This window comes from Ruegeria sp. F5 (assembly GCF_056533845.1).
This window is the reverse complement of record NZ_JBQFOU010000014.1, coordinates 1-55,573: the sequence shown is the minus strand read 5'-3', so window position 1 is coordinate 55,573 and position 55,573 is coordinate 1. Positions and strand designations below refer to the sequence as shown.

At 60.2% G+C, this 55,573-nt stretch carries 56 protein-coding genes, 2 tRNA genes and 1 pseudogene (1 of these 59 cut by a window edge); 29 read left to right on the top strand and 30 right to left on the bottom strand.

Features of this window, described 5'->3' with window-relative positions; translation table 11 throughout:
- On the top strand, positions 1-285 hold the end of the coding sequence (gene trmD, locus ACR0K1_RS18825) for a tRNA (guanosine(37)-N1)-methyltransferase TrmD (protein ID WP_480612245.1). The gene continues 525 nt to the left of window position 1, outside the view; only the last 285 of its 810 coding nucleotides appear in the window; the start codon falls outside the window, past its left edge; the stop codon is at positions 283-285.
- A gap of 138 nt (positions 286-423) precedes the next feature.
- The gene (locus ACR0K1_RS18820; RefSeq protein ID WP_480612244.1) at positions 424-846 is read left to right on the top strand and encodes a hypothetical protein; all 423 of its coding nucleotides are present in this window, start codon (positions 424-426) and stop codon (positions 844-846) included.
- On the opposite strand, the gene ACR0K1_RS18815 is transcribed toward ACR0K1_RS18820, so the two are convergent.
- Complete coding sequence (locus tag ACR0K1_RS18815) at positions 843-1,646, bottom strand: glycoside hydrolase family 25 protein (RefSeq protein WP_480612243.1); 804 nt, start codon at positions 1,644-1,646, stop codon at positions 843-845. The two genes, ACR0K1_RS18820 and ACR0K1_RS18815, sit on opposite strands and share 4 nt — an antisense overlap.
- A 372-nt stretch (positions 1,647-2,018) precedes the next feature.
- Here ACR0K1_RS18815 and rplS point away from each other — a divergent pair, with 372 nt between their 5' ends.
- Together rplS and rpmE are read left to right on the top strand one after the other, a co-directional pair.
- Positions 2,019-2,402 carry a 50S ribosomal protein L19 gene (gene rplS, locus ACR0K1_RS18810; RefSeq protein ID WP_170575547.1) on the top strand — a complete coding sequence of 128 codons (384 nt, stop codon included), beginning with the start codon at positions 2,019-2,021 and terminating at the stop codon, positions 2,400-2,402.
- An 11-nt stretch (positions 2,403-2,413) separates the two neighbouring features.
- Complete coding sequence (gene rpmE / locus ACR0K1_RS18805; protein WP_480612242.1) at positions 2,414-2,635, top strand: 50S ribosomal protein L31; 222 nt, start codon at positions 2,414-2,416, stop codon at positions 2,633-2,635.
- 119 nt (positions 2,636-2,754) lie between these two features.
- Here the strand turns inward: rpmE and ACR0K1_RS18800 are convergent, their stop codons facing one another.
- The 3 genes from ACR0K1_RS18800 to ACR0K1_RS18790 all read right to left on the bottom strand — a co-directional run bounded on the left by ACR0K1_RS18800 (position 2,755) and on the right by ACR0K1_RS18790 (position 6,511).
- Positions 2,755-3,654, bottom strand: a complete 900-nt coding sequence (locus tag ACR0K1_RS18800) for a LysR family transcriptional regulator (RefSeq protein WP_480612241.1) — start codon at positions 3,652-3,654, stop codon at positions 2,755-2,757.
- A 273-nt stretch (positions 3,655-3,927) separates the two neighbouring features.
- Entirely contained in the window at positions 3,928-5,484 is a 1,557-nt protein-coding gene (locus ACR0K1_RS18795; RefSeq protein ID WP_480612238.1) for an MFS transporter, read from the bottom strand.
- A 139-nt stretch (positions 5,485-5,623) separates the two neighbouring features.
- Positions 5,624-6,511 (bottom strand): AEC family transporter, encoded by an 888-nt coding sequence (locus ACR0K1_RS18790; RefSeq protein WP_480612237.1) that lies wholly within the window; start codon positions 6,509-6,511, stop codon positions 5,624-5,626.
- Between the two features lie 219 nt (positions 6,512-6,730).
- On the opposite strand from ACR0K1_RS18790, the gene ACR0K1_RS18785 reads away from it, so the two are divergent.
- Both ACR0K1_RS18785 and ACR0K1_RS18780 read left to right on the top strand, forming a co-directional pair.
- Complete coding sequence (locus ACR0K1_RS18785; RefSeq protein ID WP_480612235.1) at positions 6,731-7,540, top strand: division plane positioning ATPase MipZ; 810 nt, start codon at positions 6,731-6,733, stop codon at positions 7,538-7,540.
- Between the two features lie 117 nt (positions 7,541-7,657).
- Positions 7,658-8,380: a DUF1868 domain-containing protein gene (locus tag ACR0K1_RS18780; protein ID WP_480612410.1), complete on the top strand. Its 723-nt coding sequence runs from the start codon at positions 7,658-7,660 to the stop codon at positions 8,378-8,380.
- 67 nt (positions 8,381-8,447) lie between these two features.
- Here the strand turns inward: ACR0K1_RS18780 and ACR0K1_RS18775 are convergent, their stop codons facing one another.
- Positions 8,448-9,683, bottom strand: a complete 1,236-nt coding sequence (locus ACR0K1_RS18775; RefSeq protein WP_480851495.1) for an adenylate/guanylate cyclase domain-containing protein — start codon at positions 9,681-9,683, stop codon at positions 8,448-8,450.
- A gap of 59 nt (positions 9,684-9,742) precedes the next feature.
- Positions 9,743-10,195, bottom strand: coding sequence for a MarR family winged helix-turn-helix transcriptional regulator (locus ACR0K1_RS18770; RefSeq protein ID WP_480612231.1), 453 nt, complete (start codon positions 10,193-10,195; stop codon positions 9,743-9,745).
- 57 nt (positions 10,196-10,252) lie between these two features.
- On the opposite strand from ACR0K1_RS18770, the gene hmgA reads away from it, so the two are divergent.
- The 8 genes from hmgA (at position 10,253) to ACR0K1_RS18730 (ending at position 17,572) form a co-directional block, all read left to right on the top strand.
- Positions 10,253-11,608 (top strand): homogentisate 1,2-dioxygenase, encoded by a 1,356-nt coding sequence (hmgA, locus tag ACR0K1_RS18765; protein WP_480851494.1) that lies wholly within the window; start codon positions 10,253-10,255, stop codon positions 11,606-11,608.
- Positions 11,605-12,228: a LysE family translocator gene (locus ACR0K1_RS18760; protein ID WP_480612227.1), complete on the top strand. Its 624-nt coding sequence runs from the start codon at positions 11,605-11,607 to the stop codon at positions 12,226-12,228. Before hmgA ends, ACR0K1_RS18760 begins: the two co-directional genes overlap by 4 nt.
- Before the next feature lie 36 nt (positions 12,229-12,264).
- Positions 12,265-13,521 (top strand): fumarylacetoacetase, encoded by a 1,257-nt coding sequence (fahA, locus tag ACR0K1_RS18755; RefSeq protein ID WP_480851493.1) that lies wholly within the window; start codon positions 12,265-12,267, stop codon positions 13,519-13,521.
- 84 nt (positions 13,522-13,605) lie between these two features.
- Entirely contained in the window at positions 13,606-14,556 is a 951-nt protein-coding gene (locus ACR0K1_RS18750) for an MBL fold metallo-hydrolase (protein WP_480612223.1), read from the top strand.
- A 134-nt stretch (positions 14,557-14,690) separates the two neighbouring features.
- The gene (locus ACR0K1_RS18745; protein WP_480612222.1) at positions 14,691-16,301 is read left to right on the top strand and encodes an FAD-dependent oxidoreductase; all 1,611 of its coding nucleotides are present in this window, start codon (positions 14,691-14,693) and stop codon (positions 16,299-16,301) included.
- A gap of 5 nt (positions 16,302-16,306) precedes the next feature.
- A complete protein-coding gene (locus ACR0K1_RS18740; protein WP_480612220.1) occupies positions 16,307-16,504 on the top strand; it encodes a DUF2783 domain-containing protein in 198 nt (65 codons plus the stop codon).
- 12 nt (positions 16,505-16,516) lie between these two features.
- Positions 16,517-17,155 (top strand): maleylacetoacetate isomerase, encoded by a 639-nt coding sequence (maiA, locus tag ACR0K1_RS18735; protein ID WP_480612219.1) that lies wholly within the window; start codon positions 16,517-16,519, stop codon positions 17,153-17,155.
- A gap of 87 nt (positions 17,156-17,242) precedes the next feature.
- Positions 17,243-17,572, top strand: a complete 330-nt coding sequence (locus tag ACR0K1_RS18730; protein ID WP_480612218.1) for a DOPA 4,5-dioxygenase family protein — start codon at positions 17,243-17,245, stop codon at positions 17,570-17,572.
- On the opposite strand, the gene ACR0K1_RS18725 is transcribed toward ACR0K1_RS18730, so the two are convergent.
- Entirely contained in the window at positions 17,569-19,197 is a 1,629-nt protein-coding gene (locus tag ACR0K1_RS18725) for an acyl-CoA synthetase (protein ID WP_480612217.1), read from the bottom strand. The genes ACR0K1_RS18730 and ACR0K1_RS18725 overlap by 4 nt on opposite strands.
- A 222-nt stretch (positions 19,198-19,419) precedes the next feature.
- On the opposite strand from ACR0K1_RS18725, the gene ACR0K1_RS18720 reads away from it, so the two are divergent.
- Entirely contained in the window at positions 19,420-20,811 is a 1,392-nt protein-coding gene (locus ACR0K1_RS18720) for an aminotransferase family protein (protein ID WP_480851492.1), read from the top strand.
- A 126-nt stretch (positions 20,812-20,937) separates the two neighbouring features.
- The gene (locus ACR0K1_RS18715) at positions 20,938-21,399 is read left to right on the top strand and encodes a hypothetical protein (RefSeq protein ID WP_480851491.1); all 462 of its coding nucleotides are present in this window, start codon (positions 20,938-20,940) and stop codon (positions 21,397-21,399) included.
- 12 nt (positions 21,400-21,411) lie between these two features.
- Here the strand turns inward: ACR0K1_RS18715 and ACR0K1_RS18710 are convergent, their stop codons facing one another.
- The 6 genes from ACR0K1_RS18710 to pyk form a co-directional block, all read right to left on the bottom strand.
- Positions 21,412-22,122: a hypothetical protein gene (locus ACR0K1_RS18710; protein ID WP_480851490.1), complete on the bottom strand. Its 711-nt coding sequence runs from the start codon at positions 22,120-22,122 to the stop codon at positions 21,412-21,414.
- 190 nt (positions 22,123-22,312) lie between these two features.
- A complete protein-coding gene (rplT, locus tag ACR0K1_RS18705) occupies positions 22,313-22,678 on the bottom strand; it encodes a 50S ribosomal protein L20 (protein ID WP_480851489.1) in 366 nt (121 codons plus the stop codon).
- Between the two features lie 14 nt (positions 22,679-22,692).
- Positions 22,693-22,893, bottom strand: a complete 201-nt coding sequence (rpmI, locus tag ACR0K1_RS18700) for a 50S ribosomal protein L35 (protein ID WP_010443552.1) — start codon at positions 22,891-22,893, stop codon at positions 22,693-22,695.
- A 184-nt stretch (positions 22,894-23,077) separates the two neighbouring features.
- Positions 23,078-24,631 (bottom strand): alanine/glycine:cation symporter family protein, encoded by a 1,554-nt coding sequence (locus tag ACR0K1_RS18695; RefSeq protein ID WP_480851488.1) that lies wholly within the window; start codon positions 24,629-24,631, stop codon positions 23,078-23,080.
- Between the two features lie 14 nt (positions 24,632-24,645).
- On the bottom strand, positions 24,646-25,083 hold the full coding sequence (locus tag ACR0K1_RS18690) for a universal stress protein (RefSeq protein ID WP_480851487.1): 438 nt from the start codon (positions 25,081-25,083) through the stop codon (positions 24,646-24,648).
- A 258-nt stretch (positions 25,084-25,341) separates the two neighbouring features.
- Positions 25,342-26,787, bottom strand: a complete 1,446-nt coding sequence (gene pyk, locus ACR0K1_RS18685) for a pyruvate kinase (protein ID WP_480612206.1) — start codon at positions 26,785-26,787, stop codon at positions 25,342-25,344.
- A 116-nt stretch (positions 26,788-26,903) separates the two neighbouring features.
- Between pyk and ACR0K1_RS18680 the strand changes: the two genes are divergently transcribed.
- From ACR0K1_RS18680 to ACR0K1_RS18670, 3 genes are all read left to right on the top strand, one after another.
- A complete protein-coding gene (locus tag ACR0K1_RS18680; RefSeq protein WP_480612204.1) occupies positions 26,904-27,641 on the top strand; it encodes an N-formylglutamate amidohydrolase in 738 nt (245 codons plus the stop codon).
- 66 nt (positions 27,642-27,707) lie between these two features.
- Entirely contained in the window at positions 27,708-27,947 is a 240-nt protein-coding gene (locus tag ACR0K1_RS18675; RefSeq protein WP_480612203.1) for a DUF6868 family protein, read from the top strand.
- 86 nt (positions 27,948-28,033) lie between these two features.
- Positions 28,034-28,348, top strand: coding sequence for a DUF1244 domain-containing protein (locus ACR0K1_RS18670; RefSeq protein ID WP_480612201.1), 315 nt, complete (start codon positions 28,034-28,036; stop codon positions 28,346-28,348).
- Positions 28,349-28,387: 39 nt separating this feature from the next.
- Here the strand turns inward: ACR0K1_RS18670 and ACR0K1_RS18665 are convergent, their stop codons facing one another.
- The 3 genes from ACR0K1_RS18665 to dgcN all read right to left on the bottom strand — a co-directional run bounded on the left by ACR0K1_RS18665 (position 28,388) and on the right by dgcN (position 31,358).
- Positions 28,388-29,248: a D-amino-acid transaminase gene (locus tag ACR0K1_RS18665; RefSeq protein ID WP_480612199.1), complete on the bottom strand. Its 861-nt coding sequence runs from the start codon at positions 29,246-29,248 to the stop codon at positions 28,388-28,390.
- Positions 29,249-29,324: 76 nt separating this feature from the next.
- Positions 29,325-30,290 (bottom strand): N-acetyl-D-Glu racemase DgcA, encoded by a 966-nt coding sequence (gene dgcA, locus ACR0K1_RS18660; protein ID WP_480612197.1) that lies wholly within the window; start codon positions 30,288-30,290, stop codon positions 29,325-29,327.
- 66 nt (positions 30,291-30,356) lie between these two features.
- Positions 30,357-31,358 carry an N-acetyltransferase DgcN gene (gene dgcN / locus ACR0K1_RS18655; RefSeq protein ID WP_480612195.1) on the bottom strand — a complete coding sequence of 334 codons (1,002 nt, stop codon included), beginning with the start codon at positions 31,356-31,358 and terminating at the stop codon, positions 30,357-30,359.
- Between the two features lie 295 nt (positions 31,359-31,653).
- Here dgcN and ACR0K1_RS18650 point away from each other — a divergent pair, with 295 nt between their 5' ends.
- The gene (locus tag ACR0K1_RS18650; RefSeq protein WP_480612193.1) at positions 31,654-32,613 is read left to right on the top strand and encodes an L-malyl-CoA/beta-methylmalyl-CoA lyase; all 960 of its coding nucleotides are present in this window, start codon (positions 31,654-31,656) and stop codon (positions 32,611-32,613) included.
- A gap of 33 nt (positions 32,614-32,646) precedes the next feature.
- Here ACR0K1_RS18650 and ACR0K1_RS18645 read toward each other — a convergent pair whose 3' ends face one another.
- Positions 32,647-33,225 carry a PA14 domain-containing protein gene (locus tag ACR0K1_RS18645; RefSeq protein WP_480612192.1) on the bottom strand — a complete coding sequence of 193 codons (579 nt, stop codon included), beginning with the start codon at positions 33,223-33,225 and terminating at the stop codon, positions 32,647-32,649.
- A 116-nt stretch (positions 33,226-33,341) separates the two neighbouring features.
- Positions 33,342-33,794: an Lrp/AsnC family transcriptional regulator gene (locus ACR0K1_RS18640; protein WP_480612191.1), complete on the bottom strand. Its 453-nt coding sequence runs from the start codon at positions 33,792-33,794 to the stop codon at positions 33,342-33,344.
- Positions 33,795-33,867: 73 nt separating this feature from the next.
- Between ACR0K1_RS18640 and ACR0K1_RS18635 the strand changes: the two genes are divergently transcribed.
- A complete protein-coding gene (locus ACR0K1_RS18635; protein WP_480612190.1) occupies positions 33,868-34,464 on the top strand; it encodes a LysE family translocator in 597 nt (198 codons plus the stop codon).
- A 1-nt stretch (position 34,465) separates the two neighbouring features.
- Here the strand turns inward: ACR0K1_RS18635 and ACR0K1_RS18630 are convergent, their stop codons facing one another.
- Positions 34,466-35,299: an AraC family transcriptional regulator gene (locus ACR0K1_RS18630; protein ID WP_480612189.1), complete on the bottom strand. Its 834-nt coding sequence runs from the start codon at positions 35,297-35,299 to the stop codon at positions 34,466-34,468.
- A gap of 121 nt (positions 35,300-35,420) precedes the next feature.
- Between ACR0K1_RS18630 and ACR0K1_RS18625 the strand changes: the two genes are divergently transcribed.
- Positions 35,421-36,383: an acetyl-CoA carboxylase carboxyltransferase subunit alpha gene (locus ACR0K1_RS18625; RefSeq protein ID WP_480612188.1), complete on the top strand. Its 963-nt coding sequence runs from the start codon at positions 35,421-35,423 to the stop codon at positions 36,381-36,383.
- A gap of 4 nt (positions 36,384-36,387) precedes the next feature.
- Here ACR0K1_RS18625 and ACR0K1_RS18620 read toward each other — a convergent pair whose 3' ends face one another.
- The 3 genes from ACR0K1_RS18620 to ACR0K1_RS18610 form a co-directional block, all read right to left on the bottom strand.
- Complete coding sequence (locus ACR0K1_RS18620) at positions 36,388-37,518, bottom strand: lytic murein transglycosylase (protein WP_480851486.1); 1,131 nt, start codon at positions 37,516-37,518, stop codon at positions 36,388-36,390.
- Between the two features lie 112 nt (positions 37,519-37,630).
- A complete protein-coding gene (locus tag ACR0K1_RS18615; protein WP_480612186.1) occupies positions 37,631-38,278 on the bottom strand; it encodes a GntR family transcriptional regulator in 648 nt (215 codons plus the stop codon).
- Between the two features lie 30 nt (positions 38,279-38,308).
- A complete protein-coding gene (locus ACR0K1_RS18610) occupies positions 38,309-39,004 on the bottom strand; it encodes a M48 family metallopeptidase (protein WP_480612185.1) in 696 nt (231 codons plus the stop codon).
- A gap of 100 nt (positions 39,005-39,104) precedes the next feature.
- Here ACR0K1_RS18610 and ACR0K1_RS18605 point away from each other — a divergent pair, with 100 nt between their 5' ends.
- Positions 39,105-39,431: a TIGR02300 family protein gene (locus ACR0K1_RS18605; protein ID WP_480612184.1), complete on the top strand. Its 327-nt coding sequence runs from the start codon at positions 39,105-39,107 to the stop codon at positions 39,429-39,431.
- Positions 39,432-39,572: 141 nt separating this feature from the next.
- A tRNA-Ala gene (locus ACR0K1_RS18600) sits at positions 39,573-39,648 on the top strand.
- A 199-nt stretch (positions 39,649-39,847) separates the two neighbouring features.
- Here ACR0K1_RS18600 and ACR0K1_RS18595 read toward each other — a convergent pair.
- The 3 genes from ACR0K1_RS18595 to ACR0K1_RS18585 form a co-directional block, all read right to left on the bottom strand.
- Positions 39,848-40,105: a hypothetical protein gene (locus ACR0K1_RS18595; protein WP_480851485.1), complete on the bottom strand. Its 258-nt coding sequence runs from the start codon at positions 40,103-40,105 to the stop codon at positions 39,848-39,850.
- Between the two features lie 134 nt (positions 40,106-40,239).
- Positions 40,240-41,055, bottom strand: coding sequence for a DUF2189 domain-containing protein (locus ACR0K1_RS18590; protein ID WP_480851484.1), 816 nt, complete (start codon positions 41,053-41,055; stop codon positions 40,240-40,242).
- A 537-nt stretch (positions 41,056-41,592) separates the two neighbouring features.
- Positions 41,593-43,419 carry a BCCT family transporter gene (locus ACR0K1_RS18585; protein WP_480851483.1) on the bottom strand — a complete coding sequence of 609 codons (1,827 nt, stop codon included), beginning with the start codon at positions 43,417-43,419 and terminating at the stop codon, positions 41,593-41,595.
- Between the two features lie 446 nt (positions 43,420-43,865).
- Here ACR0K1_RS18585 and ACR0K1_RS18580 point away from each other — a divergent pair, with 446 nt between their 5' ends.
- The 3 genes from ACR0K1_RS18580 (at position 43,866) to ACR0K1_RS18570 (ending at position 46,281) form a co-directional block, all read left to right on the top strand.
- The gene (locus ACR0K1_RS18580; protein ID WP_480851482.1) at positions 43,866-44,780 is read left to right on the top strand and encodes a LysR substrate-binding domain-containing protein; all 915 of its coding nucleotides are present in this window, start codon (positions 43,866-43,868) and stop codon (positions 44,778-44,780) included.
- Between the two features lie 90 nt (positions 44,781-44,870).
- Positions 44,871-46,031 (top strand): aromatic ring-hydroxylating oxygenase subunit alpha, encoded by a 1,161-nt coding sequence (locus ACR0K1_RS18575; protein WP_480851481.1) that lies wholly within the window; start codon positions 44,871-44,873, stop codon positions 46,029-46,031.
- Positions 46,009-46,281: a hypothetical protein gene (locus tag ACR0K1_RS18570; RefSeq protein ID WP_480612178.1), complete on the top strand. Its 273-nt coding sequence runs from the start codon at positions 46,009-46,011 to the stop codon at positions 46,279-46,281. The genes ACR0K1_RS18575 and ACR0K1_RS18570 overlap by 23 nt, the downstream gene beginning before the upstream one ends.
- Before the next feature lie 43 nt (positions 46,282-46,324).
- Here ACR0K1_RS18570 and ACR0K1_RS18565 read toward each other — a convergent pair whose 3' ends face one another.
- Positions 46,325-46,507, bottom strand: a complete 183-nt coding sequence (locus tag ACR0K1_RS18565) for a hypothetical protein (RefSeq protein ID WP_480851480.1) — start codon at positions 46,505-46,507, stop codon at positions 46,325-46,327.
- A 92-nt stretch (positions 46,508-46,599) separates the two neighbouring features.
- Between ACR0K1_RS18565 and ACR0K1_RS18560 the strand changes: the two genes are divergently transcribed.
- Positions 46,600-47,574, top strand: coding sequence for an alpha/beta fold hydrolase (locus ACR0K1_RS18560; protein WP_480612177.1), 975 nt, complete (start codon positions 46,600-46,602; stop codon positions 47,572-47,574).
- Between the two features lie 84 nt (positions 47,575-47,658).
- Positions 47,659-47,735, top strand: a tRNA-Met gene (locus ACR0K1_RS18555).
- Positions 47,736-48,285: 550 nt separating this feature from the next.
- Here the strand turns inward: ACR0K1_RS18555 and ACR0K1_RS18550 are convergent.
- From ACR0K1_RS18550 to ACR0K1_RS18535, 4 genes and pseudogenes are all read right to left on the bottom strand, one after another.
- Positions 48,286-48,363: pseudogene (locus tag ACR0K1_RS18550) on the bottom strand (IS5/IS1182 family transposase); the annotation flags it as partial.
- Positions 48,364-48,417: 54 nt separating this feature from the next.
- A complete protein-coding gene (locus ACR0K1_RS18545) occupies positions 48,418-50,448 on the bottom strand; it encodes an ankyrin repeat domain-containing protein (RefSeq protein ID WP_480612176.1) in 2,031 nt (676 codons plus the stop codon).
- Between the two features lie 172 nt (positions 50,449-50,620).
- Positions 50,621-54,232, bottom strand: a complete 3,612-nt coding sequence (locus ACR0K1_RS18540; RefSeq protein ID WP_480851479.1) for a TIR domain-containing protein — start codon at positions 54,230-54,232, stop codon at positions 50,621-50,623.
- A 192-nt stretch (positions 54,233-54,424) separates the two neighbouring features.
- Positions 54,425-55,420, bottom strand: a complete 996-nt coding sequence (locus ACR0K1_RS18535; RefSeq protein WP_480612174.1) for a helix-turn-helix domain-containing protein — start codon at positions 55,418-55,420, stop codon at positions 54,425-54,427.
- Between the last annotated feature and the right edge of the window lie 153 nt (positions 55,421-55,573).

Sequence of the window (55,573 nt, the reverse complement as noted above, 5' to 3'; positions counted from 1 at the left end):
ATCGCCGCACAGGCGCTGATCGACGCCACCGTGCGCCTGATCCCCGGCGTGCTGGGCAATCAGGCCTCGACCGAGGAGGAAAGCTTTTCCTCGGGCCTGCTGGAACACCCGCAATACACCCGCCCCGCAGAGTGGAAAGACCGCCCGATCCCCGAGGTTCTGATGTCCGGCCACCACGGGCGCATCGCCGAATGGCGGCACCAGATGGCCGAAGAGATCACCCGGGAACGGCGGCCCGACATCTGGGACGCCTACGTGAATTCCAAGGGCGACGCCGCCGACTGAACGGCGCGACTGTGACTTCCGGGCCGCAGGTGCAAAACTTGCGACGACACCATTTGAAGTTGATCAAAACGCGGGATACTCATCCTGTAGATCGACGAATTTTGAGTAGCCAAACAAGAAGAAAACCCAGACCAAATCATGAAAAAGATTGTACTTTTGAGCCTTCTGCTTGCCTCGGCTTGCAGCACAAAACCTCTTGCGCCTTCGGTTCCGACAAAAGACGGCCACAACGTGTATTCCGCCAAGGTTGCCGTTGATGGCTGCGCCCAGCAGGCCGATGAAGGCGGCACCAGCGCCGTTATTGGGGCCTATGCGACAAACATCCTGCTTTGGGGCATCATTATCGGCCCTGTGGCGACCGCCCCGTTCGAGGACCAGCTGCGGGCACAGGGCGAGATTGATCAGGTAGACCGCTGCATGCGCGAGCAGGGCTTTGAGCGCCGCGAACTGACCCAGGGCGAATCTTTCTGGCTTCGCAACTCATTCGGGCAAGAACGTGAGCGGCGGCTGAATCACCTGATTGGCGGCGGAACGATCGAAACCTACGGATCGCCCACCTAAGACCCGCCCGCCTTCCACGCGGCCCAGTGTTCAGGCGTGCCGTTGAACGTGTTGATATCGACCCGTCCCTGCACGCCCGGCACCAACCCGGTGCCCGTGTACTGCCAGAACCGCCAGATCGTCCGCGGATAAACCTGACGCGGATGGCCTGCCACGGAGCGTAGCCAAAATTCGGTTTTCGGCAGGCGCGCGATGTCGGTGTCTTCGTAGAAGTCTACGGTCGTGTAGACAATCGGCCTGCGGCCGTAGTGACGTTCGAGGATATTCAGGAACCGCTGCGCCTCGGCCCGGACGGTTTTGCCATCGGGGCGCAGGGTACAGGTCTTGGAATGCGGGGTCCATTCCATGTCCAGCACATGTGGCAGATCGGCTCCTTTGGGGACATTCCTGATGAACCAGCGGGCCTGTTCATGCGCCGGGCGGCAGAAATAGTAGTAGTGATAAGCCCCCCACGGCACCCCCGCCGCCTGCGCGCCGCGCCGGTGATCGTCGAACAGCGGATCGGCCACATCGCCGCCTTCGGTCGCCTTGAGGAACGCAAAGCTGACGCCCGAGGCTTTGGCCCTGCGCCAGTCAATCGGCCCCTGCCAGCGCGAAACGTCCAGCCCGTGAATCGGATAATGGCCGGGATGCCGCCCGTCCCAGTCATGGGGGTCGGCGTCGCCGAAATCGGGATAGATCACCGACGGGGCCGTCCGGTCCACGACCTGTGACGGCTCGATCACCTGAGGTTGCGGGCCGCTTCGCCCGCAGGACAGAAGTACGGCCCCTGCAACGGCCAACGTAAGTGCAAATCGCATCGTTTGGGTCCTGCCTGAAATTTCTGCTCTTGTAATTGCCTTCAGAATGCCCGATCCGGCGGACAAGGCAACGGCGCATTTACCAGAGTGGCGAAAACCCACCGCCAGGCAATGCGATTTGGGCTTGATCCCCGTCCGCAAATTCCTTAAACGACCGCAATCCGGTGCCGCGCCAAGCGACTCCGGTGTTTTGGTTTGTTACATGGCGTGACGTCCCGCTTTCTTCGGCAAGGACGCGCCCGGGCAGACCGGACCAAAGGAACATTCGATCTGACCTCTGGCGGGCTGTGCGCAGAACCCGGTGAAGACCAAGAGCTCTCAGGCCGTGCCCAAACTTCGTGGACCAACCACGAGCAGATAGGAGTACCTGCGATGGACCTGATCGCACAGCTTGAGGCGGAACAGATTGCCGCCCTGGGGAAAGACATCCCCGACTTCAAAGCCGGTGACACCATCCGTGTCGGCTATAAGGTGACCGAAGGGTCGCGCACCCGTGTGCAGAACTACGAAGGCGTCTGCATCGCGCGCAAGAACGGCGAAGGCATCGCCGGATCGTTCACCGTCCGCAAAATCTCGTTTGGCGAAGGCGTGGAGCGTGTGTTCCCGCTGTATTCGACCAACATCGACAGCATCACCGTTGTCCGCCGTGGCCGCGTCCGTCGCGCCAAACTGTACTATCTGCGCACCCGTCGCGGTAAATCCGCACGTATCGCAGAAGTCACCAACTACAAGCCCAAGGCTGGCGCCGAGGCGTAAGGAGCGGAAAGATGAAAAAAGACATCCATCCCGATTATCACCTCATCGACGTCAAAATGACCGATGGCACCGTGGTTCAGATGAAATCCACCTGGGGCAAAGAAGGCGACCAGCTGGCCCTGGAAATCGACCCCTCCTCGCACCCTGCGTGGACCGGTGGCACGTCGCGTCTGCTGGACGCCGGCGGCCGTGTGTCGAAGTTCAAGAAGAAATACGAAGGTCTGGGTTTCTAAGCCAGACTTGGTTGAGATGCAAAAGGCCGTCCCTCGGGGCGGCCTTTTTTGTTGGGCTTCACGGTGGTTCCGCAGGCAGGCTTCAGCTCAGACGGCGCCGCGCTGCAAATCCCGCGGGTCTAATGCCCGGCTTGCACTGCATACCGCGCGGCATAGCGCGGGGCGACGAACCGGACGAATGCCTTGACCTCGGGCCGCTGATACGCCTCGGGTCCGATCAGCATCATGAACGGGCGGGAGAGTTCGGCAATGTTGTCGAAGCAGCGCAGGAAAGCCCTGTCGGTGTCCGCCCATCTGGCATGCACAAGCCCAAGGCCGCGACCTGCCTTGATCGCCGCGTGCAGCATCTCCAGATCGCTGAATGTATCGACGATCTGGTCGGGCTGAACGTGGCGCTGAATCCAGCGGGACAGGTCGTCTGCCGCGTCCTCGCGCCTGAATGTCACAAAACGGTGGCCCCGAAAATCGTCAGGTGATTTTGGCAGGCCGAAGCTGTCGGCATACCGGTGTCCGCCATAGAGCGCAAAATGCTCGGTTCCTATTTTGCGCCCGATCAGGCTTTCATCGGGCTCAGTCATTGTAACGCGGAACGCCACATCCGCTTCGCCTTCAAGCAGGTTCAGGACGCCGACGCCCAGCAGAAATTCGAGTTCCACCCCCGGATGCGAGGCGGCAAAGGCGCTGAAGATCTCCATCGACGGGTCGGTGAAATAGCTTGGTGCCGTGATACGGATCGGTCGCGGTTTCGCAAGCTCCTGCGATTTGGCGGCAAAAGCAGCGCATGCCTGTTCCACCGCCTCGGCCAGTGGCATCAAGTCCCGCGCCTGGGCGGTTGGCTGGAACCCTCGTGTATCGCGCACGAACAAGGTCAGATCGGCCTGGTGTTCCAATTGTTCGATACGCCGCGCCACCGTTGGCTGCGCAATGCCCAGCTTGCGGGACGCCGCCAGCGTCGACCCCTCTCTGACCACTGCCAGAAAGACGCGCAGGTCCGACCAGTTCCAGTGTTCGGTCTTCATTTTTGTAGAACAGCACAATTTCTTAACCAATACCAGAAAGCCCGGTGACGGATCATCCTTTTGGAAAAGGAGCAAGATTATGATGGCACCGTTCGATACCGACCTCCTGAAGCACACAGCCCAAAGGCATCAACTGCCCGACACGGCGGAAAGGATCGCCGCGCGCTCCAGACAAGACCCGCAATACAACAGCAGGCCTATTCCGGCCAATTGGCTGGAAGTGATCAGGCAGCATGTCCGGCGGCTTCTGCCTGCCTCCGGCCATACGGGGGCTTAATCCTTGGTCAGTTCCACCGCGCTGTGCAGTGGCGGCACCGGCCCTCTTACCAGCAACAGGGCCAGCACCATGGCAATCAGCGCCGCGATGGCGGCCACAAACATCGCGCTGTCAAACGCATTGTCCTGCAGATCACGCAGCGCCTCGGCCAGAGCCGTCCCGGTGCTCGGGTCCAGCCCCGCAATCAGTTGCTGCACCTGACCGGGCGTGCCGTGGGTCAGGGCGTGGGCCAGGTCTTCGCGCTGAGTCGACCCGGCGGGCAGCGCGTTGATCACCTCGGTCAGGCCGGAGCGGGTTGTGATGGCCTCGGCCAAGCCACCGACCACCGCGCCCATCGTCGCGCCGAAGTAGAGAAACGCGTTGATCACGCCTGACCCCTGCCCCATATGCTCTTCCGGCAGCAGGCGCAGGCCAAGACGGGGCAGCAGGGAAAAACAGATGCCGATCCCGACCCCGACGATCACCAGCTTCCACCAGATCTCGGCATAGTCCGTGGTGTTCGTGGTCGTCACCAGCAGCCAGAACCCGCAGGCCATCGCCGCCATTCCCAGAATAAGCGGCCATTGGAAACTATAGGGCGCAAGAAAGCGGGGCGCCGTGACCGAGATGACGAACATGCTGATGCTGAGCGGCAGGATCGAGATGCCCGCGTTGATGGACGAATAGCCGAACGTGTCGGGCGACTGCACGAACACGTTGAAATAGACGAAGAAGCAGAACAGCGTGAAGCCCGCAAAGAACATCCCCGCCGCCGCCATGAAGTACCGCGGATGCCGGAAATAGCGCAGCTCGATCAACGGATCATCGCTGCGCCGCGAGGTGATGACCAGCGCAACAGCAGCCACCGCAGCGATGCCAAGCGGCACAAGGGTCAGGGCAGTGTCCCAGCCCCGGCTCTCGCCATTGCTGAGGGCAAAGGATAGCGGGCCCAGCAGCAGGACAATGGCAATCGCGCCCGGATAGTCGAAGGTTGCCCCCTCCAGCCGGGTGTCCGGCACGTATTTTCGTTTGCTGACGCGCAGGCCGATATAGAACGCCACCGCCAGCAGGATCAGATCGGCGGCAAAAACCGCACGCCAGCTGATGTAATGGGCAAAGCTGCCGCCCACGATCGGCCCGACCCCGACGGCCAGCCCGACAATGGCGCCCCAGGCCCCGGTAACGCCTGCCCGCTGCGCCTCGGGCGTGGCGGCGGTCAGCACCGATAGCGAGGTTCCGAACAGCGCCGCAGCGCCCGCCCCCTGCGCCCCGCGCCCGATCAGCAGCATGGTGCCGTCCTGCGCAACCAAAACGGTGGCTGACCCGCAGGCAAAGACGATCATGCCAAAGAAGAACACGCCCATCTTGCCGGTTATGTCGCCAAGCCGGCTGACGATGGTGACAAGGGTAGCGCTGGCCACTGTGTAGATCGCCATCACCCATTGCAGCCCGGATGGCGTCAGGTCGAACTCGGCCTTGAGGTTGGGCAGGATGGTCGCAACGGCGGTGGTGTTGAAGCCGACGACCATCATGCAGATCGCCGTCATGGCCAGAACCACGCGGGGCCCGGTCATGTCGGATGGTTGATTGGACTCAGTGTTCGACATCAAAACGCCCCTGAAACCTGACCGAACCTTCAGGGCTCGGAAAATCTGTTTGCGGCTAACTTACAGACACTAAAACAAATTTCGATGGCTGCGCATAGGGGCCGCGTCAAATCCAATAGGACAGCGCCACCGGCAGGACGACAATCGTTGTCAGGGTCGAGACCAGAATGAACCCCGCCACATCAGGCCCGTATTCCGGCACATGCTGGTCGATGAACAGATAGGTCGCGACCGAGGAGGGCATCAGGCAGCACAGGATCAGCGCGCCGCGTTCGGCTCCGGTGAAGCCGAACAGCCAGATCAGGGTGCCGGCGATTGCGACGGCCATTGCCAGATGCAACACCGTCAGCAGGATCGCCCGGCCCAGACTTTTGATCCTCAGCGTGGCCAGAGTATGACCCAGCGTCAGCAGCATCAACGGGATCGACAGCCCGCCCAGAATGTCGAAGGATTTGGCAATCGGTTGCGGCAGGCTGGTGCCGGTTGCCATCAGGATCAGCGACAGGGCCACCGCATAGATGATCGGAGAGCTCGCCAGTTTCTTCGGCGAAAACGCCCCGGCGGGAATCCACATGCCGACCGTGAAGATGCTGACCAGCACGACAACGACAAAGCCCATCGTATAGGCCATGCCTGCATCGCCCAGCGCCAGCAGCGTGATCGGCAGGCCGATATTGCCCACATTGCCATGCATCAGCGGCGTCAGAAACGCCCGTACCGGCAGGCGCAGCGCCTTGAGCGCCACGAACCCCAGAACGCCGAATCCCGCAATCGCCAAGGCGGTGGCGGCCATCATGTCCAGAAAGGTGCCGACCGCCAGACTGGTGGTGGACAGGTGCGAGATAATCAGCGTCGGATAGCCGACCTTCGAGACGATCCCGCCAATCACCTTATTGTCGAACGGCGCCTTGATCAGCGCCAGACAATAGCCGATTCCGGCGCAGATCAGCACGGGCAGCACCACGTTCAGAACGTTCAGAAACAGGTGCTCCAACCCGCATTCTCCTTCCCGGACCCTGGGTTGAACAGTGAATCACGGGCCGCGCTTTGGCAAGCGCCTCTCTCGTAACCTGCGCTTCGCGTTCGGTTTTCCGGATTTGAGCCTGAGAAAGCCCCAAACTGCTGCTTGAGGTTCTTTTCTTCCCCGCAAACACAACATATAGTGGCCGACAACAACGTGTGGGCAAGCACGGCGGGACATGGGAATACAGGCATGGCACATATCATCGTAGTGGGGAACGAGAAGGGCGGCGCAGGCAAATCCACCGTCTCCATGCATGTGGCGACCGCGCTGGCGCGGCTGGGCCATAAGGTCAGCACGCTGGATCTGGACCTGCGCCAACGCAGCCTTGGCCGGTATTTCGAAAACCGCGGCAACTTTCTGAACGGCTCGGAGGTTGCCCTGCCCAGCCCCCGCCACCACGACCTGCCCGAGATCGACGCCAGCAAACTTAAACCGGGCGAGAACATCTATGACCACCGCCTGTCCGCCGCCGTGTCCGAACTGGAAAGCGACAGCGATTTCATCCTGATCGACTGCCCCGGCTCGCATACCCGCCTGAGTCAGGTGGCGCATTCGCTGGCCGACACGCTGATCACCCCGCTGAATGACAGCTTCATCGATTTCGACCTGCTGGCGCGGATCGACACGAAGGGCGAAAAAATCCTCGGGCCGTCAGTCTATTCCGAGATGGTCTGGAACGCGCGGCAATTGCGGGCGCAGGCTGGGCTGAAACCCATCGACTGGGTCGTCGTGCGCAACCGGGTCGGCACCCAGCGCATGGTCAACAAGGAAAAGATGCAGCGCGCGATCGAAATGCTGTCGCAACGCATCGGCTTCCGCGTCGCCTCGGGCTTTTCCGAGCGGGTCATTTTCCGCGAACTGTTTCCGCGCGGCCTAACCCTGCTGGACCTCAAGGATATCGGGGTCAAGCAATTGAACATCTCGAACATCGCCGCGCGGCAGGAATTGCGCGACATGATGAAAGAATTGAACCTGCCGGGGGTTGAGATCGATTTTTGATCGGCAACGCATTGGAGCCAGCGGCATCGCACGTCGCGACGGGCAGGTTTTGCAGCGTTCCGTCACGACTTTGCAATAGTTTCCAACTAGCACTGGTCGAAAATCAGGAGGTTGGCGGTGTCACTACGTATCGAGTTAACGCAATTTGCTACAAGCCGGAATTCAGCGGCCCCACGGCGGTTCGGTCAGCGGTATGATGCAGATAAATTCTTACCGGAAGCCGGCAATACGGTTGTTTGCCATCTTGATTTCGACGCGCCGGCCCACAAGGCGGTTTTGGACGCGCGCGCACGGATAATGGCTCTGCCCGAAGCGAACCGCTTTCTTTTTACCCCTGCGGAAAGCCTGCACATGACGGTGTTTGAAGGGGTCATTGAAACCCGCAGGACACCGGACGCATGGCCCGGCGATCTTGACCGGACAGCCTCGGTCGACAGCGTCACCGAGGCATTGATCACACGGCTTGCCCGGTTCTCTCCACCCTCCGGATTTGCCGTGCGCGTGGCGGGGCTAAGCCCGACGGGCCTTTGGCTTGAAGGTGTCACCGAACAAGATGCGGTAGGGCTGCGCGAGTGGCGAGAGGCCCTGACGGCACCTTTCGCATATCGTCATGATAACCACGACGCCTATCAGCACCATATGACCTTCGCTTATCCAATTGGGTGGCTTCCGGATTCGGTCCTACCTGATTGGGAAGCCGAGTTGACCGCAATTCTGTCGGATCTGGTCGAGGCAGCGCCGGTCATTCCACTCAATCCGCCCGCATTTTGCAAGTTCGCGGATATGACGTATTTCGAGGAGCTCATGGTTCTTGATGCGGATCGGTTAAATCCGCGCTGAGCTTCGATTCTTGTGCGGTCGGGCCATCCTTACGGGCGGACCTGTCCGGCTTACCTCAACACGCGCTCTAATCCGCCGCGTTATAAACCGTAAACAACTCCTTCGGCTCTGCCACACCGCGCAGCATGTAGCGGCCCAACGAGATCAATTCTTGGCCGCAGGGCTGCGCCGCGCGGGCGACGTCGTCCGAGATCAGGATGCGCTGGCCCAGCGACCGGTGCATGCCCGCAATGCGGGCAGCCTGGTTGACGGCCGGACCGATCACGGTGAAATCAAGACGGCTTTCGGCCCCGATATTGCCATACAGGATCTCTCCGGCATGCAGCGCCAGCGTATAGTTGCACACCCGCTGGCCGTCCCCGGTCCGACGGGCGTTCAACTCGGCCATTTTGTCCTGCAGCATCACCACCGCCTCGAGCGCCGCGCGGGCGTCTGCGTCGATGTCGCCAATATCGAACATGGCCATCAGCCCGTCGCCCATGAATTTGAGGATACTGCCATCGCATTTGTGAACCACATCGACCGCCACGGCCAGATAGTCGTTCAGCATGTCGATGATCTCGGCACCCGGCAATTCCTCGGACAGGCTGGTGAAGCCTTCCAGATCGAAGTTCCAGATCACCGCATCGATCTGCTGAAGCGAGCCGCGCCGGATTTCGCCCGACAGCACCCGCTGCCCCGCGTCGCGCCCCAGATAAATCCGCATCAGGTCCCGCGAGATCCGCGCGCTGGAGGCTGACTTCAGCGCCAGACCAAGATGCGGCAGGGCGGTGTTGATCAGGTCCAGATCACCCTCGCCAAACCCTTCGGGCGCATTGCTGGCCCAGGACAGAAGCACGCCGCCCACGGCCTTTTTGGTGTCTGTCGGGCTGCTATGTGTCGGCGTGTCGAAACTCACGCCGGTTGCGAAATATTCGGTCGCGCCGATTTCGCGCAGATCGTTCAGCAAGGGATAACGGCTGGGCTGGTTCTGATCGACCATGCGTTCGTGCACGACATCGAGACCTTTGTGCAGGATCGCGTACAGGGGGCTCTGCTGCCACATCTCGCTGGCTTCTTCGGAATAGGCGAATGTTTCGACCTCACCGCCCTTGTCCTGATACCAGCTATACCCGGTTCCGCCATAAACCGGGTGCAAGGCCGATTGCGCGGCGTGAAACCGCATCAGCGGTACGCCGTATTCAAGCAGCTTGTTGCAATAACCGTCCAGCAATTCTTCTTTGTCCGCGCCGTCCAGTCCGCGCGTTATCAGCCAGTCAATCAGATCAGTTGCATTCGCCGCGTTGGGGTCCGGGGCTGTCATATCACCTTCCTGTGTCCGCTCAGGTATCATCTGGGGGCCGGTGCATCGAATTTCCAGAGTTACGGCATTCCAGCCAGTCGCCGCAACATACGGCGCAGCAAATCAGCCTCATCCTCGCTGAACAGACCCGCAAGTTTGCCGTCATATTGCTCGGCAATCCCGCGCAGCTCGCGATACACCGTCTGGCCCGAGGGAGTCAGGGTCAACCATTCGACCCGGCGGTCCTTTTCATCGCGCGTCCGCTTAAGATACCGGCGCTGTTCCAGCTTGTGTACCGCACGGCTGACCTTGGTTTTGTGAATCCTGGCCCGTTCCCCGATATCCCTGGCGGTCAGTTCACCGAAAATACCCAGGTGAAACAGCACCCGCCATTCCGTGCGCAGCATCCCGTAGCGGCTTTTATACACGCGCTGAAATTCCAGCGAGGCCTCCTCGGCCGCCTGATTCAACAGGAACGGCAGGAAATTTTGCAGGTTAAAGTCATCTTTTTTGTCGGAATCGTCATTTGTCATCCTTGTTAGTTACAAAATCAACTATTATCCGACAAGCAGCAAACGGAGGAACACAGTATGAATCGTCCGACTGATCCGCATACTTTGACCCAGGCCGCAACGCCTGTCGGCACCCATGCCGGCTATATGCCCGGCTTTGGAAACGACTTTGAGACCGAGGCCCTGCCCGACGCGCTGCCGCAGGGCATGAACAGCCCGCAGCGCTGCAATTATGGCCTGTACGGAGAGCAGCTGAGCGGCACCGCCTTTACCGCCAACCCGCCCGAGCGCACGTGGTGCTATCGCATCCGCCCCTCGGTAAAGCATTCACATCGTTACGAAAAGATCGATCTTCCCTACTGGAAATCGGCCCCCTGCATCGATCCGGATGTGATCAGCCTTGGCCAGTACCGCTGGGATCCGGTGCCGCATTCCGACAGCGGATTGACCTGGCTGACCGGCATGCGCAGCATGACCACGGCGGGGGATGTTAACACGCAGGTCGGCATGGCCAGCCATATCTATCTGGTCACGGAATCGATGGTTGATGACTATTTCTTCTCAGCCGATTCCGAATTGCTGGTGGTCCCACAGGAAGGCCGCCTACGCTTTGCGACCGAGCTGGGGATCATCGATCTGGAGCCAAAGGAAATCGCCATCCTGCCGCGCGGGCTGCTGTACCGGGTCGAGGTTCTGGAAGGCCCCGCCCGCGGCTTTGTCTGCGAGAATTACGGGCAGAAATTCGAACTGCCGGGCCGTGGCCCGATCGGGGCCAATTGCATGGCCAATCCGCGCGATTTCAAAGCGCCGGTCGCGGCGTTCGAAGACCGCGAGGTACCCTCGACCGTGACGATCAAATGGTGCGGTCAGTTCCACACCACCAGGATCGGCCACAGCCCGCTGGACGTTGTGGCGTGGCACGGCAATTACGCGCCCTATAAATACGACCTGCGCACCTATTGCCCGGTCGGCGCGATCCTGTTCGACCACCCCGACCCGTCGATCTTTACGGTTCTGACCGCGCCTTCGGGGCAACCGGGCACCGCCAATATCGACTTTGTCCTGTTCCGCGAGCGCTGGATGGTAATGGAGGATACGTTCCGCCCACCCTGGTATCACAAGAACATCATGTCCGAGCTGATGGGCAACATTTACGGCCAGTACGACGCCAAACCGCAGGGCTTTGTCCCCGGCGGCATGAGCCTGCACAACATGATGATCCCGCATGGGCCCGACAAGGATGCGTTTGAAAAGGCGTCCTATTCCAACCTCGGCCCGGACAAGCTGGACAACACCATGTCCTTCATGTTCGAAACCCGCTTCCCGCAGCATCTGACCGCTTTCGCGGCCACCGAGGCCCCGCTGCAGGATGACTATATCGACTGCTGGACATCGCTTGAGAAGAAATTCGACGGCACACCGGGTGAGAAATGAGCGTCGAGACCTGGATCACCTATGTCGTCACGGTCCTGCTGCTGATGAGCACGCCCGGCCCCAGCCAGTTGCTGATGCTGTCGAACGCGGCAACCAATGGGCTGCGGCGCGGGCTGTTCACCGCTGCAGGCGATCTGACGGCCAACCTGCTGCAAATGCTGGCTGCCGGGCTGGGCCTTGCCGCGCTGATTGCGACATCGGCGCACGCGCTGACCGTGATCAAATGGCTGGGCGTTGCCTATCTCGTGTTCCTCGGGCTGCGACAGATAATGCGGGCCAAGAGCAACGCCGCAGGGGTTGCCCCCAAGGCCAGCCGCAAAGCACTGTGGATGCAGGGGTTTATTACCTCTGCCGCGAACCCGAAAGCCGTGGTATTCTTCGCGGCTCTGTTTCCGCTGTTCATCGACCCGGCGCTGCCGTTCTGGCCTCAGTTCGCGGTGCTTTCGGCCACCTACCTGATCCTCGACGGGCTGTTTCTGACCGCCTATGGCGGCAGCGCAAGCTGGCTGGCCGCGCGGCTCAGGGGGCCGGCAAAACTGTGGCTGGACAGAATTGGCGGCAGCTTCATGATACTCGCAGCGATCCTGCTGGGGCTGAAATCCCTTCGCACGACCTCGTAGACACATGCGCACGCGCAACTGACATAAGGACAAACCATGCCTTTGATGAAATCCTGGGTGACATCGGCCAATGACGCGGCGCATCCCTTTCCGCTGAACAACCTGCCCTATGGGGTTTTCTCGACCGCTGGCGACGACCCGCGCTGCGGTGTGGCCATCGGCGATATGATGCTGGATGTGACCACAGCCGAGGCCGAAGGGCTGATCGAACTGGGCGAAGAGCCCCTGTTCGACCTGCCCTTCTGGAACCCGCTGATGGAGGAAGGCCCGGCCGTCTGGGCCGCGCTTCGCAACCGCCTGACCGCCCTTCTGGCCGAAGGCTCAGCAGATCAGGCCCGCGTCGAACCCCTGCTGGTCGCCCAAAACGAAGCCGAGATGCACTTGCCCTTCGCCGTCAGCGAATACACCGACTTCTACGCAGGTCGCCATCACGCCCAGAATGTCGGCACCATGTTCCGTGGCCCGGAAAACGCGCTGCCGCCGAACTGGCTGCATATCCCCATCGGATATAATGGCCGCGCATCCTCGGTCGTTGTGTCGGGCACGGATATCCGCCGTCCGTGGGGGCAACTGAAATCCCCCGATAAGGACGTCCCCGCCTTTCTGCCCAGCCGCCGCTTCGACATCGAACTGGAAATGGGCGCGATCGTTGGCACGCCCTCTGACGGCCCGATCTCGGTGCAGGAAGCGGATGACAACATCTTCGGCTACGTGCTGCTGAACGACTGGTCCGCCCGCGACATCCAGGCTTGGGAGTACCAGCCGCTCGGCCCGTTTCAGGCCAAGGCCACCGCAACTTCGATCAGCCCGTGGATCGTGACCAAAGCCGCGCTGGAGCCGTTCCGCTGCGACACCCCGGCGCGCGAGTTTGAATTGCTGGATCACCTAAAAGACTGCGGCCCGATGCTCTATGACATCGACCTGTCCGTGACGATGGCCCCGCAGGGCCAGGGCGCAACCACCATCGCGCGCACGAATTACAACCAGATGTACTATTCCGCCGCACAGCAACTGGCGCATCACTCGACTTCGGGCTGCCCAATGAACACAGGCGATCTGCTGGGCTCGGGCACAATCTCGGGACCCACCAAGCCCGAGCGCGGCTCGCTGCTGGAACTCAGCTGGGGCGGCAAGGAACCCCTGACGCTCGACACCGGCGAAACCCGCAGCTTTATCGAGGATGGCGACACCCTGACCCTGACCGGCGCGGCCAAAGGCGACGGTTACGTGATCGGGTTCGGCGACTGCGTTGGCACCGTCCTGCCCGCATTGGACAACCCCTACGAAAAATGAACCCAACACTTCATCTTTTCCAAAATACTCCCGCCGGAGGCATCCCGAACCCACCCCGGCGCAACGGTAAAGGACCAGAACCAGATGACCAAAGCATTCGCGTCCCAAGGGGACATGTCGGAAAAAAAGATCAGCTTCACCGAGGTCGGCGAAGGGCTCTATGCCTTCACCGCCGAGGGCGACCCCAACTCGGGCGTCATCATCGGCGATGACAGCGTGATGATTGTCGAGGCGCAGGCGACCCCGCGTTTGGCCAGCAAGGTGATAGAATGTGTGCGCTCGGTAACCGACAAACCGATCACCCATGTTGCGCTGACCCACTATCACGCGGTTCGCGTTCTGGGGGCCAGTGCCTTTGGCGCGCAGCAGATCCTGATGTCGGACATGGCGCGCGCCATGGTCGTGGAACGCGGGCAAGAGGACTGGGACAGCGAATTCCAGCGTTTCCCGCGCCTCTTTGAAGGGCATGAAAGCATCCCCGGACTGACCTGGCCCACCACCACCTTCAGCGACACGATGACGGTTTATCTGGGCAACCGCAGGGTCGATCTGATGCATCTGGGCCGGGCCCATACGGCGGGTGATATCGTGATCCATGTGCCCGATCAGAACGTCATGTTCACCGGTGACATCGTCGAATACCACTCGGCCTGCTATTGCGGCGACGGGCATTTCAACGACTGGGGTGATACGCTGGACGAAATCAAATGGTTCGATGTGGACGCCATCGCTCCGGGACGGGGGGACGCCCTGATCGGTAAGGACATGGTCAACGCGGCCATCGAAAATACCCGCGATTTTGTCGAAAGCACTTATCGTCCGGCAGCCAAGGTGGCCGCGCGCGGAGGCAGCCTGAAAGAAGCCTGGGACGCGGTGCGCGCCGCATGCGACCCGAAATTCGCCGATTACGCGATCTATGAGCATTGCCTGCCGTTCAACGTCGCCCGCGCCTATGACGAGGCACGTGGCATCGACACGCCCCGCATCTGGACCGCCCAGCGCGATCTGGAGATGTGGGAGGCGCTTCAGGGCTGAGAAACCGCTGCGTTTGATCCAGATCGTTTTCCCGACCGGGAATCGATGAAACCATAGATGCGAGGCCACCTGCACCTGCTGCCGGTCGGCAAACCAGCTCCGCTTCGGCGCATCAGGATTGAAGGGGGAGACCCATGAACAAGATCTTTGAAGTTCCGCTATACGCCTATGACCGCAGCCCCGATCAGGACGCCGCCGCGCCGGTTCGGCACAAGGTCATCGTGATCGGAGCAGGCCCGGTCGGACTGGCCGCCGCGATTGACCTTGCGCAGCAAGGGGTCGAGGTCGTGGTGCTGGATGAAAACGACAAGGTCAGTTTCGGCAGCCGCGCCATCTGTTTTTCCCAGCGCACGCTTGATATCGCCCATCGGCTGGGGCTGGGGCAGCCCCTTGTGGACAAGGGCGTCCAGTGGGATCGCGGCAAGGTGTTTTTCGACAATCGGCAGGTCTATGATTTCGACCTGCAGCCGGAAGAAGGCTTTGCCAACCCCGCCTTCATCAACCTGCAGCAATATTACCTGGAACAGTTCCTGGTGGACCGCGTACGCGCGTTGCAAGCCGACGGCGCACCACTCGACCTGCGTGGCTGCAACAAGGTCGAGGCCATCGGCCTGCACGACGATCACGTCCGGCTCGAGGTCGAAACGCCCGAAGGCCCCTATACGGTCGAGGCCGAGTGGCTGGTTGCCTGCGACGGGGCCAATTCTCCGACCCGGCGGATGCTGGGGATAGATTTCGACGGGCGCGTGTTCGAAGACAATTTTCTGATTGCCGACGTGATCATGGAGGCCGATTTCCCTTCGGAACGCTGGTTCTGGTTCGATCCGCCCTTCAACAAGGGGCAATCGGCGCTGTTGCACAAACAGCCGGACAATGTCTGGCGCATCGACCTGCAACTGGGATGGGACATCGACAAAGAGCGCGAGAAACAGCCCGAAAACGTGATCCCACGCCTCAAGGCGATGCTGGGTGAGGATGTTGAGTTTCAGCTTGAATGGGTTTCGATCTACACGTTCCAGTGCCGCCGGATGCAAAGCTTCCGCAAGGGCCGCGCCCTGTTTGCCGGGGACAGCGCCCATCAGGTCAGCCCGTTTGGGGCGCGCGGGGCCAATTCGGGCCTGCAGGACACCGACAACCTGTGCTGGAAACTGAAACTGGTGCTGGACGGCAACGCTCCGGAAAGCCTGCTGGACAGCTACGATACCGAACGGGTTCAGGGCGCGGACGAGAATATCCGGAAATCCAGCAGCTCGACCGATTTCATCACCCCGAAATCCGAGATGTCGCGCCTTTTGCGGGATGCGGTTCTGGATCTCAGCGAATCCTATGAATTCGCGCGCCCGCTGGTAAATTCCGGCCGGTTGAGCGTGCCGTGCACCTATGACGGATCACCGCTGAATTCTGCGGATGCGCTGGACGGGCCGACCGGAACGCGCCCGGGCTCGGCCTGCCCAGATGTACCGTTGGGGGAAGAATTCCTGCTACCCAAACTCGAAGGCCGGTTTACCCTGCTGACGATTGACGCCGACGCGCCTGATTTGCTTGAGGAAAACGGGGTTCAGATCACGCGGCTGGCGCTTTCGGTCAAGGACGACCCGACGCAGGCGTTGAAACGGCGCTATCTGGGTGACGCATCCAGCGCCGTCTACCTGATCCGCCCTGACCAGCATGTGGCGGCCCGGCGCGACACGTATGAAGAAAACGCCTTTCGGCATGCCGTCCGCCGTGCCATCGGCAAGGAGTAAGCGATATGACCGATCTGATCCTCTCCCCGAATATCGAAAACGCCGACGATTTCTATGCGGATTTGCTGGCGGCGCATGAAGGGTTGGACAAGGCCGATAGCGACGCGCTGAATGCGCGCCTTGTTCTTGTTCTGGCCAACCATATCGGCGATGCTTCGGTCCTGACGCAGGCCATTCAGGCCGCGTCGCTGCAGAAACCCTGACGGAGACGGTGGTTGAGCGAGGTTGTTCTTTTCGATTACTGGCGCTCGTCGGCCAGTTACCGGGTCCGGATTGCGCTGAATCTGGCCGGAATCGCCTATCAGGCCGTTTCGGTAGACCTGACCAGCGGCGAGCACCGGGGCGCCGCGCATCTGGCGCGCAACCCGCAGGGCCTGGTTCCGGTGCTGGAGATTGACGGGCGGCGGCTGACACAGTCGCTGGCCATTCTCGAATATCTCGATCAGACCCGGCAGATGGGGCTGCTGCCCAATGATCCCGCGGCGCGCGCCCAGGTTCAGGCGCTGGCGCATTCGATCGCGGTTGATATCCATCCAGTCTGCAACCTGTCGGTCGCACGGTACGCCACGGCGCTTAGCGCCGACGCCTCGGGCATGCCCGGCGACTGGATGCGGCACTTCATTCAACCGGGGCTGGCGGCGTTCGAGGCGTTGCTGGGCGGGTTCGGCCAAGCCCCCTATTGCGCCGGATCGCAGCCCGGTCTGGCCGATCTCTGCCTGATCCCGCAGTTATACAACGCCCGCCGGTGGCAGGTCGATCTGTCAGACATGCCGCGCCTGAGGGGCGTCGAGGCCGCCTGTGCCGAGCATCCGGCTTTTGCGGCGGCGCATCCCGACAGGCACGCGCCCGCGTAAATGCCGCACAGACCCTGTGTGCAGGTGCGGATGGGCAGAGCGGGCGGGTTCGCCTAGCTTGGACATGTAAGATGAAATGAGGTCCCGATGTCAGAAATCACCGGCTATCACGCCCATGTCTATTTCGACGCGGCAACGCAGGACACCGCACAGCAGATCTGCGAAGAGGCCGCCCGCCTTTTCCCCGTTCAGATGGGGCGCATGCATGCCCGCAATGTCGGCCCGCATCCCCGGTGGAGCTGCCAGCTGGGCTTTGCGCCCGAGGCGTTCGATCAGGTCATTCCCTGGCTGATGCTGAACCGGCAGGGGCTGACCGTGTTCACCCACGCGGAAACCGGCGATCATCTGGCCGATCACCGCGACCACGCGCTGTGGATGGGAGAGTTGCTGGAGCTTGACCTGTCGATCTTCGACTAACCCAGCGCCCGCGCCTGATCGCGCAGCACGAATTTCTGCACCTTGCCGGTCGAGGTCTTCGGCAGGGTTCCGAACACCACCGTCTTGGGGGCCTTGAAATGGGCCATGTTGTCCCGGCAGAACGCGATCAGGTCCGCCTCGGTCGCGGTTGTGTCCGGTTTCAGTTCGACAAAGGCGCAGGGGGTTTCACCCCATTTTTTGTCCGGGCGGGCCACGACTGCGGCCTCCATCACCGCCGGATGCTTGTAGAGAATCCCCTCGACCTCGACCGATGAGATGTTTTCGCCCCCGGAAATGATGATATCTTTTGAGCGGTCTTTCAGCGCGATATACCCGTCGGGATGCATCACCCCCAGATCGCCCGAGGCAAACCAGCCGCCGTTGAAGGCACTGTCGGTGGCGTCGGGGTTCTTCAGATACCCTTTCATGACCACGTTGCCCTGCATGAAAATCTCACCCATGGTCTCGCCATCTGCCGGGACCGGCTCCAGCGTTTCGGGGTCGGCAACCATCAGGCCGGACAGCGCCGAGTAGCGAACGCCTTGACGCACCTTCAGCGCCGACCGTTCCTGCGCATCTTTGGCATCCCATTCCTCTTTCCAGGCGCAGACGACCGACGGGCCGTATGTCTCGGTCAGGCCATAAACATGGGTCACTTCGACGCCCATCGCCTCCATCGCTTCGATCACGGCGGCGGGCGGCGGCGCGCCTGCGGTCATCACCTTGATCTGGTGGTCAAAATCCTTGAGGTGCCCGGGCGCGTGCGCCAGCATGTTCAGCACAATCGGCGCACCACAGAAATGCGTGACCTTTTCGTCCCGGAACGCGGTATATATCGGCTCGGCCCGCACGGCGCGCAGACAGACAGACACCCCGGCATTGGCCGCCATCGCCCACGGAAAGCACCAGCCGTTGCAATGGAACATCGGCAAGGTCCAAAGGTAGACCGAGTGCTTGGGCATGTTCCAGTCCAGCAGATCCGACTGCGCATTCAGCGCCGCGCCGCGATGGTGATAGACGACGCCTTTGGGATTCCCGGTTGTGCCCGAGGTGTAATTCAGCGTGATCGCGTCCCATTCATCCTCTGGCAGAGACCAGTCGTAATCCGGATCGCCCTTGTCCAGCAGCGCGTCATAAGTCAACGCGCCCAGCCGCTCGCCACCGTCAAAGCTGGCATCTTCGATGTCGATCACCAAAACCTCGTGATCCACCAGCGTCAGCGCCTGTTTGACCACGCCCGAGCATTCGGGATCGACCAGCAGCACCCGGGCCTCGGCGTGGTTCAGGATGAAGGCGATGATCGGCGCATCCAGACGTGTGTTGATCGCGTTCAGAACCGCGCCTGCCATGGGAACGCCGAAATGCGCCTCGTAATGCTCGGGTATGTTTGCGGCGATGATCGAGACCGTATCGCCCCGGCCAATCCCGCGGGCGGACAGCGCACTGGCCAACCGGCGGCACCGCGCATAGGTTTCGCCCCAGCTATAGCGGCGGTCGCCGTACACGACCGAAGGATAGTCCGGATAAACCTGCGCGGTCCGCTCGATAAAGCTGAGCGGAGACAGCGGCGTGTAATTCGCGCGGTTCTTGTCCAGATGACGTTCGTACATGTTGGTTGCTTGCATCCGCCAATCCTCTCAAATCGTCTTGCCTGCGACTTGATCACAAAGCCGCGCGTCTGACAAACCCGTAGAAATACGCCGATGGCGATGTCTGGCGATAAGGGATCACACGATCTGGCCCTATATATGGACGGCCTTTCGCGGTGTTCTGAGCCATCGCAATTTCATGCTATTGTGGGACATATCCCGCATCCTCTGCACTGCATCTGACTGAAAGGACATGTCATGGACGGCACGTTCAACGAAAACGATCTTTCCCGCGTGGTCGAGGCCGACCGCGCCCATATCTGGCACCATCTGATCCAGCATAAGCCCTTTGAAACCAATGATCCGCGCATCATTGTCGAAGGCAAGGGCATGCGCGTCTGGGACCAGAAAGGCAAAGAACATCTGGACGCGGTTTCCGGCGGTGTCTGGACGGTCAACGTCGGCTATGGCCGCGAATCCATCGCCAAGGCCGTGTATGACCAGTTGATGAAACTTTGCTACTTCGCCAATACCGCCGGTTCGATCCCCGGCTCGACCTTTGCCGAGATGCTGATCGACAAGATGCCGGGCATGAGCCGGGTGTACTATACAAACTCGGGGTCCGAGGCGAACGAGAAAGCGTTCAAGATTGTCCGTCAGATCGCCCATAAGCGCTATGGCGGCAAGAAGACCAAGATCCTGTATCGCGACCGCGACTATCATGGCTCGACGCTGGCAACCATGTCGGCAGGCGGCCAGGATGAACGCACCGCGCAATATGGCCCCTTCGCACCCGATTTCGTGCGCGTGCCGCATTGCATGGAATACCGCAAGCACGAACTGGCCGGTGCGCCGGTGGAAAACTTCGGCGAATGGGCTGCGGACCAGATCGAAGAAGTGATCCTGCGCGAAGGCCCCGAAACCGTCGGCGCGCTGTGCCTTGAGCCGGTGACCGCAGGCGGCGGCGTGATCGAAGCGCCCGAAGGCTATTGGCAGCGCGTTCAGGAAATCTGCAAAAAGTACGATGTGCTGCTGCATATCGACGAGGTCGTCTGCGGCGTTGGCCGGACCGGCACCTGGTTCGGGTATCAGCAATACGGCATCAAGCCGGACTTCGTGACGATGGCCAAAGGTGTGGCTTCGGGCTATGCGGCGATTGCCTGCATGGTGACCACCGAGGAAGTCTTTGACATGTTCAAGGATGATGCCTCGGACCCGATGAGCTATTTCCGCGACATCTCGACCTTTGGCGGCTGCACCGCCGGTCCGGCAGCCGCGATTGAAAACATGCGGATCATCCAGGATGAGAACCTGCTGCAGAACTGCACCGACATGGGCGACCGCATGCTGGGCAACCTGCAGGCGCTGATGGAGAAGCACAAAGTCATCGGCGATGTGCGCGGCAAAGGCCTGTTCCTTGGGGCCGAACTGGTGGCCGATCGTGGCTCCAAAGAGCCGGTGGATGAGAAGCTGGCGCAGGCGGTTGTGGCCGACTGCATGGCGCAGGGCGTGATCATCGGCGTCACCAACCGCTCGATCCCCAGCCGCAACAACACGCTGTGCTTCTCGCCCGCGCTGATCGCGACGGCAGATGACATCGACCAGATCACCGATGCGGTCGACGGCGCACTGGGCCGCGTGTTCGCCTGATCCTTTGGATCGAAACCTTTTGAAACCGGCGCTCCCGCGCCGGTTTTTTCGTTGACACACCAAAGCTTGCCAGACCGGAAGACTCGGGTAGCCTGTGATCACCCCACCCCGACACAGGAGCCCCCCATGTTACGCACCCTCGCCCACAGCCTTGCCGCAGTTCTTCTGCTGGCTCTTGCCACCCCTGTCAGCGCTAACGAGGGCAGCGGGTTCCCTCAGATCGTCGGCACCTGGCACGGCACCTATCTGGTGGCCTTCGCCAAATCCAACCCCAACCACGAAAAGGGCCTGCTGCAGGCCGAGATGGAATTGGAGATCACCAAGCTGGACGGCAACCTGATCACCGCAACCAACCGCTGGCGACGCATCGGCGACAAAGACTGGATCGTCGAAGAGGCGATGGGCACGTTCTCGCTGGACGACCCCACCCGTTTCGTTCTGGCCGAGGCCGGGATATCGGGCGAGGATGTCTCGGTCGGGATATTCAACGGCGTTTATGTGGATGACGTGATTATGGTCACCAATGCGGGGCCGGGAACAGGCGTGGCGTTTGCGGCGCAGTTGGTGAAGAAAAGCGGTGACAACTAAGTCACCGCAAAGTCAATTCGGCCTGGAAATCTCGACCTCTTCGAAATGGAACGCACCGGTACCAAACGCGGCAAGGCCGATCCCTGCCCCGCCATTCTGATTGCGGGAATTGGTTCCGCGTTTCGAGAAGGGAACCTGAATGACTTTCGTTCCGTTGGCGTAGAACAGGATATGAGCGCCGCGCACCCTGAAGCTCAGCTTGTTTGATCCATCCACCAAAACCGCGTCATGTCTGGCGCTGTGCACGGACCGAAGCTGACGCCCGTCTTTCTGCAGAACATGAAAGCGGCCCTGCCCGTCCACCGCGAAGGCCAGGTATTTGCCGGACTTGCCGCTGCCAACAAGAATGCCCGCGCCGCCGCGCCCATCGTTCCGGCTGTCGACCACCGTGGAAATCATCAACTCTTCCGAGGATTCCACGGACTCTGCATCCGGAAACTTGACCCAGGCAATGTCGTTGTAGTGCAGGCTTTGCGGGTTTTCGAGGTTTTCCATCACAAGATCTCCGTCCGCGATGTAAACCACCCAATGCGATTTCGTCTGGTTGAAAGATATCTGCCCGCCCAGCATCAGCGATTTGTCGTCGCCGTCAAAAGACTCGGTGATGATCTCCGGCGCGTCCGGCTCTGGCTCCTGTTCCTGGGAAAGTGCCGCCGATGACAGGCCGAAGGACAAAGCCGAGGCGATCAAAGCCGCATGGGTAAATTCTTTGATAAAAGACATTTTCAAATATTCCTGCGTTCAACCAAATGGTGTTATCTCCGCAGACTTACATCAAAAAAGTGTTCTGAACAGACGGGTTTCCCTTACCCGAGGTTTCCGCACAGAGCGCCGTCAACTGTTTCCAAATAAAGAACAAAAAAGGCCGCCCCCAACGGGACGGCCCTTCATTCACTGTCTCTGTATCAGAGGATCAGGCAGTCAGAGCAGCCTGAGCTTTGGCGACGATCGCGCCGAACGCTTCCGGTTCGTGCACGGCCAGGTCGGCCAGAACTTTGCGGTCCACTTCGATACCGGCCAGGTTCAGGCCGTTGATGAAGCGGGAATAGGTCAGAGCCTCGTCATGGCTGCGCACAGCCGCGTTGATGCGCTGGATCCACAGCGCGCGGAAGTTGCGCTTGCGGTTCTTGCGGTCGCGGGTTGCGTACTGGCTGGCCTTGTCGACGGCCTGGGTGGCAACTTTGAAGTTGCTCTTGCGGCGACCATAATAGCCTTTTGCGGCCTTGATGATCTTCTTGTGACGGGCGTGAGTTACGGTTCCACCTTTAACGCGGGACATATCGGTATCTCCTCTTAGCGGTCGTAGGGCATGTAGCCCTTGACGATCTTGGCGTCGGGGGCGGACAGGGTGGTGTTGCCACGGGCGTCGCGGATGAACTTCTTGGTCCGCTTGATCATGCCGTGCCGTTTGCCGGCCTGGCCAGCAAGGACCTTACCGGTCGCAGTCACCTTGAAGCGCTTCTTGGCGCTCGACTTGGTCTTCATCTTAGGCATTTCCGTCTCCTATCTTCGGGTTCGGTTTCAAACGCGACTCGGCATGCCATCTCGGCCGGTCACGCGATCAGAAGCGCCGTTTACGCAAGTTTGGTCATACTGGCAAGGGGGTTTGGCCCAGATTCTGCGCAATTCGCGATCCGGTCAGGGACCGGGGCGAAACAAGCCGCCCCGGTCTGGTGATTTAGTGCTCGAATTTGCGGATTTCGCCGCTCTTGAGCCGTTCGGCATAGGACGCCAGCTCCTGACGCACCACTTTCATCAGGAAGTAGAGCGCAAAGACGTTCACAACCGCCATCGCAAAGATCGCCGCATCCGAGAAGTCGATGACCGGGCCAAGGTTGGCCGCCGCCCCGATGACAACGAAGATGCAGAAGATGACCTTGAACACCAGTTCCTTGGTGTGACCCTCACCGAAAAGGTAGGTCCAGGCCTTGAGGCCGTAGTAAGACCAGCTGATCATGGTCGAGAAGGCGAACAGAACCACCGCGATGGCCAGAACATATGGGAACCAGCCAAAGGCGCTTGCAAAGGCCGCCGAAGTCAGGCTGACGCCCGAGTTGCCATCGACGGTTGCGATCGCGTCACCCGCTTCGTTCAGCATGTATTTGCCGGTTTCCGGATCGATGATCAGTTGCTGGGTGATGATGATCACCAGCGCCGTCATGGTGCAGATCACAACCGTATCGATGAACGGCTCAAGCAGCGAGACGAAGCCTTCGGTGATCGGCTCTTTGGTCCGCACCGCCGAGTGTGCAATCGCCGCAGAACCAACGCCCGCTTCGTTCGAGAACGCCGCACGGCGGAAGCCCTGAATCAGCGCACCGACCATACCGCCCGCAACGCCGAGACCGGTAAAGGCACCTGCGAAGATCTGCCCAAAGGCCCAGCCGATCTGGTCTGCGTGCATGATGATGATGACCAGCGCGGCCAGCACATACATGACACCCATGAAGGGCACGACCTTTTCGGTCACGCGCGCGATGGATTTCAGGCCACCCACGATCACCGCAAAGACGATACCGGCAAAGACCAGACCGGTGATCCAGCCCGGATAATCGCCGGTGATGCCCGCGATCTGCTGGTGCGCCTGATTGGCCTGGAACATGTTGCCCCCGCCCAGCGCGCCAAGGATGCAGAAGACCGAGAACAGGACAGCCAGAATCTTTCCGCCCGGCAGGCCCAGCTCGTTGAACCCTTTGGACATGTAATACATCGGGCCACCGGAAACGGTGCCATCGTCGTATTCGTTTCGGTATTTCACGCCCAGCGTACATTCGGTGAATTTCGAGGCCATGCCCAGAAGGCCTGCAACGATCATCCAGAACGTGGCCCCTGGCCCACCGATGCCGACAGCAACCGCCACACCGGCGATATTGCCAAGGCCCACGGTGCCCGAAAGCGCCGTTGCCAGAGCCTGAAAGTGGCTGACCTCACCGGCATCATTCGGGTCAGAGTAGTCGCCTTTTACAAGGCTGATCGCGTGGCTGAAGAACCGCAACTGCACGAAGGCAAAGTAAAGCGTGAACACCGTCGCGGCGATCACCAGCCATCCCACAATCCATGGGAAGCCGGTTCCCGGGAATGGCGCGAAGATAAAGCTGACGAAGGGCCCGGTGAAGTCGGCAAAAGCCTGATTGATCTTTTCGTCAAGGCCCGGTGCCTCCTGCGCCGAAGCGGCGCTGGCCATCATCGCTGCCATGACGGCGGGAAGGCCCAGTTGTTTAAACCTATTCATTTCCATGCCTCCCCTCAATTTACGACCGTGACCGGAACGTCGGCGTGCATCACCAGATTCTGGGTCGAGCTGCCAAAGAGCCGTTTCTTGAACCCGTCCGCCGAGGCCCGGCCGACCACGATCTGCGATCCGCCGTGTTCAACGGTGATGGCGTTCAGCGTTTCGGCAACGTCACCGTGCTGCACGATGCCGCTGGCCTCGAACCCGGCTGCTTTCAGCGCTTCAACCGCGGGTGCGATAACCCGCGTCGTCGCCAGTTCGATCTCTTCCTCGCGCCGTTTGTGGCGCAGGGCGTTTTCTTCCGGTGTCTGGAAAGTGAATGGGGACCATTCGATAACATACACAACCAGAAGCTCGCAGGTGCCTATGCGTTCAGCCATATCCTTGGCAAATGCAATGGCGCGCTCCCCGGTTTCTGTTCCGTCCAGTCCTATGACAATCTTTGTTGTCATCTCGTTCCTCCGTTATTGTTGATTTATCCGGGGCCCGTGCCCCCGGCAGAGCAGCCGGAACTTGGAACATTTGCTTTGTGACTGCCCTTAGTTCATTTTTTAGGCATTTCTACCTATAAATGAAGCGTATTCTGGCAAATTCGTGCGTTGCGGTCAAATTTCGCTGAAAATTAAGGGGTTATCGGGCCGGGAAAACAAAATCCAGCACCCTTATCGGGAAGGGTGCTGGCAGTTTCTTCACCTGTCGAGCCGCGAGGGTTACTCGGGGTCGGTGCTGTAGATCAGGCGTTCGTCACAAGGCGCGACGCGCAGAATGTTGGTCGTGCCCGGCACGTTGAACGGCACACCCGCAGTGACGACGATCTGATCGGTCTCGGACGCGAACCCACCAGCGCGGGCGGCGCGGGCGGCGCTGACGACGGCGCCTTTGAACCGCTCCAACTCGGGCGTCAGGACGCAATGGCAGCCCCAGCTCAGGCACAGGCGGCGTGCGGTGCCCGTGGCCGGTGTCATGGCGATAATCGGCACGCCGGGGCGTTCGCGGGCGGTCAGCAGGGCGGTGGTGCCGCTTTGGGTAAAGCAGCAGATGGCCTTGATATCCGTCTTCTCGGCGATCTCACGCGCGGCGGCAACGATGCCGTCGGCAACCGAGGTGCCCTTGGCGGTGCGCGAGGCGGTGATGATCTGGGTATAGGTCGGGTCGGCCTCGACCTCGATGGCGACCTTGTTCATGGTCTGAACCGCCTCAATCGGGTAGGACCCGGCGGCGGATTCCGCGCTCAGCATGATCGCATCGGTGCCTTCGTAAATCGCTGTGGCCACGTCTGACACTTCGGCCCGCGTGGGCATCGGGCTTTCGATCATGCTTTCCAGCATCTGGGTCGCCACGATCACCGGCTTCGCCGCGCCCCGGCATTTCCGGACAAGCCGTTTCTGGATCGGCGGCACGGCGGAAACCGGCAATTCAACGCCAAGATCGCCGCGCGCGACCATGATTCCGTCCGAGGCATCAAGGATGTCGTCAAATGCCTCGACCGCAGCGGGTTTTTCAATCTTCGACAGGATCGACGCGCGGCCATCGGCCAGCGCGCGCGCCTCGAACACATCCTTGGCACGCTGAACGAAGCTGAGCGCCAGCCAGTCCACGCCCAACTGGCAGACAAATTCCAGATCGTCGCGATCCTTGGCCGACAGCGCCGCGAGCGGCAGCACCACATCGGGCACATTCACCCCCTTGCGGTTCGAGATCGTACCGCCGATTTCAACCGTGCAATTGGCGTAATCCTGACCGCACTCCTTGACGATCAGGCGGATCTTTCCGTCGTTGACAAGCAACCGGGCACCGGGTTCGAGCGCTGCAAAAATTTCGGGATGCGGCAGACAGACCCGCGTCAGATCGCCGGGTTCCGGGTCCAGATCCAGACGGAACGCCGCGCCTTCTTCCAGTTCCTCGGCGTCGTTGGTGAACACGCCCACGCGCAGCTTGGGGCCTTGCAGGTCCGCCAGAATGGCAATCGGGCTGTCCAGGTCTTTCTCGACCTGACGGATAATTCGGTGACGTTCGCGAATCTCGTCGTGGCTGCCGTGGCTCATGTTCAGGCGAAAAACGTCTGCCCCGGCCTCGTGCAGCGCACGAATGGTGTCATAGTCATTGGACGCCGGTCCCAGCGTCGCCACGATTTTCACATTTCTCAGGCGTCGCATTGGTCTTGCTCTCCTCAATGGCTCGATGTTACCGCAAACAGTGCTTGGGTGCTTATTGCGCAATTCCCTTTCCGAAGCAACTGTCCTACACCTGCGGCAAACTTGATGACAGGCTTATGACGTACACCCCGTTTTTTGTTCACGGCGAGGATCGCCCGTCCCGCTGGCTGATTACATGCGACCACGCAACCAACACGGTCCCGCCTCAGGTCAATGGCGGCGACCTTGGCTTGCCGCGCGAGGATATGGAGCGGCACATCGCCTATGATGTCGGTGCCTATGAAGTGTCCAAGCATCTGGGCGAGATTCTGAACGTGCCGGTGATCGCCGCCAATTTCTCGCGCCTCGTGATCGATCCCAACCGGGGTGAGGACGATCCGACCCTGCTGATGAAGCTTTATGACGGCTCGATCATTCCCGGCAACCGGCATGCGGACGCGGCCGAGCGGGAACGGCGGCTGAACATGTGCTACCGCCCCTATCACGACGCATTGGGACGTTTGGCCGCCCTGCCCCATGCAGTGATCGTCTCGATGCACTCTTTTACCCGCCAATTGCGGGGCCGCGCCCCGCGCCCCTGGCATATCGGGGTGTTGCACACGCCGGACGAACGGTTTTCGCGCCCGCTGATCGACCGGCTGAACGCCGAAGGGGACCTGTGTGTCGGCGTCAACGAACCCTATACCGGCGTGCTGCCCGGCGATGCAATCGACAAACACTGCACCACCCACGGACGCCCGAACGCGCTGATCGAGGTGCGCAACGACCTGATTGCCGATCACACCGGTCAGCGTAAATGGGCGGAAAGGTTGGCCGTAATCCTTGAAGATGCTCTGGGCCAGAGCGGTCTGTGATCGCAACCGCGATCCTCTTGTGAGCGGCCCCGCCAGACCCCATGTTACAAGGGAAAGGATGTGCTTATGTCACAGGAAACACTGACAACTTTCTTTGGCTGGATGTCCGTCATCAATATCGGGCTGTTGCTGTTTTCAACGGTGATGATCGTTACCCTGCAGGACCGGATCGCGGATTTTCACAGCAGGCTGTTTCACATGGGCCGCCCGAACCTGAAACAGGCCTATTTCCGGTATCTGGCCAAGTACAAGCTGTTGACGATCGTGTTTTGCGTGGTGCCCTGGCTGGCGCTGAAACTGACCTGACCCTGCGCAGCTGCCCCCACATTGCAACGCGGCGGCAAGAGGCTTAACTCTGTCGCGTAACATCGCCTTTCAGCCGGAGCCCACCCATGGACAAGCAAACCGAAATCGAACTTCAGGCCGCCGCGTTTCGCCGGTTGCAAAAGCACCTGATGCAGGACCGGACCGACGTTCAGAACATCGACATGATGAATCTGGCCGGGTTCTGCCGCAACTGCCTGTCCCGCTGGTATCAGGAAGCGGCCAATGAAAAGGGCATCGAAATGGGCAAGGACGAAGCCCGTCAGATTTTCTACGGCATGACCATGGATGAGTGGAAAGCCAACTACCAGACCGAAGCCAGCCCCGAAAAACAAGCCGCCTTCGAAGTCGCATTCGAACAGAATGTGGGCAAGAAAGACTGACCCCGAGGAAAAAGCCCGCCAATGCGGCGGGCTTTGTCCTTAGATCGCGGCCTTGCGGCTTTCTTCCAGATAAATCTCGCGCAGGCGTTTGGCGATACGACCGGGCGTGCCATCGCCCAGTTGCACACCGTCAATCTCGACAACCGGCATCACGAATGCGCTGGCCGAGGTGGTGAACGCTTCGTCGGCGTCTTTCGCCTCGTCGATGGTGAACAGGCGTTCCTCGACCTCCATCTGCGCCTCGGCGGCCATGCGCAGAACCGCCTTGCGGGTGATCCCGTGAAGGATGTCGGTCGACAGCGGACGGGTGACGATCTTGCCGTCCTTGACGAAATAGGCGTTGTTGGACGTGCCTTCGGTCACATAGCCATCCTCGATCATCCAGGCGTCATCACAGCCTGCGGCCTTGGCCATCATCTTGCCGAGCGAGGGGTACAGCAGTTGCGTTGTCTTGATGTCGCGGCGACCCCAGCGGATGTCGTCGATCGAAATGACCTTTGCGCCCTTCTTCGACGCCGGGCTGTCTGCAAGGCCGGGCTTGTTCTGGGTAAACAGCACGAGGGTGGGCCGGGTATCCGCTGCCGGGAATACGAAATCCCGATCCCCGTCGCTGCCCCGGGTGACCTGAAGATAGACCAGCCCTTCGTCGATACCATTCAGTTCGACCAGCTTGCGGTGAATCTCCAGCAGTTCGTCCTTGCTGCAGGGCTCGGCCATCTGCAACTCGTCCAGCGACCGTTTAAGACGCACGGCGTGGCCTTCGAAATCGATCAGCTTGCCACCCAGAACGCTGGTCACCTCGTAAACGGCATCCGCCATCAGGAAGCCGCGGTCGAAGATCGAAACCTTGGCTTCGGTTTCGGGCAGGTATTCGCCGTTCACATACACGGTGCGGGTCATGTCATGTCCTTTTTGTCTCCGGGCTTCGCCCGTTCCTCACGGAATACGACCCAACCGATCGTTTTCCGGGCGTTCGTCACCCCCAGAGTGCCGCACTGGGCGGATGCACTCCGGCGTCATCAAATATCAGCGGGTTGTCCCGGTCTTCAGCCAAGAGAAGCGGGCCGTCAAGGTCCGTCACCATCGCGCCCTGCGCCAGTATGGTCGCAGGCGCCATCGCAAGGGAACTACCGACCATGCAGCCGACCATGACTTTGTAGCCTTCGGCCAGCGCCGCCTTGCGCAGCTCCAGCGCCTCGGTCAAACCACCGGTTTTGTCCAGCTTGATGTTGACCACGTCGTACTTGCCCTTCAGCGCAGGCAGGCTGGCGCGATCATGGCAGGATTCGTCGGCGCAGACGGGAACCGGGCGGTCCATGCCGATCAGGGCGTCGTCCTCACCGGCGGGCAAGGGCTGCTCAACCAAAGCAACGCCCAGCCGCACAAGATGCGGCGCGAGGTCGGCATAAACCTCGGCCGACCAGCCTTCGTTCGCGTCCACGATGATTCGGGAATTCGGCGCACCGGCGCGTACGGCTTCCAGACGGGGCATATCGTCCGGCGTGCCCAGCTTGATTTTCAGCAGCGGGCGATGCGCGTTCTGCGCGGCCTGCGCCTGCATCGCCTCGGGCGTATCCAGCGACAGGGTATAGGCCGTGATCTCGGGCCCCGGCTTGGGCAACCCGGCCAGGTCCCACGCGCGCTTACCTGCGCGTTTCGCCTCAAGATCCCACAGCGCACAATCCACGGCATTGCGCGCCGCCCCGGCGGGCAGCAGGTCCAGCAGCCGGTCGCGTGTGACATCACCGGGAAGACCGGCAATTTCCGCCTCGACCGACTCCAGCGTCTCGTTGTAACGGGCGTAAGGAACACATTCGCCCCAGCCCTGATGCGCGCCATCGGACAGGCGCACGGTCAGCACCTTGGCCTCGGTCCGCGACCCGCGCGAGATCGTAAAGACCTGAGCCAGCCGGAATACATCCCGGGAAACATCAATCTGCACGCGCCTGATCCTTCATCTTTTCAAAAATACTCCCGCCGGAGGCGACCCTCCGGCGGGTTTCTTTGATCACAGAGCGGCCAGCGCGTCCACCAGTTTGCCCGTACCAAAGCGGTAGGGATCGGTGGCAGGCAGGCCCATCTCGACCTCGACCTTGGCGATGTAGGCGCGCGCCTCGTCTTCGCTCAGATGCTGCGTATTGATCGATACACCGGCCACCTGGCAATCGGGGTTTGCCACCCGTGCCAGCGGCAGTGCCGTATCGCGCAGCTGTTCCAGCGTCGGCAGCGAAAACTCCGGCAGGCCGCGCATATGGGTGCGGGTCGGCTCGTGGCACAGGATCAGCGCGTCCGGCTGGCCGCCATGGATCAATGCCATGGTCACCCCGGAAAACGAGACATGGAACAGCGAGCCCTGACCTTCGATGTGATCCCAGTGATCGTCGTCATTTTCGGGCGTCAGATACTCGACCGCACCTGCCATGAAATCCGCAATGACCGCATCCAGCGGCACGCCTTGTCCGGTGATCAGAATACCCGTCTGGCCGGTGGCGCGGAAGGTCGAGTTCATACCGCGCTTGCGCATTTCGGCGTCCATCGCCATTGCGGTATACATCTTGCCGGCCGAGCAATCGGTTCCGATCGCCAGGCAGCGTTTGCCGCTGCGCTTGCGGCCATTGGCGATGGGATAGCCCACCGTCGGGACGCGAACGTCATGCAGCGTACAGCCGTGGGTTTGCGCTGCGGCCACCAAATCGCCTTCGTCCCGCAGCAGATTGTGCAGGCCGGACGCCAGATCATAGCCCATTTCCAAAGCGGCAATCAGAATCTCTTTCCAGGCTTGGCTGATGACGCCGCCCCGGTTTGCCACCCCGATGACCAGAGTTTTGGCCCCGGCTTCCTTCGCCTCGGCCAGTGTCATGTCCGTCAGGCCCAAATCGGCCTTGCACCCGTCCATCCGCAACTGGCCGACAGCATTTTCAGGACGCCAGTCCCGGATTCCAATTGCCACCTTGGCCGCCAAATGGTCGGGCGCATCGCCCAAAAACAACAGATACGGTGTTTCGATCATCGCGCTACACTCCTTTGATTCTGGCGCAGGCTAAGGAACAAGCCCGACGAGTGTTTCGCTTTTTCACCCGGCGAACCTTATTGCTGCGGGAAAATTTTGCGTCCGTGACGACTTGGGCGCAACTTTCGTGCAAGTTTTCAAAGCGATTAATCTTTAATCACCGGAATTACACCCCCAAACGGCAATTGCTGCGAATGCATTGCTGCGCCTGCACAAAGGCGCTTGCGCAGGCGTACGCAATTTAATACCCCATAAGGCAAGAAAATCGCAATTTCCTTTCTTGCACGAGGTCCAAATGAGCTTTCGCATCCAACCCGCCGCCCCCGCGCGCCCCAATCGCTGTCAGTTGTTTGGCCCCGGCTCTAATACCAAACTGTTCCCGAAAATGGCCGCGTCCGCTGCGGATGTGATCAACCTTGACCTCGAAGACTCGGTGGCGCCGTCCGACAAGGACATCGCCCGCGCCAATGTGATCGAGGCGCTGAACACCGTCGACTGGGGCAGCAAATACATGTCGGTGCGGATCAACGGGCTGGACACGCCCTATTGGTATCGCGACGTGGTTGACCTGCTGGAACAGGCCGGCGACCGGCTGGATCAGATCATGATCCCCAAGGTAGGCTGCGCAGCGGATGTTTATGCGGTGGACGCGCTGGTCACCGCGATCGAGCGGGCCAAGGGCCGCACCAAATCCATCAGCTTTGAGGTCATCATCGAATCCGCCGCCGGCATCGCCCATGTCGAGGAAATCGCCGCCGCGTCGCCCCGCATGCAGGCGATGAGCCTGGGGGCCGCCGATTTCGCCGCCTCGATGGGCATGCAGACGACCGGCATCGGTGGCACGCAGGAAAACTATTACATGCTGCGCGAGGGCGAGAAACACTGGTCCGACCCGTGGCACTGGGCGCAGGCCGCCATTGTTGCCGCCTGCCGCACCCATGGCGTGCTGCCGGTGGACGGCCCGTTCGGCGATTTCTCGGACGATGAAGGCTATATCGCGCAAGCCAAGCGTTCTGCCACTTTGGGCATGGTCGGCAAATGGGCCATCCACCCCAAGCAGATCGCGCTGGCCAATCAAGTGTTCACCCCTTCGGACGAAGCGGTTGGGGAAGCGCGCGAGATTCTGGCGGCGATGGAGCAGGCCAAGGCCAACGGCGAAGGCGCGACCGTTTACAAGGGACGTCTGGTCGATATCGCCTCGATCAAACAGGCTGAGGTCATCGTGGCGCAGGCCGAACTGATTGCAAACGGCTAGACCGGGAAAGGCGCCCCTTGGGGCGCCTTTTTGTTACCGACCGAAGACGTTGTTGGGCGTCCAGGTAAAGCGCTCGCCCTGCTTGCCCCATTTCATCATCAGGCAGGACGTTCCGTATTTCTGGAAATAGCTGATCTTCAGCGGATACCATCCGGCGCTGGGCACTTCGACCTCGGTCCGTTGATTGGCCTCGCAGACCTGACGGCCATTGAAATAGCCAATCTGCTGCCCGCCAACCCAGGCATCTATGCCGTCATTGGACCATGTTTCAAGCTCATAGATGCCGGGTGAGTCAAAGCGGATATAGCCGGTGATCTCGGCCGCGACGTTGAACGCCTTGTTGAAGGTCAGAACCGGATCACCCTCGTTCGTGTCCCGATAATCCAGGCCACGCAGCGGCTGTCCGGGCTTCATCTTCTTGCCCATCTGCTTGACCTTGGTTAGGTTCTGGATTTTGCGCGGCGGATTACCCTCCCACGCGTATTTCACATTCAACCCGGCCTGCGGGCTGGGCTGCGGGTTCGCCGGTTGCAGTTTCAGCGGTGCCGACATGGCAGCCCCGGCGATCAACGCCATGGCGGCGGCAAAGGCTCCGGTCCGAAAGAATGTCATGGTCTTCTCCCTGAGTTTGGCCCTTTTGGGACTTTCCCCTTATGAGCAGGCCGTCGGAATGACACTAAGACGTGGAAAATTACCCTGCAAGACGGTTAAACATCACTTTTCCATGGTCACGCCCGCATATCCTTGGGCGAATCCATCACCACATAGGTCGTGATCGAGATCACGTGCGGCAAGGTTCCCAGCACCTCGGTGTGAAAGGTCTTGTAGCTGGGCAGATCGGCGCATTCGACACGCAGCAGGTATTCGATGGTGCCGGTGATGTTGTGGCATTCGACAACTTCCGGCGCGCGGTGCACGGCGCGCTCGAACCCTTCCTGGGCGGCTTTCGTGTGCTCGCCCAGCCCGACACCGATATAGGCAATGAACCCGATCCCCAGCGCCGCCGGGTTCAGCACCGCGCGATAGCCCGCGATCACGCCTGCGCGCTCCAGCTCCTGCACCCGGCGCAGACAGGCCGAGGGCGACAGGCCCACCCGCTCGGCCAGGTCCAGATTGCTGATGCGGCCATCCGAGGAAATCTCGCGCAATATATGTTGGTTTATCCGATCAATTTTCGCCATTTGTTGTGAGCCTAGCGTCAGAACACACCAAAACGCAATTTCATTTCCCGTCTTTTCGGCAATTATGCGCGCCATGACCTACGACATCCTGCTGGCCCTGATTGCTTTTGCCTTCGTATCCTCGATCACGCCGGGGCCGAACAACCTGATGCTCATGGCATCGGGCGCGAATTTCGGGTTCCGCCGTACAATTCCGCATATGCTGGGGATCGGTCTGGGATTTACCTTTATGGTCCTGCTCGTGGGCGCGGGGCTGGTGCAGGTATTCGACCGGTATCCGGTCAGCTACACGGCGCTCAAGATCGCGTCCGTCCTCTACCTGCTCTATCTCGCGTGGAAAATCGCCCATGCCGCGCCCGCCAAGGGGCAGGCCGCGACCGGAGTGCCGATGACCTTCCTGCAGGCTGCGGCTTTCCAGTGGGTCAATCCAAAGGCCTGGGCCATGGCACTGACGGCCACCACCGCCTACGCCCCTGGCCAGACGCTGAACGCGATCGTGATCGTCGCGCTGGTCTTTGGCGCGATAAACCTGCCCTCGGTCAGCACCTGGACGGTTCTGGGCCAGCAGATGGCGCGCGTCCTGACGAACCCGCGCCGGTTGCTGGTGTTCAACTGGACCATGGCGGTGCTGCTGGTCGCCTCGCTCTACCCGGTCCTCTGGCCGAACTGAGTTACTTCAAAGGCAGGCAGATTTCCGTCAGCAACTCTTCGGGCGCGGTCTTGCGCGGGTCGTTCAGGTAGATTTCGTAACAGGGCTGATCGGCGGGCTCCTCACCGGACCCTGGCAACCAGTTGCCGAACAGGCTGTGATAGGCCGCTGCAAGACCTGAATATGGCCCCTTGTAGGTCAGGACAGCGGTTCTGCCGCCGGGGATCTGCATCTGCTCCATACCCTCTGGCACGGTATCGCCGTTGAATTCAGCACCCGCAAAGCTGCGAAGCTGATCCTCGGGCACGTCATCGGGACTGTCGAGGTAGAGGCCGATCATCGGGCCGACCTGCGGCCAAAGCTGGCGGGATTCACAAAGGGCGCTGAAGGCCTCAAAGCTTTTGCCGATCTCGGCATAGGGGCCTTTGTGGGGCAAGGCGATGACGCGGCGGGCGGGTTCTGTTCGGGTCGTGACGGGATGCATCGGGTATTCTCCGGTTTTGAAATTGGGTTGGGCCGGCAGAAATTGCCCCGCCTTGCGAAAGGCGGCGGGGCTGCTGCCATAGGCCTCGGTAAAGGCCCGCGCAAAAGAGTTCAGGTTCGGATAGCCCACCAGGGTCGCAACCTCGGCAACAGGTTTTTTGGTGCGCAACAGCCATGTGGCCGCCCGGTGCAACCTGACCCGGCGCACGGCCTGCGCGCAGGTCTCGCCGGTCAGCGCCCGGAACACGCGATGCCAGTGAAACCGCGACATGGCGGCGACATCGGCCAGCGCGTCCAGCGACAGATCCCCGGCGGGGTGGTCGTGGATATACTCCAGAACGCGCAGAATACGATCTTCATAGCTGGCTGCCATCGGCATCCTTCCTTTCCCTTGCCCAACCGGGATCGCATATTCCGTCTCCGCAAATCTTGCTGAGTTGCATTCCGGTGGCGTCAAGTTCATATAGCGGGGAACTTCCGCGTTGAGAGGCGTCATGACCCAGTATTTGGATTTCGAAAAACCACTGGCCGAGATCGAAGGCAAGGCCGAGGAACTGCGCGCCCTTGCCCGCGCCAACGAAGAGATGGACGTGGCCGAAGAAGCCGCCGCACTGGACACCAAGGCGGCCAAATTGCTGGAAGAACTCTATGCCGATCTGACGCCGTGGCGGAAATGTCAGGTGGCACGGCACCCCGAACGGCCCCATTGCAACGACTATGTCGAGGCGCTGTTCACCGAGTTCACGCCTCTGGCGGGCGACCGGAACTTTGCCGACGATCTGGCCGTGATCGGCGGGCTTGCGCGGTTCAACGATCAGCCGGTGATGGTGATCGGCCACGAAAAGGGCAGCGACACCAAATCGCGGATCGAGCGCAACTTTGGCATGGCCCGGCCCGAAGGCTATCGCAAAGCCGTCCGCCTGATGGAAATGGCGGGGCGCTTTGGTCTGCCGGTGGTCACCCTGATCGACACCGCAGGGGCTTATCCCGGCAAAGGGGCCGAGGAACGCGGCCAGTCCGAGGCCATCGCGCGCTCGACCGAGATGTGTCTGAAGATCGGCGTACCGCTGGTGTCTGTCATCATCGGCGAGGGCGGCTCGGGCGGGGCTGTGGCCTTTGCCACCGCGAACCGCGTGGCGATGCTGGAACATTCGGTCTATTCCGTGATCTCGCCCGAAGGCTGCGCCTCGATCCTGTGGAAGGATGCCGAGAAGATGCGCGAAGCGGCCGAGGCGCTGCGCCTGACCGCGCAGGACCTTTATAAGCTGGGTGTGTGCGACCGGATCATCACCGAACCCAAGGGCGGGGCCCATCGGGATCGTCCGGGCACGATCGAATCCGTGCGCGCCGCCATTGCCGCCATGCTGAAAGAGCTGGACGGCAAAGATGCGGCGGCCCTGATCAAGGACCGCCGGCAGAAATTCCTGGATATCGGCTCGAAAGGGCTGGCAGCGTAACCCGTCAACCGCCCAGACGCCGCAGCAACGCCACCGATGGCGCGCCAGTGACGGCCAGCCCGTTGGCCTGCTGATAGGCACTGATGGCCGACTTGGTGTTGTTGCCGATCACCCCGTCCGCACCTTGCGTGTCATAACCCGCCGAAGTCAGGCGGCGCTGTAGCTCTTTGCGATCCTCCAGCGTGAGGCCGGTCGCATCCGGCCCGAACGAGGCCTGAAATGGCGCGCCCCCGGCGATCCGGTCCGACAGATGTCCCACGCCAATCGCGTAGCTGTCCGAGTTGTTGTACCGCTTGATCACCTGAAAATTGCGAAACACGGCGATGCGCGGCCCCGGCGTTTGCCGCTGCAATACTGCAACCGGGGTGCCGGAAACCGTACCGACCTCGCCACCCCAGCGCTGCCCGCGCACCCAGCCCGCGCGGGCCAGATAGGCGGCGGTCGAGGCCAGCGAATCCGCCGGATCCTCGGACCAGATATCGCGCCGCCCGTCGCCGGTGAAATCCACCGCATAGGCCAGATACGAGGTCGGGATGAACTGCGTGTGCCCCATCGCGCCCGCCCAGCTTCCGGTCATGTTGGCGGGGGATGTGTCGCCCTCCTGAATGATCTTCAGAGCCGCCACCAGTTGCTTTTCAAAGAACGCCCCGCGCCGCCCGTCGTAAGCGAGCGTTGACGTGGCCGAGATCACCGGCACATCGCCGCGCCGCGCGCCATATCGGCTTTCCAGCCCCCAGACGGCGACAACAACTTCTTTGTCGACCCCATATTTCGCTTCGATCTGCGACAGGGTCCCCGCATGGCGCACCATCATCTGCTGGCCTGTGCTGATCCGCTCGTCCGAGGCGGCAATGGCCAGATAATCCTCGAGCGAGCGTTTGAATTCGACCTGATTGCGGTCGCGCTCGATCACGCCGGGCAAATAGCCCGCCCCCTGAAACGCCCGGTCCAGCGTCGCCTGCGAAATCCCCTGAGACGCAGCGCGGCCCTTGAAGCTGGCAACCCAGGCGTCCCAGCCTGCGTTTGGAACCGGCCGCATCCGCGACGCAGGCGCGCGCGAGGCGGTGCCGGTGTCAGAACAGGCGGCCAGCAAGGCCGACCCAAGCCCGATAGAAAAGGTCCGTCGATTGATCATGACTGAAATCTGCTCTTGTTTGTGATTTGCCTCAGCGTATCGCAGTCCGGGCTGGCAGGCCAGAAATTCACCCGCCCACAGGCGCTCAATCAACCGGTCGGCGATATGCCGCTTAGCTGACCAGCATCCGCAGCCCCTGCGTCACGTCCGAGCGCACCGCAAGCCGCAATCCGGGCTCATCCCCGGCCTTCAGCGCGGCGATGATCAGCTTGTGATAATGCGGCGGTTCGGTCCGGCGCAGGCGGCCATAAAGCGCCCGCATCGTGGGACCAAGCTGCAGCCAGACGGTTTCGGCCATGGCCAGCATCGCCGGGGCCTGCGCGCGCAGATAGAGCGTGCGGTGGAATTCGAGATTGGTGCGGATATAGCCGACCGCATCCCGTTTCGTCACCATCTCGGCCACGTTCATATTGATGCTCTGCAACCGGTCGATCAGCGCGATATGCGCACGCGGCAAGGCGCGGCTGGCCAGTTCGACCTCGAGCAACGCGCGCAAGGCCGCCAGTTCCTCGATCCGGTCATTGGTCAGTTCGGGGGTCGAGACCCGCCCCGATGTAGACAGGGACAACGCGCCTTCGGCGGCCAGGCGGCGGACGGTTTCGCGCGCAGGAGTCATCGACACGCCAAATTCCTTGCCGATCCCGCGCAGGGTCAGCGCCTGTCCCGGCGCGATTTCTCCGTGCATGATCCGGGATCGCAGGGCGCGGTATACCCGGTCATGGGTGGCGGTATGAGAATCTGAGGGGCGCGTGGTCAACATCCCCCCATGTGATCACAAAAATCCGCAGGGTCAACTTTTAGACGGTTCAAACCGGTAGCGATGCAGCGCCGCACCATTGTCGCGCAACCAGCGGCGCGGGTCTTTGTACGGGCCATACAGCCGCTCGACCTGCGCCCAGAACGCCGGAGAGTGGTTCATCTCGGCCAGATGCGCCACCTCATGCGCGGCCACGTAGTGCAGCACGTCAGACGGCGCCAGGATCAGCCGCCATGAAAACATCAGCCCGCCATGGGACCCGCACGAGCCCCACCGGGATCGCGTATCGCGCAGTGTCAGGCTGGTATAGGGACGGCCAAGCATCGCCGCATAATCGTCGCAGGCTTCGGTCAGCCGGTCCCGGGCAAGCTCTTTCAGGAACCGCGCCAGACGGCGCGCCTCGGCCCCGGCAGGAACCGCTACCGCGTCTGGCTGCAACAGCACCCTGCGCCCGTCCGCCGGAACGATTCGCCGTTCGATCCCTTCGATTGGGATGACCTGCCCGAACTGAACCACGGCCGGATCGGGCCGGTCCAGCAGGTGCTGGCGAATCCACCCCTCTTTGGTCTGCGCAAAGCTCAGCGCCTCGGCCTCGGGAACGCCTTGCGGATAGGTCAGCGTAACCCGCCCGTCCAACTGGGAAATCCGCAGGCTGATGCGCCGCGCCCGCGCCGATTTGCGCAGCGTCAGCGGCACCGGCGGCGTCCCCGGCAAGGCGTGCTTTCCCATATCCCGTCCTTCCCTGCGCAAAGGCTTTGACAGTCCCCGCCGCTTGTGGCACGTGAACTGAATCTTTTAGACGACTCACCTGATATCAAGGGGATTTGACATGCCCAAGGAAGAATGGGGCGTAAAGCGTGTTTGCCCGACCACTGGTAAGCGGTTTTACGACCTGAACAAGGACCCGATCGTCAGCCCCTATACGGGCGAGATCGTGGAGCTTGAGACCGGCAAAAGCCGGATGATCGCCGCCGACGCCGAAGATGCGGCAACCGCCAAGGCGCGCGAAAAAGCATCGGAAGAGGATCTGGTCCTGGATGACGACGACAATGTCGATGTCGAACTGGACGATGATCTGCTGGACGATGACGACGACAGCAACGATGATGTGTCGCTGGACGACATCACCGACATGTCGTCGGAAGACGAAAACTGATCCGGGTCCGAGGCGGCCTGACCCGCCTCACCACCCCTCCCGACGCGCGGTGCGGATTCTTTTCCTCAAAGCTATTTTTGGACTTGCACTCGCCCCCGCTGTCTCATAAACGTCCGTCCACCGCAGCAGCGGTACCTTAGTGGGGCCTTAGCTCAGTTGGGAGAGCGCTTGCATGGCATGCAAGAGGTCAGGGGTTCGACTCCCCTAGGCTCCACCAAATCCCAGCAACTCAAAAAGTTAGTGCGCATCAGAACGTCGGCACGGCGAGAGAAGCTGCAGACCTGTCTCTCACCGTCCAGACACGGCATACTAATTCCGTTGGCCAGCTAATCGCGCTTGCGGCAACGCTTTAAACTGAAACGCACGTTTGGGCGGAAATCCTTGGAAAACTCATTCCCCTCAAAAGACGCTGGTCATCAGGCGGTTTTATAGAGCTTTTTTGCGTGCCTACTCGCGGCATATTGAGTATTTATAGGAGCCATTTTTTGGGCGTCAAAGTTATTACCAATAAGTGGCCTTGGCACCTTTAAATCCGACATTCCATTTTGCTCAAAGAAAAAAGTGACCGCTTTTGCTTCGACAAATCGTACCCAAGCACCCTTCTTTGCGGTTAAGCGATTGAGTTTATTTGTGGGGGTAGATTTGACCAGAAACTTCATTCCTACCTTAAACATGTCTGCCTCCCTTGATCGACCGACACTCCAGATGTTGTCTGTCGGTTCTAGTCAGGCTTGCCTGAACGCCCCGATTTATCAAGGTTTTATTGCTTCGAACAAACCGCCGCTGCCCAAGGTGATGGCCGATTAGGTCACGCCTCTGCCCGAGGCACGGCCCTCTGATACAGGTGCCAAGTGGTGTGGCCGAGGATTGGCAGGGTGAAGATCAGACCCAGGAACGCCGGAACCAGTGACAGCAGCATGGTGACCGAAATGATTGCTGCCCAGCCAAGCATGACCACCGGGCTTTCCGCGACAACGCGAAGCGACGTCAGCATGGCGGAGACGAAATTGGTTTCCCGGTCCAGCAGCATGGGCATGGCGATGACGGTGACTGCAAACAGGACAGCCGACAGGAATGCTCCGACGCAGGTGCCGATGGCAAGGAAGGTCCATCCCTGCGGCGTGAAGAATACGGTGTGCAGGAACCCGTCAAAATCCGAGAAGGAGGCATTCTGCAGGATGATCGCCAGCCAAAGACGGACCTGGTAGATCCACACCCAGAAAATGAACAGGGTGACAAAGGCCATCCAGCCCATTTCGCGTTTGCGCTGATTGGCCATGACGGTGAGGATTTCTGACCAGCCGAAACGCTCGCCCTTCTGCAATCGGCGGGACATTTCGTAAAGCCCGGCGGCGGCAAAAGGGGCGACCAGCGGAAAGCCTACAATGGCGGGGATGATCATCCAGATCTTGCCGAGCCAGACGAGGCTCCAAACCAGCAGGATGCCGAAAACCGCGTAGAACAGGCCGAAGAAGCCGCTCATGGCGGGGCGTGCCAGAAAGTCGGAAAACCCGGCTTTCAGCGACGCGGTGATATCATCCGCCGTCACTTCGTTGACCTGCGGTACAGTCGGCTGCGGTTTCAGATTGTCCGGCGGTGTGGACCCTGCGGTTTCGGATGTCATGGCACACTCCTCCCAAAGCATGGCACCGCGCTGGTCCGTTGGCCAACAGACCGGCGGTGAAACAGGCGCGCCTCCTTTGCAAAAACTGTGCATCAGGCGGGGCATTAGGACAAGGGGCAGGATGGCTCAAAGCCGCTGTCGCGTCCCGTTACCCGAACACCACCGCCGCCTGAAACCTTAATCATTGTGGCGGAACAAATCCTACAACCGACACGTTGTCGCAATAGTTATGCCCTGATCTGTTTCTATCAGCAATTAGTCCTGCCGATATGTTTATTAGTCCGTTTTTAACGAGGGGGTTTTCGGCGGGATAGGGGGCGAGCGTTTGGTTGCCCTTAAAGTGGCCCAACCACTCCCCCCGCCTTGATAACCCGGAATGCAATATCGCGATTAGGTGGCCTGGCTGTCCCGCCAACCACAGCGTCGCAAAGCGCGGCGAGAGTCGGGCGCCTCATTCGGACGCCCTTTTTCAGCCTATCAAAAAAATCGCCGCCCCGGATTGGGGCGGCGTTTGTTGTTTTGGTTATGCGGCTTGGCCTATTCTGCGGCCTGTGCGGCGGGGTCATCGTGTTTGTCACGCAAGCCGTCCCGGAACAGGGCCTTGGCGAGCGAGATACACATCAGACCCATCACCATGGTGAACGGCAGCGCGCCGATGATCATGGCATTGCGCAGCGCATCCAGCGGGTTGTTCTCACCCGCGGCCAAGATCAGCGCGCCGATCACCGCCGTCAGGATCAGACCCCAGATGATGCGGTGCTTGATGCCCGTCTCCTGACTGCCGCCCGACATGATGGTGTTCATCACCAGAATGCCCGAATCCGCCGAGGTGACCAGGAAGGTCATGATCAGGATCACGCACATCACGTTCAGCATCGACAGCAAGCCACCGTCCAGCATGTAGGACAGCGTCACGAACAGCTTGTTGGTGTTCGATGCGCCGATGATCGCCCCTTCGGCTGTGCCTGCCAGTTCAAGGTCGATCGCGGTGCCGCCCAGAACGGTCATCCAGGCAAAGCACACCAGCGCCGGTGCGAAGACACAGCCCAGGATGAACTCGCGAACGCTGCGACCCTTGGAGATGCGCGCCAGGAACAGGCCCACAAATGGCGAGAACGCGATCCACCAGGCCCAGTAGAAGGTGGTCCAGCCGGCCTGCCAGCCGAACTGACGCCCCTGCTCACCAGCGGCATAGGCAGCGGCCAGCGTGGCTTCGTCCAGCTCGGCCACTGCGCCTTCCAGACCGTCCTTGAAGCCGTCGAAGCTGCCCCAGGCGTTGGTTGCACCGCCCATCAGGGCTTCGGCATGGGCCTGCGCTTCGGCGGGCAGGGCCGCTGCAAAGGCCTCGGCCGAGAGCGGGCCATAGGACACGAAGCTCAGCGAGATGTAGTGCAGGATGTAATCCACCATCGCCGAGCCATAAGTGGTCATTGCAAAGACGAACGATCCGAACACCACAAACGTGCCCAGCAGGATGATCGACAGGACCAGGTTCAGGTTCGACAGGTACTTCACGCCCCGGCCAACACCCGACACCGCCGAGATGATCGACAGGCCCATGATCACCACCAGACCGGCAATCAGACCGACCTTGGAAGGTGCAGGCACATCGCCGCCCAGATCCATGATCCATTCGACCCCGGTGATCGCATAGACACCGTCGATGAACTGGCTGATACCGTAGCCGATGGTCACCGAGACGCCCAGGATGGTCGCGACCACGCCCAGAACGTCAACCACATGGCCCAGAAACCCGTTCATCAGCTTTCCAAACAGCGGCGTCAGCGCCGAGCGGATGGTCAGCGGCATGCCCCGCGTATAGGCGTAATAGGCCAGCGACAGACCGGTCACCACATAGATCGCCCAGGCGTGGAATCCGTAATGCAGATAGGTGTAGCGATAGGCCGACTGCACCGCCTCGGGCTCATTGGCTGCAACGTCACCGGCAACCACCACGGGGTTCGACCCCCACAGGCCCAGCGGCTCGGCGGTGGCAAAGACCATCAGGCCCACGCCCAGACCGGCACCAAACATCATCGAGAACCACGAGAAATTCGAAAACTCGGGCTTTTCCCCCGGCGTTCCCATGATCCGCTTGCCCGTGCCCGGGATCAGCGCGACCGCCGCGAGAAAGAAGAAAAACAGCCCGACAATCACGATGTAGAAACTGTTGAACACCTCCAAAATCTGGAAGTTCCAGCTGCCAAGGGTGCTGTTGGCATTGGCCGGAAACACCAAAGCCCAAAGCACCAGAGCAACCATGATACCTTTGCTGATCAGCGCAATCGGCACACTGTTATTCTCATAAAAACCGCTATCCGCGGTCTTTATCTCCAAATCCGTAAACGGTTCCTTTATCGACATCAGCTTCCTCCCGTGTCGTCGATCCGCGCGTGTTGAACTGCTGCTATGCAGCGGTGACACCCGCTATTCAGTTCTTATCTTTTCTTTGTATTTCAGTGTTTTATCTGGATCAGAACGGCAATCCAGGTGTTTGCTTCGTCTGTTCATCGTCAATCCTTTGTCAGTTCCTGACCGCCAAACCCCAAGGGGTTCAGGCAGAAGCTATTGACGGTTCCCGAGGCACTGTTTCGGGCCGGGTGTCGAATAAGGCGTGTCTTGGTTCGTCTGCCTACAGGCTCATCCCCCGTGCCATGTGAATAGAACCGACACTTTTTGCCGGTTTGGCGACCCATAACGCAAACCTGACGCTCAAATGCACCTTCAACCAATCATTTACTGGCCTTCAACAGCAAAAATTTTGATAGTCACACGAGGCCACCTCACCCGAAGCCAACAGCCAGGTCAAAATGTCCAGACGCCACTACAATCTTCCGCCGCTCACGACCCTGTCGGCTTTCGAGGCCGCGGCACGGCATATGAGCTTTAAGAACGCCGCCGAAGAACTGTCGGTCACGCCGGGCGCGGTCAGCCACCAGATCAAGGCGCTGGAAGGTGATCTGGAAACGGCGCTGTTTCAGCGCAAGCATCGGGGGGTCGATCTGACAGAAGACGGCAAGGCGCTGTACGAGGCGATGTCTTCGTCTTTCAGCCGCATCTCCAAAGTGTTGGCAACCATTCGCGACAGAACCTCGGGCGACAAGGTGACTGTGGGCGCGACCACAGCCGTGGCCGCCCTGTGGCTTTCCCACGCGATCATCCGGTTCTGGCGCGAGAACCCGGATGTCAGCGTCGATCAGATATCACAGGATCGCCCCTTTCGGGACCGGCCGGACATCGATTTCTTTATCCGATATGGCCGCGACAGTGACCCGACCCTGTCGAACACCCCGTTGTACCGCGATCATCTGATCCCGGTCGCCAGCCCGGACCTGGCCGAGCGACTGTCCGGGTCCAGCCTGAAGGAACTGGCGACCCAGCGCCTGATCCACCTGCATTCGGAAGATCGCAACTGGACCACATGGCCCGAATGGTTCCAACAATTGGGATACACCGGCACCATACCCGTTGAATCGCGGGTCAACAGCTACGCGGTCGCGCTGCAACTGGCCCGCAAGGGTGCCGGACTGGCGTTGGGATGGCAACGTTTGATCCATCCGATGCTACGATCGGGAAAACTGGTGGCCATCGGGCCGCATCACCTGACCGCGCCCAATCAATTCTACCTTGTCGGTCGCCCTGACGACGAGCTTTCAGACAACGCCCGCGCGCTGAAAACCTGGATCATTGACGAGGTTCGCAGCGGCTCGGGTGAAATCAGTTAAACTGTTGATGAGCATTTCTGATATTGCGCCGCGCCCGCCGACCCGGCCAATAGAGTATAGTCAGGGTGATCCCAGCCTCAGGAGAGTTCGATGAACAAGCTTAGCGCGCTTTCGTCCGTTCTGGCCGATGTCAACACCGCCAACGGTCTGCCCAACGAACATTACGTCGATCCCACGGTCTTTGCCGAGGAACGGCAATCCGTCCTCTATTCCAACTGGTCCGGGATCGGGTTCGGCAAGGACGTGCCCGAGCCAGGCGACGCCAAGCCGGTTGATTTTCTGGGCATGCCCCTGCTGATCGTGCGGGACCGCGACGGCGAGATCGGCGTGTTCCAAAACACCTGCCGTCATCGCGGCATGATCCTTGTGGACGCGCCGAAAAAGATCGGCGGGGCCATCCGCTGCCCCTATCACAGCTGGTGCTACAGTCTGAAGGGCGAGCTGCGCGCTACCCCTCATGTCGGCGGTCCGGGGCAGAACAAGCACGAAGACGTCGACAACAAGGACCTGGGGCTGATCCGCATCCGATCCCATGTCTGGCGCGATGTGATCTTCGTGAATGTCGACGGCACCGCGCCTGCGTTCGAAGACGCCCATGGCGCGCTGCTGGACCGCTGGGCCGAATTCGAACAGCCCCTGTTCCACGGCGGCGACGTGTCGTCCTTCAAGCTTGAGGTCAAAACCAACTGGAAACTGGCGGTCGAAAATTTCTGCGAAAGCTACCACCTGCCCTGGGTGCATCCCGGCCTGAACAGCTATTCCCGGCTGGAAGATCACTACAACATCGAAGCGCGCGGGCACTATTCAGGACAGGGCACGCTCGTTTATCGGCAGCTGACGGGCGAAGACGGTGCGACGCTGCCCGATTTCGCAGGCCTGAGCGATCAGTGGGACGAAGGCGCGGAATACATCGCGGTCTATCCAAACGTGCTGCTGGGCGTGCAACGCGACCACAGTTTCGCGATCATTCTGGAACCGGTAGATCACGAAAACACCGTCGAACATATCGAGCTTTACTATTCCGTAAGCGAGACCGAGACCCCGGAACTGGACGATTTGCGCACCGCAAACGCGCAGCAATGGAAGGCTGTCTTTGAAGAGGATGTCTTCGTCGTCGAAGGCATGCAAAAGGGCCGTCATGGCATGCTGTTCGACGGCGGGCGTTTCTCGCCCGCCATGGATGGGCCGACGCACAACTTCCACCACTGGGTTGCCACGCAGGTTGAAAATGGCCGAACCGCAGCCGAGTGACGGCCGCATCGACGGGACAGCCGACCTTGACCGCCTGCTGCTGGACGCGCATGCCAGAAACGACGTTTGTGATCTTGTAAGGCTGTACACATTGGCGGCGGATCACCGGGAACAGGCCGGAGACATCGACGCCGCCTGTTTCTTCCTGACCCACGCCTTTGTCTTTGCGCTTGAGGCTGGCGCCCCGCAAGCCGACGCGTTGAATGCCCGTCTGGTCGGCCATGGCAGGGCAGACAGGCTAACGTTCTGACCGATGCCGCCCGTGCGGTTGACCTGACTTGGCGCTGTTCAGGTCAAGTCTGACGCAGATATTCCTTTTCAACCACGTTTTGGTCAGTGCGGACGCGCGCTTGGACCACGGCACGGATCGCCTCAATCGACAACGACCGGATTTCATCCGGAAGCGCAAAATAGCCCAACATTCCGATCGGGCACACAGGTTTCCGCGTGGCCGACGAGGTCGAAGGGCGGGACATCACCGGAACGGTTGGCGAATTCGAAAAGCGCGTGGCACAATCCGGGCACGAGCATTACCATTCAGCCTTACCCCCAAATCGGGACCCGCAATATGACCACATTTCTGACTATCGTCCTTGTGATCGCTGCATTCTTTCTGGGCATGCACCTCTGGACCCGGAAACTGACCCGCGCGGGCAGCATCCGCGTGCCCCAGCCGGGTCAGATTATCCCCGTGCGCGGCGGCAGTATTCACTATGTGGAACAGGGCGATCCCTCGAAACAAACCCTTGTGATGATCCACGGGCTGACCGGCCAGTTGCAGCATTTCACCTATGCGCTGGTGGATTTGCTCGCCGATGACTACCATGTCATTGCCCTCGACCGCCCCGGCTGCGGATATTCGACCCGCGACACAGCCGATCTGGGCCGCCTGCCCGAACAAGCCCGCATGATCCAGGAGTTTCTGGACACCAAAGGCGTCACCGACGCGGTTCTGGTCGGCCATTCGCTGGGCGGAGCCGTTTCGCTGGCCATGGCGCTGGACTACCCGCACAAGGTCAAGGCGCTGGCACTGCTGGCTCCGCTGACGCAGACACTGACTGTCACACATCCGGTGTTCAAACCGCTCGAGATTCGTACCCAATGGCTACGCAGCTTCATCGCCAACACAATCGCCGTGCCCATAGCAGCCAAAACCGCGCCCCATACGCTTGACACCGTCTTTGCCCCCGAACCGGCCCCGGCCGATTTCCTGGACCGCGCCGGCGGCGCGCTGGGGCTGCGCCCGTCGGCCTATGTGACCGGATCGCAGGATGTCGTGGGCATTCACGAAAGCCTTCCCCCGCAAGTGGCCCGCTATCCAGACCTGGCCGTGCCCGGAGGCATCCTGTTCGGCGCGCAGGACATCCTGCTGTCGCCTGCGGACCACGGCGCACCGATGACCCGGTTCGGCCTGTTCAACCAAGAGATCGAGGGGCTGGGACACATGATCCTGATCACCGCACCCGCCCCCTGCGCCGCTTTCATCCGCCGCGTCGCCGAGGGCCCGGCAGACAAGGCCGAAGCCGCTGGCACATCGGGATAGCCCCGCACCCAAAAGAATCCGGTTTGCAGGGTCATTTCCCTCTTGACCCTCTCCTGCCCCTCGCTTACATCGCCTCTCACTCGTGGCGGAGTAGCTCAGTTGGTTAGAGCAGCGGAATCATAATCCGCGTGTCGGGGGTTCAAGTCCCTCCTCCGCTACCATTAAATCCCTAGAACATATCATATTCTTGCGACGACACCTCGGAGTGCAGGCTTTGACACGCGCCTGATTTTTGTGCGTTTTTTGTACGTTGTTCTGAAAAACTGTGTGAATCGAGCCGAAACGCATGGACTGCGCGTCGGATTCCTGGCTCTGCTCAGCTCCAAACCGTAGCGCGTTTTAGCTCGAACAGAGGGGCATCCTTGGGTGCCCCTTCGTTCAACAACAACTCATAGGTCAGCTTTGAAGTGACCGGAGGCTTTAGCCCAGCCGCAGCGCATGGTCGCTTCCCGCCCTACTTACACAATCCCTTTGATTTCTCCCAATTCAAGCGCCTGAAAAGGAATCTAAATTTTCCAACAACGACAAAGCCATGCCTACGTCATCGATTAGACCACGCATCATCGGAAAAGGTTGGGAGGGCAATCTTTGCGCCACTGGGCTTGCTGGATGTCGGCCCTCGCGCAAGCGTGGATCAGGCGTTGTCTCGATTGGCGACCAAGGGGTGATACCTATATCGCTCAACCGCTTCCAACGAGCGTGCAAGGTCTAGTGCGGACCGTGTTCTTTGGGCGCATCCTGCCAGCGTAAACCGTTGTGGTTGATGGAGATAATACCGCTGTAGGCGCGCCATTTGAGCATCCCTGAATCATGACACAACACGGAAATCAACAGGCCCTGACCCTAATCGCCACCTCCGCCGCCATCGAAACCGCCATCAAAGCCGCCGCCTTCACTGCCATCCGGACCTTCTGAACCACCGGACTCCGCATCAAACTCGGCGTCCGTCATCACTGCTGCCACGTCCATTGCGGTTGCGGCTTCGGCATAAACGGCAACGCCAACTGCAGCGGCAGCGACGGCCGCAGATCCTGCTGCTGTCCCTGCAGTCCCGCCTGCCGATGGCCCCGACGGCGCAGGACCGCCCGCATCGCCGCTGTCGGGGCTTTGACCGTCAGCTTCGTTCGCCGGTTCAGGGCTGTCATCTTCCCCGCCAGAGTTCGGCTGCTGGCTCTGCTCGAAGGCCAAAAGCGGCATTGCGTTTATATCGATACCCAGCGGCCCGTATTCCCGCAATTGCCCTTCGGGGCTGAGACGGAACAGAAAACCAGCACCGCAATAGGGTGGTAGTTCCAGACCCCGCAGGTCTTGGCACAGACGCATCCTCTCCCAGTCTGCGGCTGTGTCGCGCGATTGCGATGGCGGTGGGGCGATAAACAGGGTTTTTGCAAACCAGCCGCCTGTCTCCAGCATGTCGATTTCGTCCAGCACACCTTGGCTGTCGGCAGGGATGATGATGACCTGACCGGCGTGGGCAATCATGTTCTTGGCAAGCTTTTTCCAATCCTCATCGGTGGTTTTGAGGTTGACCGTTCCCTGCGAGCTTTCCTCTGCATTCAGCGCGTAAACGTTGGCTTGGCTGTGGAACAAGTTCAGCATGATCAATTCGAAATCCATTCCCCCGACAACAAAGCTGCCATCAAAGTCGAACGACCGCAGATACACGATGCCGCCTTCGGCAAACTGCCCACCCCGCCGCAAATCGGTCGATTCGTTGATATGCTGGGATAGCGCAGACTGCCTTGCAAGGATACGCTGGCGGAGTAAGCGCCGCGCGCCCCATGCATAGGTCTCGATTGGTGCCAAAACCAGGCCCATTACGATGTAGAAGCCAGGTACGACGCCTAGCACGAGCGCGGCAATTGTTCCCAACGTCTCGGGCAGAAAGCCGTACAATACGTACACAAGCCACGCCCAAACGGCACCTCCGATCGCGACCGCTATAGCTGCAAGCGGCGCTACCAGGGCCAATCCCAGAAGCAGTCGCGTGTTGCGCTTCGCATCCTCTGGATTCTCGAGCTCGGCATCCAATCTGGCCAGCTGCGCTTGCGATGTTGCCCGAACGATCCCTTGCACGACGCGCAAGGGTGACCCGGCTGACGCCAAAGCACCGGCTTCGGGTAATGCTTCCTGATCCTGCGCCGAGCGGGATGACAGAACCTTAAAATGACGTATCAAGAGAAAGGTGAGGATGAGATAAAATGCCAGACCACCCCAAAGCGGTGATCCGCCGACGACCACAGTCACCACAGCAATTCCGAGGATCGCGACAACGCCCAGAACGCCGATGACGTTTGGTTCATCCTTTGAAACCAAGTTCAGGCGTTGAAAGTCGGGATCAGCATGCAGTCCGGGGTCCGGCAAATCGGACCTGTCCAGCTGCGCCAGTTCTTCCGCTCTGGTGGACAACTCGCGGGCTGCGGCGGCATCCTTGTCGTCGTGACGAGCACGGGCGAAATCAACGACGCTGCGCCCGTCAACGTCGATTGCATCGAATTTGGCACCTGCGTCTTCAAGGGATTTTATCAACTCGTCCCGGCCGCGATAGAAGGCATAGTGCGCGGCCACGCGGCCATTGGGATCGGCCAGGTCTGGGTCGGCATCGTAATTCAGCAGTTGTTCTACGATCTCCTGCCGCGCGTTTGCTGCGGCGTAGACAATCGGAGGTACGCCACGAAGATCACGGGCGTTTCCGTCAGCACCTCGCGCCAACAATGCTGCTGTCCGCTGCACATCACCGACGCACACCGCTTGTGTCAGCGGGGTGTGGCCATCTGCAAAAGGCAAATCCAGAATGCCTTCGGGCAATTCGTCCGGCAACGGTGTCCAATCAGCAAGTGCCCGGGCTGCGGGGCTCAGAAATCGGTTTTCCATAATATGGGCAAGTTTAGCAGTCCAATTCAAAACAGGATATTCGAAACTGTATCACCAGCTTCCGACAATACTGGTTATCCGCTGTTTCTTGCTGCCTTTCATCTGTGGTGATGGATCAACGAACCGTCCTGACACGGTCAATTCTCAGCGTGCCAACGAAAGCAGGAAGGGGTCAGACCTTGGTTCCGTGTATCCGCAACATTTGAACACGCCCCACATCGTCGCCAGCCACAATGCAATCGCCGTCAGGGGTAAAGGCAAGCGCCGTGACTATGCTGTCTGTGCCAAACTCAGCCAGAAGTGAGCCCTGTTTCAGGTTCCAAATGCGCACAATCGCATCGGCAGAACCGGTGGCCAGAAGCTTGTCCGACGGTCCGACGGCCATCGCCGAGGTCGCACCCGTTTTGAAGGACCGCACTGTCTGACAACTCGGGATGGCGACAAGCTCGCACCTGTCGCCGCCTGCGGAGGCGACAAGATGTTTGCCGTCAGACAAGATCGCAAGGTGACCGAAGCTTTGATCGGTTCGACCGGATACCGCGCCGCCCCGCTTGTGCAAATCCCAGACCAGAAGGCCCTTCGCGTCGGCAGCCGCAAAAGCAAACCTGCCATCAACCGAAAGCGCCACGGCGGCTATTGTCCGAAGGTTCGGCTTCATGGGCGAGGATCCCCTGAGCAGCGTACGAACTCGTTTGTTTTGGTCGAGGTCCCACAGCGTCAAAACCCTGGGCCAGCTTCCGCAAATCGCCAGCCGATTGTCGCCGCTGAGTGCAATAGAATCTGCGAACTCGATATGGCCCATGTCCTCAGGTTCGGCAGTATTGAGAGGCCAGGATTTCAGGTCCTGATCACATCCCAGGATAAGCCGCGACCCGTCGGGGAACACTGCGGAAGACCGAATTTGCAGGCCGTCATCATACGCGTCCGACCATTGCCGAACCAGCCGACCAGACGAGGCTTCGCGGACATGAACCTGCGCATTCCAGGACGTTGAGACCACTGTCTGCCCATCCGACGATACTGCCAGTCCGGTAATCTCTGCGCCGTGTGCGGCTGGTGCCCGGCTGGACCCGATCTGGCCCGCGTCCCAAACACGGGCCGAGCAGTCGTCGGCAGCCGATGCGATCCGTCTGCCATCGTGCGAGATATCGAGCCCACGAATATAGCCGTTGTGGGCTTGGACGGTGACCGGGCGCGTTTTTCCCTCAAGCGTCCAGCGCCTAAGTGATCCATCGCCCGATCCCGACCAGAGGTGATGTCCTGACGGATCGAAGGCAAGAGAACGTACGATGGAAGTGTGCCCCTCAATCCAATCAGGGTCTTGCCCGGTTTCCATGTTCCAAACGGCAATAAGACCATCATCGAACCCCGCGGCCACAAATCGCCCATCCGGGCTTGCCGCAACCGACCAGGCAGCCGCGTTGGGATGCAAGCCCAACTTCCGCAGCTTGCGGCGTTTTTCGATGTCCCAGAGCGTGACTTCACCGGCGTCATCTCCTGTAACAGCGCGGGATTTGCCCAGAAAGGAGATCACATTGATCGTGGCTTTGTTCCGAAGCTTTGCAAGGCGATGACCTGTGGATACGTCCCAGAGGGCAACACCGCCATCACACGCGGTCAATGCCAACTTACCGTCCTCGGAAATAGCCACGGCCCAACCTGCGTAGCCGTTGCCTTTCAACGTCCGGACCTTCGACCAGGTTGGAATATCCCAAAGCACCGGATCGCCGCGGGATACCCCAAGCACTGCAAGACCGCACGCGTCACAGACGGCGATGCCATCGGCACCTTCGGACCCGAAAGACGAGGCACGGATCGGCTCACCGGTATTGGCATCCCATTCCTGCAGAATGCCTTGGTGCCCTACGGTGAGAAGGAACCGAGCATCGCCATGAAACGCGCAATCTGTCACGGTCGGTCGGTCGTGTACCAGGTTCAGCATAGGGCTAACGCCTGTTTTCCAGACTTGACTGAGGTAAGGCTGCGCCAAGGTTTCAACCAGCACCTGCGCCCGCTCTGCCAATCCGGACTGACCCAGTTCCTGGGCGCGTTTCGCAATCTGCTGCGGCAGAAACGAAGCTTGTGTCCCGGATTGCCGGTCGCGCAGAACATGCTGCTCCTGCTGCAGTATGGTAAGCACGGTTTGCGTGCGCGCCGCATTTCGTGAGTTTGAGCTCGCCTCACCGAGGGTAAGCGCGTTGCTCAGATCGCCTATGACCTCGTCAATTCCCCTGAGTCTGTAATTCGCGTCAAGCTCCGAGGGATCTTCGTATGACCGCGTTAACTGATCTCTTGCCGCAGCGCCGACCTTTTGCCAGTTTCGTTTCCGCCGATGGCGGACAAAATCGCGCACCACGGGATGGAGACGCACGGAAGCGCCACCCAAACCCTCCAGCAGGTTTGCGTCGATCGCCTCTTGCAACGCGTCCCGGATTGGCGTGTCAATTCCGTCGGCTGCATCGCGAAGGCCGCTCATCAAACCAATACGCGCGATTGGCACATGCGCGTTTTCCGGGTGGGCGGCCACAACGTCGAGCAGATCGCTCGTGTGATCCAACTCCAGCAATTTCCACTGGGCACGAAGGGCGGGGCCAACGCTGAGATTTGCGTAGGCAGGAAGCGCAACTTTCCTGAGATGCGCTTTGGCATGAGTAGCGTCCAGACCGTAGCGCCTGAGGTGTTTCAAATAAGCCGCAGGTGTCGCGGCGGGCTTTCGCTTGAGAAAAGCAGCAGCGAGCGAAAGCGCCAGAGGCAATCGACCCAGAGCCTCACAAACCTGCGCCACCGCCGCATCCTCCGGGTCAATGTCCGGCCGTTTCGATGTAAGCAACTTCCGCGCATCTTCGACAGGCAACATGTCGATATTCAGAGCATTGAACTCATCGATACCAACACGTTGCCGTGTCGTGAACAGCACGCGGCATGCAAGGTTGCCCGCAACAGCCCCACGCCCAATCGGTCTGCGGTTGAAATCGATGACATCGCCGACATTGTCGAGTATGACGAGCGCCTCCCGGTTGTCCGTGATATGGCGCACGAACTCATCTGCCGCATCCAGAAGACTGTCGTGCGAGCGTTTGCTGGTGCCCATACGATGGGCTAAGGCGGCAAACTCAGCAGTCCAATTTGTCGCCGCGGCATTCAGCATGAACACCCCATCCGGGTAGTGGTACCGATACCTATGGGCATACTCGACGGCAAACTGGGTCTTGCCGATGCCACCCATCCCGCTGATGCCGGTTGGTGGCGTTCCTGTCTCCCCGGCCGTCATGAGCGTTTCGTGCAAATTCAGAAATTCGGTGTCGCGTCCCAGAAAACCTCGAAGACGGGGATGGTCGACGCGGAATGGAATACGTCCGCCTGAGCCAGAGCCTGGACCAACATCTTTGAGAAGGCGCGCAATTCCGGCATCGCAATCAGGATAGAGGCGGATTGACTGGATATCCCGCAGACCAAATACATCGGATTTCTTTTCGGTCGCATCCAAGGCGACGGGAAGGATCGGTTTGTGGGCCTTGGCCGCCATCAAAACCTCACGCTTCACCCATTCCGAGCTCAAGGAGTCTTTGGATAGGAACAGCAGGAACATGTCGCAATCGGCAATCCCGCGCCCGATTGCCCGCTGCCAGCCGTCCCCGACACGAATACTGTGATTGTCGAACCAGGTAGAATGCCCTGCGCCATGAAGACGGTCGATCACAATGCCGACCGTTTCCGCGTTGGCGCGAGAGTAGCTGACAAACAGATGCGCGATATCCAACCTCAACCGTTCGAGCCGTATCACATAGTAACGCGATGTTACTGCAGCGGCCAGATACGACCGATGCCCCCACGTCTTTCTATCCGCAATCGCTCTCGCGGTACTGGTGATCTGTTGACTATGAGTGCTGACGCTAGAGGTTGCGCAAACACGCTGCCCCGCTCAAATAAAGTTAATCTGACAAGATCATTGCGATTAACAGACCGCTATTCGGTTTTACTGAATCCGAGCGACCCCACTATACCTCCAATCCCTGCGCTCTTCCGGTCTCGATCCATACTGTTTGAAAAAGGCGCGGGACATGGCTGAACGAGAAGAAAATCCTGTTGCAGTGGCGATTTCCATCAGCGGCATGTCGGTGTGCTGCAATAAGCTGCTTGCTCTCTCCAACCTTAACTCTTTGTAGGTATCCAGAAGCTTTGCACCGGTCTTGCACAGATATCTTCTTTGCAGTTGCCGTGTGGACGTACCCACCCGTTCCGAAAGCCCGGAAATGCTCAGGGGTTCTTCGATATTCTCCAACATGGTCGTCAAGGTGAGAATGACCAATTCGTCGCCCTTGGCTTTGCGAACCAGTCGATTGGCGAACCGGCTCTCGATGGATTGCCTCGGTTCGGTGAGCCCGATATGCCTGCGCAGCGCATCGGCAAGATATTCACCATGATCCATGGCAACAAAATCGGCCAGCAATCGAAGAGCGCTGATATGTGCGTTTGCGCTGTGCAATCGCCCGGTGGCGGAAAAGTAAGTTGCAGCCCCGCAATCCCTTACGCCCGCTTCTGATGCCGCGACTTCAAAACTTGAATGAACCGCAGCTATCTTTCGGTCCGAATTGTCCGTATTGGCCAACAGCATGACGGCACCTCCGACGAGGAGTGTCCGGGGCGACAGGCTCAACACCCGGGCAACCCATGATTTTTGATCACCTGCCGGGTACCATGCGCATTCGGCATTACCCCAAAGAATTGCCGTCCGCCGGGCCCAGAAGAGAGGTCCGCCAGCCTTTTCTTCGGCAACGACACGCAGGGTCACAAAATAGGTTTGTTGGCCAATCAAGCTGTTCAAAGCGCGGTAGAATTCCACGATCGCTTCTGCCGATGCTCTGTCCTCATGGCAACGCAGAATGACATCGATGTGCCGAGCGCACCCGGTCGCTGTATCATCTGTTTCGCTTGTCGTTACTTGATCGGTTTGAACGGCGTAGTGCTTCATCTGAATTGCCAAGCTTGTTTTGATCTGCTCCGACAACAGAGCTGTGCGCTGCCTTCAATGTGCCCCGCCCGATGTCGGGCGGGGTTTTTGTGATTTACTCTGCGGCGTCTTCGTATTCTGACATCGGGGGGCATGTGCAGACGAGGTTTCGGT

Excerpts from the sequence above, each read along its gene's own strand:
- ACR0K1_RS18545 (WP_480612176.1), bottom strand. The coding sequence starts at position 50,448 with ATGGAAAACCGATTTCTGAGCCCCGCAGCCCGGGCACTTGCTGATTGG.
- ACR0K1_RS18695 (WP_480851488.1), bottom strand. The coding sequence starts at position 24,631 with ATGAATAGGTTTAAACAACTGGGCCTTCCCGCCGTCATGGCAGCGATG.
- rpmI (WP_010443552.1), bottom strand. The coding sequence starts at position 22,893 with ATGCCTAAGATGAAGACCAAGTCGAGCGCCAAGAAGCGCTTCAAGGTG.
- dgcN (WP_480612195.1), bottom strand. The coding sequence starts at position 31,358 with ATGATCGAAACACCGTATCTGTTGTTTTTGGGCGATGCGCCCGACCAT.
- rplT (WP_480851489.1), bottom strand. The coding sequence starts at position 22,678 with ATGTCCCGCGTTAAAGGTGGAACCGTAACTCACGCCCGTCACAAGAAG.
- ACR0K1_RS18815 (WP_480612243.1), bottom strand. The coding sequence starts at position 1,646 with ATGCGATTTGCACTTACGTTGGCCGTTGCAGGGGCCGTACTTCTGTCC.
- ACR0K1_RS18630 (WP_480612189.1), bottom strand. The coding sequence starts at position 35,299 with ATGGCAGCCAGCTATGAAGATCGTATTCTGCGCGTTCTGGAGTATATC.
- ACR0K1_RS18605 (WP_480612184.1), top strand. The coding sequence starts at position 39,105 with ATGCCCAAGGAAGAATGGGGCGTAAAGCGTGTTTGCCCGACCACTGGT.
- ACR0K1_RS18560 (WP_480612177.1), top strand. The coding sequence starts at position 46,600 with ATGACCACATTTCTGACTATCGTCCTTGTGATCGCTGCATTCTTTCTG.
- ACR0K1_RS18680 (WP_480612204.1), top strand. The coding sequence starts at position 26,904 with ATGACGTACACCCCGTTTTTTGTTCACGGCGAGGATCGCCCGTCCCGC.
- ACR0K1_RS18665 (WP_480612199.1), bottom strand. The coding sequence starts at position 29,248 with ATGACCCGCACCGTGTATGTGAACGGCGAATACCTGCCCGAAACCGAA.
- ACR0K1_RS18770 (WP_480612231.1), bottom strand. The coding sequence starts at position 10,195 with ATGACAAATGACGATTCCGACAAAAAAGATGACTTTAACCTGCAAAAT.
- ACR0K1_RS18740 (WP_480612220.1), top strand. The coding sequence starts at position 16,307 with ATGACCGATCTGATCCTCTCCCCGAATATCGAAAACGCCGACGATTTC.
- hmgA (WP_480851494.1), top strand. The coding sequence starts at position 10,253 with ATGAATCGTCCGACTGATCCGCATACTTTGACCCAGGCCGCAACGCCT.
- ACR0K1_RS18585 (WP_480851483.1), bottom strand. The coding sequence starts at position 43,419 with ATGTCGATAAAGGAACCGTTTACGGATTTGGAGATAAAGACCGCGGAT.
- ACR0K1_RS18675 (WP_480612203.1), top strand. The coding sequence starts at position 27,708 with ATGTCACAGGAAACACTGACAACTTTCTTTGGCTGGATGTCCGTCATC.
- ACR0K1_RS18730 (WP_480612218.1), top strand. The coding sequence starts at position 17,243 with ATGTCAGAAATCACCGGCTATCACGCCCATGTCTATTTCGACGCGGCA.
- ACR0K1_RS18745 (WP_480612222.1), top strand. The coding sequence starts at position 14,691 with ATGAACAAGATCTTTGAAGTTCCGCTATACGCCTATGACCGCAGCCCC.
- ACR0K1_RS18720 (WP_480851492.1), top strand. The coding sequence starts at position 19,420 with ATGGACGGCACGTTCAACGAAAACGATCTTTCCCGCGTGGTCGAGGCC.
- ACR0K1_RS18590 (WP_480851484.1), bottom strand. The coding sequence starts at position 41,055 with ATGACATCCGAAACCGCAGGGTCCACACCGCCGGACAATCTGAAACCG.
- rplS (WP_170575547.1), top strand. The coding sequence starts at position 2,019 with ATGGACCTGATCGCACAGCTTGAGGCGGAACAGATTGCCGCCCTGGGG.
- rpmE (WP_480612242.1), top strand. The coding sequence starts at position 2,414 with ATGAAAAAAGACATCCATCCCGATTATCACCTCATCGACGTCAAAATG.
- ACR0K1_RS18775 (WP_480851495.1), bottom strand. The coding sequence starts at position 9,683 with ATGACAGCCCCGGACCCCAACGCGGCGAATGCAACTGATCTGATTGAC.
- ACR0K1_RS18580 (WP_480851482.1), top strand. The coding sequence starts at position 43,866 with ATGTCCAGACGCCACTACAATCTTCCGCCGCTCACGACCCTGTCGGCT.
- ACR0K1_RS18620 (WP_480851486.1), bottom strand. The coding sequence starts at position 37,518 with ATGATCAATCGACGGACCTTTTCTATCGGGCTTGGGTCGGCCTTGCTG.
- ACR0K1_RS18760 (WP_480612227.1), top strand. The coding sequence starts at position 11,605 with ATGAGCGTCGAGACCTGGATCACCTATGTCGTCACGGTCCTGCTGCTG.
- ACR0K1_RS18690 (WP_480851487.1), bottom strand. The coding sequence starts at position 25,083 with ATGACAACAAAGATTGTCATAGGACTGGACGGAACAGAAACCGGGGAG.
- ACR0K1_RS18610 (WP_480612185.1), bottom strand. The coding sequence starts at position 39,004 with ATGGGAAAGCACGCCTTGCCGGGGACGCCGCCGGTGCCGCTGACGCTG.
- ACR0K1_RS18820 (WP_480612244.1), top strand. The coding sequence starts at position 424 with ATGAAAAAGATTGTACTTTTGAGCCTTCTGCTTGCCTCGGCTTGCAGC.
- ACR0K1_RS18710 (WP_480851490.1), bottom strand. The coding sequence starts at position 22,122 with ATGTCTTTTATCAAAGAATTTACCCATGCGGCTTTGATCGCCTCGGCT.
- ACR0K1_RS18785 (WP_480612235.1), top strand. The coding sequence starts at position 6,731 with ATGGCACATATCATCGTAGTGGGGAACGAGAAGGGCGGCGCAGGCAAA.
- ACR0K1_RS18650 (WP_480612193.1), top strand. The coding sequence starts at position 31,654 with ATGAGCTTTCGCATCCAACCCGCCGCCCCCGCGCGCCCCAATCGCTGT.
- pyk (WP_480612206.1), bottom strand. The coding sequence starts at position 26,787 with ATGCGACGCCTGAGAAATGTGAAAATCGTGGCGACGCTGGGACCGGCG.
- fahA (WP_480851493.1), top strand. The coding sequence starts at position 12,265 with ATGCCTTTGATGAAATCCTGGGTGACATCGGCCAATGACGCGGCGCAT.
- ACR0K1_RS18640 (WP_480612191.1), bottom strand. The coding sequence starts at position 33,794 with ATGGCGAAAATTGATCGGATAAACCAACATATATTGCGCGAGATTTCC.
- ACR0K1_RS18670 (WP_480612201.1), top strand. The coding sequence starts at position 28,034 with ATGGACAAGCAAACCGAAATCGAACTTCAGGCCGCCGCGTTTCGCCGG.
- ACR0K1_RS18625 (WP_480612188.1), top strand. The coding sequence starts at position 35,421 with ATGACCCAGTATTTGGATTTCGAAAAACCACTGGCCGAGATCGAAGGC.
- ACR0K1_RS18535 (WP_480612174.1), bottom strand. The coding sequence starts at position 55,420 with ATGAAGCACTACGCCGTTCAAACCGATCAAGTAACGACAAGCGAAACA.
- ACR0K1_RS18715 (WP_480851491.1), top strand. The coding sequence starts at position 20,938 with ATGTTACGCACCCTCGCCCACAGCCTTGCCGCAGTTCTTCTGCTGGCT.
- ACR0K1_RS18635 (WP_480612190.1), top strand. The coding sequence starts at position 33,868 with ATGACCTACGACATCCTGCTGGCCCTGATTGCTTTTGCCTTCGTATCC.
- ACR0K1_RS18750 (WP_480612223.1), top strand. The coding sequence starts at position 13,606 with ATGACCAAAGCATTCGCGTCCCAAGGGGACATGTCGGAAAAAAAGATC.
- ACR0K1_RS18795 (WP_480612238.1), bottom strand. The coding sequence starts at position 5,484 with ATGACCGGGCCCCGCGTGGTTCTGGCCATGACGGCGATCTGCATGATG.
- ACR0K1_RS18800 (WP_480612241.1), bottom strand. The coding sequence starts at position 3,654 with ATGAAGACCGAACACTGGAACTGGTCGGACCTGCGCGTCTTTCTGGCA.
- ACR0K1_RS18565 (WP_480851480.1), bottom strand. The coding sequence starts at position 46,507 with ATGTCCCGCCCTTCGACCTCGTCGGCCACGCGGAAACCTGTGTGCCCG.
- ACR0K1_RS18615 (WP_480612186.1), bottom strand. The coding sequence starts at position 38,278 with ATGTTGACCACGCGCCCCTCAGATTCTCATACCGCCACCCATGACCGG.
- ACR0K1_RS18725 (WP_480612217.1), bottom strand. The coding sequence starts at position 19,197 with ATGCAAGCAACCAACATGTACGAACGTCATCTGGACAAGAACCGCGCG.
- ACR0K1_RS18595 (WP_480851485.1), bottom strand. The coding sequence starts at position 40,105 with ATGTTTAAGGTAGGAATGAAGTTTCTGGTCAAATCTACCCCCACAAAT.
- ACR0K1_RS18575 (WP_480851481.1), top strand. The coding sequence starts at position 44,871 with ATGAACAAGCTTAGCGCGCTTTCGTCCGTTCTGGCCGATGTCAACACC.
- ACR0K1_RS18570 (WP_480612178.1), top strand. The coding sequence starts at position 46,009 with ATGGCCGAACCGCAGCCGAGTGACGGCCGCATCGACGGGACAGCCGAC.
- ACR0K1_RS18645 (WP_480612192.1), bottom strand. The coding sequence starts at position 33,225 with ATGACATTCTTTCGGACCGGAGCCTTTGCCGCCGCCATGGCGTTGATC.